The organism is Kosakonia sp. H7A (assembly GCF_003028445.1).
GTDB lineage: Bacteria > Pseudomonadota > Gammaproteobacteria > Enterobacterales > Enterobacteriaceae > Kosakonia > Kosakonia radicincitans.
In genome coordinates this window covers 171,304-228,540 of record NZ_PYTZ01000003.1, presented here as the reverse complement: position 1 = coordinate 228,540, position 57,237 = coordinate 171,304, and the positions used below count along the sequence as shown (strand labels likewise).

The 57,237-nt window shown below is 55.3% G+C and carries 51 protein-coding genes and 1 pseudogene (2 of these 52 cut by a window edge); 30 read left to right on the top strand and 22 right to left on the bottom strand.

What is annotated here, in order from left to right; genetic code table 11:
- Positions 1–730, bottom strand: the start of a protein-coding gene (locus tag CWM66_RS14000; RefSeq protein ID WP_072439480.1) for a molybdopterin guanine dinucleotide-containing S/N-oxide reductase. 1,601 nt of this gene lie to the left of the window's left edge; only the first 730 of its 2,331 coding nucleotides appear in the window; the start codon lies at positions 728–730; its stop codon lies beyond the left edge, outside the window.
- 205 nt (positions 731–935) lie between these two features.
- Here CWM66_RS14000 and CWM66_RS13995 point away from each other — a divergent pair, with 205 nt between their 5' ends.
- From CWM66_RS13995 to ghrB, 5 genes are all read left to right on the top strand, one after another.
- Positions 936–1,952: a LacI family DNA-binding transcriptional regulator gene (locus CWM66_RS13995; protein ID WP_107146799.1), complete on the top strand. Its 1,017-nt coding sequence runs from the start codon at positions 936–938 to the stop codon at positions 1,950–1,952.
- A 113-nt stretch (positions 1,953–2,065) separates the two neighbouring features.
- Positions 2,066–2,827, top strand: coding sequence for a sugar phosphate isomerase/epimerase (locus CWM66_RS13990; protein ID WP_107146798.1), 762 nt, complete (start codon positions 2,066–2,068; stop codon positions 2,825–2,827).
- A complete protein-coding gene (locus CWM66_RS13985) occupies positions 2,820–3,761 on the top strand; it encodes a sugar kinase (protein WP_035886756.1) in 942 nt (313 codons plus the stop codon). The genes CWM66_RS13990 and CWM66_RS13985 overlap by 8 nt, the downstream gene beginning before the upstream one ends.
- Positions 3,762–3,853: 92 nt before the next feature.
- Positions 3,854–5,146, top strand: coding sequence for an MFS transporter (locus CWM66_RS13980; RefSeq protein ID WP_007369557.1), 1,293 nt, complete (start codon positions 3,854–3,856; stop codon positions 5,144–5,146).
- Entirely contained in the window at positions 5,143–6,117 is a 975-nt protein-coding gene (gene ghrB, locus CWM66_RS13975) for a glyoxylate/hydroxypyruvate reductase GhrB (RefSeq protein ID WP_007369556.1), read from the top strand. The genes CWM66_RS13980 and ghrB overlap by 4 nt, the downstream gene beginning before the upstream one ends.
- Positions 6,118–6,183: 66 nt before the next feature.
- On the opposite strand, the gene CWM66_RS13970 is transcribed toward ghrB, so the two are convergent.
- Positions 6,184–6,897 (bottom strand): DUF3053 domain-containing protein, encoded by a 714-nt coding sequence (locus CWM66_RS13970; RefSeq protein ID WP_007369555.1) that lies wholly within the window; start codon positions 6,895–6,897, stop codon positions 6,184–6,186.
- A 391-nt stretch (positions 6,898–7,288) separates the two neighbouring features.
- Between CWM66_RS13970 and CWM66_RS13965 the strand changes: the two genes are divergently transcribed.
- From CWM66_RS13965 to CWM66_RS13950, 4 genes are all read left to right on the top strand, one after another.
- The gene (locus CWM66_RS13965) at positions 7,289–7,582 is read left to right on the top strand and encodes an HTH-type transcriptional regulator (protein ID WP_007369554.1); all 294 of its coding nucleotides are present in this window, start codon (positions 7,289–7,291) and stop codon (positions 7,580–7,582) included.
- 375 nt (positions 7,583–7,957) lie between these two features.
- On the top strand, positions 7,958–8,329 hold the full coding sequence (locus CWM66_RS13960) for a response regulator (protein ID WP_035886758.1): 372 nt from the start codon (positions 7,958–7,960) through the stop codon (positions 8,327–8,329).
- Entirely contained in the window at positions 8,326–8,964 is a 639-nt protein-coding gene (locus CWM66_RS13955) for a chemotaxis protein CheC (protein ID WP_007369551.1), read from the top strand. Before CWM66_RS13960 ends, CWM66_RS13955 begins: the two co-directional genes overlap by 4 nt.
- Before the next feature lie 2 nt (positions 8,965–8,966).
- Positions 8,967–9,923, top strand: coding sequence for a GGDEF domain-containing protein (locus CWM66_RS13950; protein WP_007369550.1), 957 nt, complete (start codon positions 8,967–8,969; stop codon positions 9,921–9,923).
- Positions 9,924–9,977: 54 nt separating this feature from the next.
- Here the strand turns inward: CWM66_RS13950 and glyS are convergent, their stop codons facing one another.
- The 3 genes from glyS to CWM66_RS13935 all read right to left on the bottom strand — a co-directional run bounded on the left by glyS (position 9,978) and on the right by CWM66_RS13935 (position 13,404).
- Positions 9,978–12,047 carry a glycine--tRNA ligase subunit beta gene (gene glyS, locus CWM66_RS13945; RefSeq protein ID WP_007369549.1) on the bottom strand — a complete coding sequence of 690 codons (2,070 nt, stop codon included), beginning with the start codon at positions 12,045–12,047 and terminating at the stop codon, positions 9,978–9,980.
- A gap of 9 nt (positions 12,048–12,056) precedes the next feature.
- Positions 12,057–12,968 (bottom strand): glycine--tRNA ligase subunit alpha, encoded by a 912-nt coding sequence (gene glyQ / locus CWM66_RS13940; protein ID WP_035886762.1) that lies wholly within the window; start codon positions 12,966–12,968, stop codon positions 12,057–12,059.
- Positions 12,969–13,104: 136 nt separating this feature from the next.
- The gene (locus CWM66_RS13935) at positions 13,105–13,404 is read right to left on the bottom strand and encodes a YsaB family lipoprotein (RefSeq protein ID WP_090397979.1); all 300 of its coding nucleotides are present in this window, start codon (positions 13,402–13,404) and stop codon (positions 13,105–13,107) included.
- Between the two features lie 169 nt (positions 13,405–13,573).
- Between CWM66_RS13935 and CWM66_RS13930 the strand changes: the two genes are divergently transcribed.
- Positions 13,574–14,569, top strand: a complete 996-nt coding sequence (locus CWM66_RS13930) for an acyltransferase (protein ID WP_071921907.1) — start codon at positions 13,574–13,576, stop codon at positions 14,567–14,569.
- Here the strand turns inward: CWM66_RS13930 and CWM66_RS13925 are convergent.
- The 4 genes from CWM66_RS13925 to xylA form a co-directional block, all read right to left on the bottom strand.
- Complete coding sequence (locus tag CWM66_RS13925; RefSeq protein WP_072439468.1) at positions 14,562–15,482, bottom strand: GlxA family transcriptional regulator; 921 nt, start codon at positions 15,480–15,482, stop codon at positions 14,562–14,564. The genes CWM66_RS13930 and CWM66_RS13925 overlap by 8 nt on opposite strands.
- Complete coding sequence (locus CWM66_RS13920) at positions 15,482–16,018, bottom strand: isochorismatase family protein (RefSeq protein WP_007369544.1); 537 nt, start codon at positions 16,016–16,018, stop codon at positions 15,482–15,484. The genes CWM66_RS13925 and CWM66_RS13920 overlap by 1 nt, the downstream gene beginning before the upstream one ends.
- 121 nt (positions 16,019–16,139) lie before the next feature.
- On the bottom strand, positions 16,140–17,594 hold the full coding sequence (gene xylB, locus CWM66_RS13915; protein ID WP_079517235.1) for a xylulokinase: 1,455 nt from the start codon (positions 17,592–17,594) through the stop codon (positions 16,140–16,142).
- A 50-nt stretch (positions 17,595–17,644) separates the two neighbouring features.
- A complete protein-coding gene (gene xylA / locus CWM66_RS13910) occupies positions 17,645–18,967 on the bottom strand; it encodes a xylose isomerase (RefSeq protein WP_007369542.1) in 1,323 nt (440 codons plus the stop codon).
- A 349-nt stretch (positions 18,968–19,316) separates the two neighbouring features.
- On the opposite strand from xylA, the gene xylF reads away from it, so the two are divergent.
- The 4 genes from xylF to xylR all read left to right on the top strand — a co-directional run bounded on the left by xylF (position 19,317) and on the right by xylR (position 24,377).
- Positions 19,317–20,309 carry a D-xylose ABC transporter substrate-binding protein gene (xylF, locus tag CWM66_RS13905; RefSeq protein ID WP_007369540.1) on the top strand — a complete coding sequence of 331 codons (993 nt, stop codon included), beginning with the start codon at positions 19,317–19,319 and terminating at the stop codon, positions 20,307–20,309.
- A gap of 86 nt (positions 20,310–20,395) precedes the next feature.
- Complete coding sequence (locus tag CWM66_RS13900) at positions 20,396–21,937, top strand: xylose ABC transporter ATP-binding protein (protein ID WP_007369539.1); 1,542 nt, start codon at positions 20,396–20,398, stop codon at positions 21,935–21,937.
- Positions 21,915–23,096: a xylose ABC transporter permease XylH gene (xylH, locus tag CWM66_RS13895; protein WP_035886766.1), complete on the top strand. Its 1,182-nt coding sequence runs from the start codon at positions 21,915–21,917 to the stop codon at positions 23,094–23,096. The genes CWM66_RS13900 and xylH overlap by 23 nt, the downstream gene beginning before the upstream one ends.
- Before the next feature lie 102 nt (positions 23,097–23,198).
- Positions 23,199–24,377: a D-xylose utilization transcriptional activator XylR gene (gene xylR, locus CWM66_RS13890; RefSeq protein WP_007369537.1), complete on the top strand. Its 1,179-nt coding sequence runs from the start codon at positions 23,199–23,201 to the stop codon at positions 24,375–24,377.
- A 52-nt stretch (positions 24,378–24,429) separates the two neighbouring features.
- On the opposite strand, the gene CWM66_RS13885 is transcribed toward xylR, so the two are convergent.
- Positions 24,430–25,257, bottom strand: a complete 828-nt coding sequence (locus CWM66_RS13885; RefSeq protein ID WP_035886767.1) for a protein bax — start codon at positions 25,255–25,257, stop codon at positions 24,430–24,432.
- A 315-nt stretch (positions 25,258–25,572) separates the two neighbouring features.
- Here CWM66_RS13885 and CWM66_RS13875 point away from each other — a divergent pair, with 315 nt between their 5' ends.
- Both CWM66_RS13875 and avtA read left to right on the top strand, forming a co-directional pair.
- Entirely contained in the window at positions 25,573–27,609 is a 2,037-nt protein-coding gene (locus tag CWM66_RS13875) for an alpha-amylase (protein ID WP_007369535.1), read from the top strand.
- A 149-nt stretch (positions 27,610–27,758) separates the two neighbouring features.
- Positions 27,759–29,015, top strand: coding sequence for a valine--pyruvate transaminase (avtA, locus tag CWM66_RS13870; RefSeq protein ID WP_007369534.1), 1,257 nt, complete (start codon positions 27,759–27,761; stop codon positions 29,013–29,015).
- Between the two features lie 786 nt (positions 29,016–29,801).
- Here the strand turns inward: avtA and CWM66_RS13865 are convergent.
- The 4 genes from CWM66_RS13865 to CWM66_RS13850 form a co-directional block, all read right to left on the bottom strand.
- A complete protein-coding gene (locus CWM66_RS13865) occupies positions 29,802–30,275 on the bottom strand; it encodes a 4Fe-4S dicluster domain-containing protein (RefSeq protein WP_035886768.1) in 474 nt (157 codons plus the stop codon).
- Between the two features lie 126 nt (positions 30,276–30,401).
- Positions 30,402–32,246 (bottom strand): selenocysteine-specific translation elongation factor, encoded by a 1,845-nt coding sequence (gene selB, locus CWM66_RS13860; protein WP_007369531.1) that lies wholly within the window; start codon positions 32,244–32,246, stop codon positions 30,402–30,404.
- Complete coding sequence (selA, locus tag CWM66_RS13855; protein ID WP_007369530.1) at positions 32,243–33,619, bottom strand: L-seryl-tRNA(Sec) selenium transferase; 1,377 nt, start codon at positions 33,617–33,619, stop codon at positions 32,243–32,245. Before selA ends, selB begins: the two co-directional genes overlap by 4 nt.
- 92 nt (positions 33,620–33,711) lie before the next feature.
- Complete coding sequence (locus CWM66_RS13850; protein ID WP_007369529.1) at positions 33,712–34,320, bottom strand: glutathione S-transferase; 609 nt, start codon at positions 34,318–34,320, stop codon at positions 33,712–33,714.
- Between the two features lie 515 nt (positions 34,321–34,835).
- Between CWM66_RS13850 and CWM66_RS13845 the strand changes: the two genes are divergently transcribed.
- The 8 genes from CWM66_RS13845 to trmL all read left to right on the top strand — a co-directional run bounded on the left by CWM66_RS13845 (position 34,836) and on the right by trmL (position 43,418).
- Complete coding sequence (locus tag CWM66_RS13845) at positions 34,836–36,746, top strand: PTS mannitol transporter subunit IICBA (RefSeq protein WP_107146797.1); 1,911 nt, start codon at positions 34,836–34,838, stop codon at positions 36,744–36,746.
- Positions 36,747–36,865: 119 nt separating this feature from the next.
- Positions 36,866–38,029 (top strand): mannitol-1-phosphate 5-dehydrogenase, encoded by a 1,164-nt coding sequence (gene mtlD, locus CWM66_RS13840; RefSeq protein ID WP_035886773.1) that lies wholly within the window; start codon positions 36,866–36,868, stop codon positions 38,027–38,029.
- Positions 38,029–38,616, top strand: a complete 588-nt coding sequence (mtlR, locus tag CWM66_RS13835; RefSeq protein WP_090397976.1) for a mannitol operon repressor MtlR — start codon at positions 38,029–38,031, stop codon at positions 38,614–38,616. The genes mtlD and mtlR overlap by 1 nt, the downstream gene beginning before the upstream one ends.
- Before the next feature lie 53 nt (positions 38,617–38,669).
- The gene (locus CWM66_RS13830) at positions 38,670–39,032 is read left to right on the top strand and encodes a YibL family ribosome-associated protein (protein WP_107146796.1); all 363 of its coding nucleotides are present in this window, start codon (positions 38,670–38,672) and stop codon (positions 39,030–39,032) included.
- A 263-nt stretch (positions 39,033–39,295) separates the two neighbouring features.
- Positions 39,296–40,951, top strand: coding sequence for an L-lactate permease (gene lldP, locus CWM66_RS13825; RefSeq protein WP_007369524.1), 1,656 nt, complete (start codon positions 39,296–39,298; stop codon positions 40,949–40,951).
- Complete coding sequence (gene lldR, locus CWM66_RS13820) at positions 40,948–41,724, top strand: transcriptional regulator LldR (RefSeq protein WP_035886775.1); 777 nt, start codon at positions 40,948–40,950, stop codon at positions 41,722–41,724. The genes lldP and lldR overlap by 4 nt, the downstream gene beginning before the upstream one ends.
- Entirely contained in the window at positions 41,721–42,908 is a 1,188-nt protein-coding gene (lldD, locus tag CWM66_RS13815; RefSeq protein WP_107146795.1) for an FMN-dependent L-lactate dehydrogenase LldD, read from the top strand. The genes lldR and lldD overlap by 4 nt, the downstream gene beginning before the upstream one ends.
- Before the next feature lie 36 nt (positions 42,909–42,944).
- On the top strand, positions 42,945–43,418 hold the full coding sequence (trmL, locus tag CWM66_RS13810) for a tRNA (uridine(34)/cytosine(34)/5-carboxymethylaminomethyluridine(34)-2'-O)-methyltransferase TrmL (protein WP_007369521.1): 474 nt from the start codon (positions 42,945–42,947) through the stop codon (positions 43,416–43,418).
- Between the two features lie 182 nt (positions 43,419–43,600).
- Here the strand turns inward: trmL and cysE are convergent, their stop codons facing one another.
- From cysE to CWM66_RS13785, 5 genes are all read right to left on the bottom strand, one after another.
- Positions 43,601–44,422, bottom strand: a complete 822-nt coding sequence (gene cysE, locus CWM66_RS13805) for a serine O-acetyltransferase (protein WP_007369520.1) — start codon at positions 44,420–44,422, stop codon at positions 43,601–43,603.
- Between the two features lie 142 nt (positions 44,423–44,564).
- Positions 44,565–45,584: an NAD(P)H-dependent glycerol-3-phosphate dehydrogenase gene (gene gpsA / locus CWM66_RS13800; RefSeq protein WP_107146794.1), complete on the bottom strand. Its 1,020-nt coding sequence runs from the start codon at positions 45,582–45,584 to the stop codon at positions 44,565–44,567.
- Positions 45,584–46,051 (bottom strand): protein-export chaperone SecB, encoded by a 468-nt coding sequence (secB, locus tag CWM66_RS13795; RefSeq protein WP_007369518.1) that lies wholly within the window; start codon positions 46,049–46,051, stop codon positions 45,584–45,586. The genes gpsA and secB overlap by 1 nt, the downstream gene beginning before the upstream one ends.
- A 39-nt stretch (positions 46,052–46,090) precedes the next feature.
- Entirely contained in the window at positions 46,091–46,342 is a 252-nt protein-coding gene (gene grxC / locus CWM66_RS13790) for a glutaredoxin 3 (RefSeq protein ID WP_007369517.1), read from the bottom strand.
- A 48-nt stretch (positions 46,343–46,390) separates the two neighbouring features.
- Entirely contained in the window at positions 46,391–46,822 is a 432-nt protein-coding gene (locus tag CWM66_RS13785; protein WP_007369516.1) for a rhodanese-like domain-containing protein, read from the bottom strand.
- A gap of 249 nt (positions 46,823–47,071) precedes the next feature.
- Here CWM66_RS13785 and gpmM point away from each other — a divergent pair, with 249 nt between their 5' ends.
- From gpmM to CWM66_RS13760, 5 genes are all read left to right on the top strand, one after another.
- Complete coding sequence (gpmM, locus tag CWM66_RS13780) at positions 47,072–48,616, top strand: 2,3-bisphosphoglycerate-independent phosphoglycerate mutase (RefSeq protein WP_007369515.1); 1,545 nt, start codon at positions 47,072–47,074, stop codon at positions 48,614–48,616.
- A 9-nt stretch (positions 48,617–48,625) separates the two neighbouring features.
- Positions 48,626–49,891, top strand: a complete 1,266-nt coding sequence (envC, locus tag CWM66_RS13775) for a murein hydrolase activator EnvC (RefSeq protein WP_007369514.1) — start codon at positions 48,626–48,628, stop codon at positions 49,889–49,891.
- Between the two features lie 3 nt (positions 49,892–49,894).
- Positions 49,895–50,833, top strand: coding sequence for a divergent polysaccharide deacetylase family protein (locus CWM66_RS13770; protein WP_107146793.1), 939 nt, complete (start codon positions 49,895–49,897; stop codon positions 50,831–50,833).
- An 80-nt stretch (positions 50,834–50,913) separates the two neighbouring features.
- On the top strand, positions 50,914–52,143 hold the full coding sequence (locus CWM66_RS13765; protein WP_107146792.1) for a glycosyltransferase: 1,230 nt from the start codon (positions 50,914–50,916) through the stop codon (positions 52,141–52,143).
- Complete coding sequence (locus CWM66_RS13760; protein ID WP_107146791.1) at positions 52,136–53,050, top strand: hypothetical protein; 915 nt, start codon at positions 52,136–52,138, stop codon at positions 53,048–53,050. Before CWM66_RS13765 ends, CWM66_RS13760 begins: the two co-directional genes overlap by 8 nt.
- Positions 53,051–53,114: 64 nt before the next feature.
- Here the strand turns inward: CWM66_RS13760 and CWM66_RS13755 are convergent.
- The 3 genes and pseudogenes from CWM66_RS13755 to kbl form a co-directional block, all read right to left on the bottom strand.
- Positions 53,115–53,913, bottom strand: a pseudogene (locus CWM66_RS13755) (glycosyltransferase family 2 protein).
- A gap of 150 nt (positions 53,914–54,063) precedes the next feature.
- Positions 54,064–55,089, bottom strand: coding sequence for an L-threonine 3-dehydrogenase (gene tdh / locus CWM66_RS13750; protein ID WP_007369509.1), 1,026 nt, complete (start codon positions 55,087–55,089; stop codon positions 54,064–54,066).
- 9 nt (positions 55,090–55,098) lie between these two features.
- Positions 55,099–56,295, bottom strand: a complete 1,197-nt coding sequence (gene kbl, locus CWM66_RS13745; protein ID WP_035886783.1) for a glycine C-acetyltransferase — start codon at positions 56,293–56,295, stop codon at positions 55,099–55,101.
- A 216-nt stretch (positions 56,296–56,511) separates the two neighbouring features.
- On the opposite strand from kbl, the gene rfaD reads away from it, so the two are divergent.
- Positions 56,512–57,237, top strand: the 5' portion of a protein-coding gene (gene rfaD, locus CWM66_RS13740; protein WP_007369507.1) for an ADP-glyceromanno-heptose 6-epimerase. The gene runs 207 nt beyond the window's last position; 726 of the gene's 933 nt are visible here — the first part of the coding sequence; its start codon is at positions 56,512–56,514; its stop codon lies off the right edge, out of view.

The window sequence follows — 57,237 nt, the reverse complement described above, 5'->3', positions numbered from 1 at the left end:
TTCCCATATGCGGAGCAATCCACTCCATGCTCTCGCCAAAGAAATCAACGGTCTCCGATCGCATCGGATCGATACAGATCACCCGCTTGCCGCTTTTACGCAGCGCATCAAAGTAAGGAATGCCCTGTTCGTCGGTCGCATTCCAGGCAATTTTCAGAGTGTTGAGCGGGTTTGCGCTCCACAGCACCACCACTTCGCTGTGCTCCAGAATCAACGGCCAACTGGTTTGCTGCTGATAGACTTCGTTGCTGCCGACGACGTGCGGCATGATGGCTTGCGCCGCGCCAGTGGAATAATCACCCAGATGGCCCGTGTAACCGCCCGCCAGGCTCATATAGCGTTGCAACAGCGTCGCCGCTTTATGCAGCACGCCGTTGGAGCGCCAGCCGTAGGAGCCGGCAAAAATAGACGACGGGCCGTAGCTGTCGCGAATCCGTTTGTGCTGGGCGTGGATCAGCGCCAGCGCATCCTCCCAGCTCACACGCACAAATTCGTCCTGCCCGCGCACACCCTGCGGATTGGACGGCGAAGCGAGAAAGCCTTTGCGCACCATCGGATAGCGCACGCGCGTCGGGCTGTGCACCTGCTCCTGCACCACGGTTTGCAGTGAGTTCGGATGGCGAGTCGGTAGCGCACCGCGCGAAGCGAGCACGTTTTCACCGTCGGTATCGACCAGCATCGGCCCCCAGTGGGCCGCCGTAAGAACTGTTTTGATAGCAGGGTTTGCCAAAGCGCGCTCCTGAATAGCTTGCAGGTGATGGCGGCACGATGCCGCTCTGATGTTCTGTTCGCTCTATCATCCACAGCCGCGGTGTAATCGCAAAGAATTAAACGTCATTACGCGCACACTCCGGGTGATATGCCTGTGTTAGTGCTTGATTGCCCGCGATTTCGCGCTAAGGTGTGGACAATCATTTACGGCGAGGGAAGCAGCAATGGCGAAAATGGCGCGCCCAACCATCAGCGATGTGGCAAAAGCAGCGAAAACCGGGAAAACCAGCATTTCACGTTACCTTAACGGTGAAAGGCATCTGCTGTCGGCTGACTTGTTGGCGCGTATTGAGCAGGCCATTGCCGATTTGGATTATCGCCCCAGCCTGATGGCGCGTGGCCTTAAGCGCGGCCGAACCCGCCTTATCGGCCTGATTATCGCCGATATCACCAACCCCTATTCAGTGCATGTGCTAAGCGGTATCGAAGCTGCCTGCCGGGAAAAAGGGTTTACGCCGCTGGTCTGTAATACCAACAACGAGCTGGATCAGGAACTGCATTACCTCGACCTGCTGCGCAGTTATCAGGTAGAAGGCATTGTGGTGAATGCGGTCGGCATGCGCGAAGAGGGGTTAAACCGGCTGCAACAATCCGCCCTGCCGATGGTATTGATTGACCGTAAAATCCCTGATTTCGCCTGCGATGTGGTTGGGCTGGATAACACCCAGGCCGCCACCACGGCCACAGAGCACCTGATTGAACAGGGTTTTGAGGCGTTACTCTTCCTCAGCGAACCGCTGGGAACGGTAAACACCCGCCGCGAGCGGCTCAGCGCCTTTCGCGCTACCCTTGCCCGCTATCCGGGCGTGGTGGCGGAAAACGCCGAAGTGCCGCTGCATGAAGCTGCACTACTGGACAATGCCCTGCGCCAGTTCCATGCCCGCCACCGCGGGATGCGCAAAGCGGTGATCTCCGCCAACGGCGCGCTGACCTTACAGGTAGCGCGTTCACTCAAACGCATCGGCCTGAACTGGGGCAGCGACATCGGCCTGCTCGGTTTTGACGAGCTGGAGTGGGCTGAGCTGGCGGGCGTGGGCATTACCACGCTTAAACAGCCAACCTGGCAAATCGGTTACGCCGCTGTAGAGCAGGTGGTACGGCGCATTGAAGGCCAGAACGACACGGTGCGCGAGCAGGTATTTTCCGGCGAACTGATCGTCCGCGGCTCCACGTCTCGTTAACGACACTGCGTGATAGCGATCATAAATTCAACATACCGCGCTTTTCTTTGGAACCGGTTCCATCTAGCGTTAAAGACAGAACCTATTTGCTGTCTTTGCCGGGGAGCCGGAGTATGCCGAGAAAAATTATCGTTGTTACCGCCGCATACGGTCATGACACGATCCACGCAATGGGCGGGCAAATGGCCCTACTGCCCGTTATCGCCGCCGCCGGAGCTGACGGCGTAGAAATCCGCCGCGAGCTGCTGAGCAGCGAAGAGATCGGCCATTTGTCCTCGCTGGCGTTCGCCATTGAAATGCACAATCTGCAAGCTTGTTACTCCGCACCGGAGCCACTGTGCCTGGCGGATGGCGCGCTCAATCCTCGTTTACCCGCTTTGCTGCACGAAGCCCATACGCTTAAAGCCCTCTGGTTGAAAGTCTCGCTGGGCCATTTTACCGATCAGGCGGTACTGGCAACGCTGCGCGACTGGCTACTGACCGGCCCGGTGCCGCTGGTGGTGGAAAACGACCAGACGGACTGCGGCAAACTTGCGCCGATGCTGCGCTTTAAAGCTGCCTGCCATACCCTCTCGCTGCCGGTGACGCTGACATTCGATACTGGCAACTGGTTGTGGGTCGGTGATTCACCCGAAGAAGCTGCCCGCCATCTGGCGCCAGCGGTCAGCTATATCCACGTCAAAGCGGCTGTCGTTCATGGGCACACTTTTCGCGCCGTACCGCCGGATGAAGCCGATGCCCGCTGGCTGGCGCTGCTGGATAACCTGCCCGCCGACGCGCCGCGCGGTATTGAATTCCCCCTGCAGGGCGACGACCTGATCGCCGTTACCCGTCATTACGTTGAACTGTTACGTAAGGAGCCACGCCATGCATAACGCGCTGGATGTCATCACTATTGGCGAAGCAATGGCCATGTTTGTCGCCACCGAAACCGGCGACCTCGCCGGGGCCGGACACTTTATTAAACGCGCGGCAGGCGCAGAACTGAATGTGGCGACGGGTCTGTCGCGGCTGGGTTTGAAAGTCAGTTGGGTCAGCCGCGTCGGCGATGACAGCTTCGGGCGTTTCATCCTCAATACGCTGCGCCAGGAGGGAATTGATACCCGTTGCGTGACGCTGGATGGGCGCTTCGCTACCGGGTTTCAGCTTAAATCTAAAGCCGAAAATGGAACCGATCCCATCGTGGAGTATTTCCGTAAGGGCTCTGCGGCCAGCCATCTGTCGCCGGAGGATTTTAACGCCGACATCTTTAGCCAGGCGCGCCATTTGCACATCAGCGGCGTGGCGGCTGCGCTGTCGGCAACCTCATATGCGCTGCTGGAACATGCCGTCGCGCGGATGAAAGCACAAAACAAAACCATTTCGTTCGATCCGAATCTGCGCCCGGTGTTGTGGAACAGCGAAGCCGAAATGGTGGAGAAACTGAACCGCCTCGCCTTTCAGTCCGACTGGGTTCTGCCGGGGCTGAAAGAGGGTGTCATTCTGACCGGCCAGCGCACACCTGAAGGGATCGCCGATTTCTATCTGCAGCGCGGCGTTCAGGCGGTGGTGATCAAAACGGGCGCCGATGGTGCATGGTTTAAAACCGCCAGCGGTGAGCAGGGCGCGGTGCCGCCGGTCAAAGTGGAAAATGTTGTCGATACGGTCGGTGCCGGAGATGGTTTCGCCGTGGGCGTACTGAGCGCGCTGCTGGAAGGTAAAACCCTGCCTGAAGCGGTACGCCGGGGTAACGCCATCGGCGCGATGGCCATTCAGGTGCCGGGCGACAGCGAAGGATTGCCGACACGCGCACAGTTAGGCGCGTTGTAGTTGTAAAGCCTGAAAGTTATTCAACCAAAAACATCCGCCGCACTGTGCCCTACACACAGGCGGTAAGTAACCTCAACCATAGAGGCAATCTTATGAGTAACGCGACAAATTCGTCCAAACGCTGGCTGTACATCATGCCGATTGTATTTATCACTTACAGTCTGGCGTATCTCGACCGTGCAAACTTCAGTTTCGCCTCCGCCGCCGGTATCAATGACGACCTGGGCATCACCAAAGGCATCTCTTCGCTGCTCGGCGCACTCTTCTTTCTCGGCTACTTCTTTTTCCAGATCCCCGGCGCGATTTATGCAGAGCGCCGCAGCGTCCGCAAACTGATTTTTATCTGCCTGATTTTGTGGGGCGGCTGTGCGTCATTAACCGGTATCGTCAGCAATATCCCAATGCTGGCCGCCATCCGCTTTATTCTCGGCGTGGTGGAAGCGGCGGTCATGCCCGCGATGCTTATCTACATCAGCAACTGGTTTACCAAATCGGAACGCTCACGCGCCAATACCTTCTTAATCCTCGGCAACCCGGTAACGGTACTGTGGATGTCGGTGGTGTCCGGCTATCTGATCCAGGCTTTCGGCTGGCGCGAAATGTTCATTATTGAAGGCATTCCGGCAGTGATCTGGGCGTTTTGCTGGTGGGTGCTGGTGAAAGACAAACCGGCGCAGGTAGCGTGGCTCTCCAGCGATGAGAAAGCGGCGTTGCAGGCCCAGCTTGAAAAAGAGCAGCAGGGCATCAAAGCCGTACGTAATTACAGTGAAGCCTTCCGCTCGCGTAATGTCGTTCTGCTGTGCCTGCAATATTTTGCCTGGAGCATTGGCGTATACGGTTTTGTACTGTGGCTGCCGTCAATTATTCGCAGCGGCGGCGAAAACCTCGGCATGGTCGAAGTAGGTTGGCTCTCTGCCGTTCCGTACCTTGCCGCAACGCTGGCAATGATCCTGGCCTCCTGGGCTTCCGATAAGCTGCAAAACCGTAAACTGTTTGTCTGGCCGCTGCTGCTGATTGGCGCATTCGCCTTTATCGGTTCATGGGCAGTGGGCGCCAACCATTTCTGGATCTCTTATACCCTGCTGGTGATTGCCGGTGCCGCAATGTATGCCCCATACGGGCCGTTCTTCGCCATCATCCCGGAAATGCTGCCGCGCAACGTCGCTGGTGGCGCAATGGCGCTGATTAACAGCATGGGCGCGCTCGGCTCATTCTGCGGCTCATGGGTGGTAGGTTACCTGAATGGCGCAACCGGCAGCCCGTCGGCCTCGTACATTTTCATGGGGGTAGCACTTTTCGCCTCTGTGTGGCTTACTTTAATTGTTAAGCCTGCTAACAATAAGCAGATTCCGGCAGGCGCACCATCACAAGGGAGAACCGCATGAAGCCGTCTATCATCCTGTACAAAGCCTTACCCGATGACCTGCAACAACGTCTGGCCGAGCACTTCACCGTAACCCAGGTTGCCAACCTGAAACCGGAAACGGTGCAACAGCACGCTGAGGCTTTCGCCACTGCGCAAGGGCTGCTGGGTTCCAGCGAGAAAGTCGATGCCGCGCTGCTGGAGAAAATGCCGCAGTTGCGCGCGACGTCAACGGTCTCGGTAGGCTATGACAACTTTGATGTGGACGCGCTGAACGCACGTAAGATTTTATTGATGCATACCCCGACCGTGCTGACGGAAACGGTCGCCGATACCATTATGGCGCTGGTACTGAGCAGCGCCCGCCGCGTGGTAGAGGTCGCCGGGCGGGTAAAAGCGGGGGAATGGACATCCGGTATTGGCGCAGACTGGTTCGGCATCGATGTGCATCACAAAACAATGGGCATCATCGGGATGGGTCGTATCGGGCTGGCGCTGGCGCAACGCGCGCACTTTGGTTTCGGCATGCCGATTCTCTATAACGCGCGTCGCCATCACGCCGAAGCGGAAGCGCGCTTCCAGGCGCGCTATTGCGATCTCGATACCCTGTTGCAGGAGTCCGACTTTGTGTGTCTGGTGCTGCCTCTGACCGAAGAGACGCATCATCTGATCGGTAAAGCGCAGTTTGAAATGATGAAAAAATCGGCGATCTTCATTAACGCCGGACGCGGCCCGGTAGTGGATGAAAATGCGCTGGTGGAAGCCCTGCAAAACGGCGAAATCCATGCGGCCGGGCTGGACGTCTTCGAGAAAGAGCCGCTGCCCGTTGATTCACCGCTGCTGTCACTGCCCAACGTCGTGGCGCTACCGCACATCGGCTCCGCAACGCACGAGACACGCTACAACATGGCGGCCTGCGCGGTGGATAACCTGATTGACGCGCTCAATGGCAAGGTGGAGAAAAACTGCGTCAACCCGCAGGTCGCAGGCTGACGATTCACCCTGCTGCGGACATAAAAAAAGAGGCGATTAATCGCCTCTTTTTTTGTCTGCGCCCGCTTACTGCTGCGTGGCGTTAACGGTCGCGGTCCAGGCCTGGTTGAACGCCTGATGCTGCGCCGCCAGCGGAGCAATCAGCGCGTTATACTGGCTGGCCTGCTGGGACGTCGGGAACTGGATGCCGTTAGCAACAAAGCTCACCTGCGTATCCTGCTGGGCAATAAAGTCGCCCACCTGCACCAGTTGCTGAGTGAAGACCTGCGCCGCCGGGATCAGCGGTTGCAGTGCGTTGGCCGGATTGGTAACCACTTTGGTATACACCTGGTCAAACACCGGCTTGAGATCGTCCGCCTGTTTTAACGCCGCGTGGGAAGCATCCGCCTGCATTTTTGCATTCTGCAGTTGCTGGCTAAGTACGCCGAGCGAGCCATTGGCCTGACGAAGCGGTTCACGCTGGGTCATATAATCCTGCGGTACCCGGATGGCGTTAACGCTGTCCACTACCGGACGCAGACCGGAGTCCATCGCCTGGTTCACCTGCTGGGAATAGCCATAAATCACAGCATAATCAGAGACAAACGGACCGAACTGTTTTTTCTGATCTGCCGTCAGAGCGGGCAGACGTTCACTGCTACGCATCGCCGTATTTTGCAGGAAGTCGATAAACGCCTTGCGCTGATCGCCTTCTTTATCGAAACACCCACTCAGGCTAACTACCATTAATAACGCCGCAAGAGGCGCAAACCAGCGAGAGCAGGACTTTCCTGTCGCCATTTTATTACTCCTTTCACCCATAAAAGCGCACACCGGCACACGCGTGCCTGACGGCTTACAAGGATAGTCCAGGTCCGCCTCGCAAGATACCCTTTCCTTACATTCTTAATACGATGAATTCGACCTGGCATGAAAATTTCCCGGAAGGCGTGCAGATAATTCTTAATCCAAATTAAACGAAAGGTTTTACACAAAAATACTGAGCGCCGACAGATGCATATGAATCAAACAATTAAGCGGCAGAAAACTCACTTAAGATGCATCTGAAGCGTATGAAAAGTCATTTACCGTCTAATTAATCACAGCCAAAACCACACACCAGGAATTTTCACGACTATTCTTAATAAGCTGTATCACGATCCCGCTGTGTGATTTTTACGAGGAGTTCTCAATGGAGTATAAAGATCCTATGTTTGAACTGCTGAGCAGTCTGGAACAGATTGTTTTGAAAAATGAAGTAACGCAGCCGGTAACTCTGAGCAAAAATCCGAATTCCTTTAGTGACTTTGAACAATTGCGACGCGGAACCGGGCTTCAAATTGATGACTTCGCTCGTGTAATGGGAGTCTCAGTATCAATGGTGCATGAGTGGGAATCACAACGAATAAAACCCACCGCGACTGAAATGAAACTGATGCGTCTGATTAATGCTAACCCGACGCTCAGCAAACAGCTTATTGATTGAACGTATTTACCACCAGAACCCCCGCTGAGCCGGGGGTTTGTTATTTCTGCTTTAAAGTCCCCCAGACAACCCATACCCACGATTGAAGCCCCCACAACGACAGGCCTGACTCTCTGCGCTTCAGGATTAAATTTCACGTGATGCTGTTATTCAGCGCTAATTTTTTGCGCGCGATTGCCGATGAATATGATGACTTAACTAAAAGCAGCAGACAGGGCGTGTAATCCAGGTACGCAATTTCACAAAGGAAACGACTAAACAAGGCATTAGCGCAAAGCGCAACGCTGCGGCAAGTGCAAGCAATAATCAGGGAAGGCAGTTCCATAGAGAAGCATTGTTCTGGTGTTACGGCAACGAACCACTAAAAGAGAATGAATGATGTCCAGATATATTCTGATTGTTGACGACAGCCGCCTGTCGCGCATGATTTCACGGCAGTTTGTCACTAATTTGCATAACGACTGGAAAATTGACGAGGCCGGCACGGGCGAAGAGGCGATCGCTCTGGCCGCGACGACGGCACCGTATCTGATCTTGCTGGACGTTAATATGCCGGGCATTGGCGGGCTGGAGACGGCTTCGCGCATTCGTAAAAGCCACCCGCAGACCCACATTATTCTGCTCACTGCCAATGTGCAGCATTCCGTGCAAGCCGCCGCCGAAGAACTTGGCCTTGGTTTTCTGCCGAAACCGCTGAAAGAGCCGCAGCTCCATGCATTGCTGAATAGCCTGGAGACGAATTCATGAACGCGCTGACGGATATCAGCGATATCGAAGCTGACAGCCTGATGGAGATCTTCAACATTGGCGTCGGCCATGCGGCTGCAGCGATGAGCAATATCGTCAATGAAGAAGTACGAATGTCGGTACCAACCATCCGCTTTACCACCCGCTCCGACGCAGCCGATGAGCTGGGCGCAGGTGTCTCACTGTTTGGTATCAGTCAGCATTATGAGGGCGCGTATGCTACGGAAGCGATTTTGATGTTTCCGGAAGCCGCCAGTTTTGAAATCGTACGCATGATGGTTGGCGATCTGATCCCCGCCCACGAACTGGGGGAGATGGAACGTGAAGCGATGAGCGAAATCGGTAATATCGTGCTCAACGCCTGTGTCGGTACGCTGGCGAATATGTTCCAGAAAGAGCTACAGGGCTCACTGCCCGAAGTGCGCGTCGGCACCAGCAAGGAGATCCTCAATCCGGACAAAGATGAAAACGATCCGATAGTGATGATGCTGCGCATCGATTTTGCGCTGGAGCGCCAGCAAATTCAGGGGTATCTCGCGTTTATCCTGGATATGTCTGCGCTGCAAGACTTACGTGAGCAAATCCGGCTCTATATCAGCCGCCTTGAATCCGGTTGTGTTCCCGACGGAATGTAATCATGAAAGATAAGTTGCTACTGGATGCATTCTCTGCGCTCAGCCTCGGCGTGATCATCGTTGATGCGCAATACCGCATTACGTTGTGGAACGCCTGGCTGGAAGCCCATACCGGCCTTGCCGCCAGCGAAACGCTGGGGGAGGATTTTTTTACTGTCTTTCCTGACTTGCAGTATCACCGCGTGGGCGATGCTATCCGCCAGGCGATTGGCCACAATTTATCAGCCCTGCTGTCGCAGTCGCTGCACCGTTCTCCGTTTCCGCTTTATGCCGAACCGGCACGGCCTGCTGCCCGGCTGAGCCAGGCCGTGACTATTGTTCCGCTGGGTGATGCTGAACGGTTTTGCCTGATCCAGATTGTGGACGTTACGGCCGCAGTCCGCCGCGAATCCCTGCTGCGCGACCAGGCGCACGAACTGTTATCACAATCGCTGTCGGACGGCCTTACCGGCGTGGGCAACCGGCGTTACTTCGATCTCTGCATTGACCGCGAATGGCGCGCCAGCAAACGCAACAACAAATCGCTGTCGCTACTGCTTATCGATGTCGATCACTTCAAACGCTATAACGATTGCTACGGCCACCAGCGCGGAGATGAGTGCCTGCAACAGATCGCGACCGCTATGCGTAATGCACTGGATCGCCCAAACGACATTCTGTTTCGCTATGGCGGCGAAGAGTTCTGCGCCCTGCTGCCGGAAACGCGCTCCGCCGATGCGGTGGAAATTGCCGAACGGTTGCGCACCAGCGTTCAACTGCTGGATTTACCCCATGCTAACTCGCCCGACCGCATCGTCAGCGTGAGCATTGGTGTCGCCAGTCTCAACCAGCAACAACACGCAGAATACGGCCAGCTTATTCAGAGTGCGGATGACGCGCTGTACGTAGCCAAACGCGCGGGCCGCAATACGGTGCGCGTAAAATCCGCCACCAGACAATCGCAACCGGTTAAGAGCTGATGAAGTGGGGCTATAAAAAAACCCGCCGGAGCGGGTTTTTTCGTTGCAGATGACCTATTGCAGCAGGGAGATATCCGCTACCTGCAGGAACAGTTCACGCAGTTTCGCCAGCAGCGTCAGGCGGTTAATACGCACGTCTTTGTCGTCGGCGTTTACCATTACCTTTTCGAAGAACTCATCAACCGGCTCACGCAGTTGCGCCAGTTCGATCAGTGCTTCCTGATAGCGACCTTCTGCAAAGAACGGCTCCAGCTTATCGCGCAGCACCACCAGATTACCGGCCAGCTTGATTTCGGCCGCTTCTTTCAGCACCGAAGCATGAACGATATCGTTCAGCGTTTCATCAGACTTCGCCAGAATGTTGGAGACACGCTTGTTGGCTGCCGCCAGCGCCGCCGCTTCTTCCAGGGTACGGAAGTGCGAAACCGCCTTCATGCGCGCATCGAAGTCCGCCGGTTTGGTCGGACGGCGCGCCAGTACGGCCTGAATGGTGTCAACGCTGAAACCTTCGTCCTGATACCAGGCGCGGAAGCGACCCAGCATAAAGTCGATCACATCATCCACCACGTTAGCATTGGTCAGCTTGTCGCCGTACAGACGCACCGCTTCTTCGGTCAGCGTTTGCAGATCCAGCGCCAGGTTCTTCTCAACGATAATACGCAGCACGCCCAGAGCGGCGCGGCGCAGTGCGAACGGGTCTTTATCGCCTTTTGGATGCTGGCCGATACCAAAGATACCCGCCAGCGTGTCCATTTTATCGGCAATCGCCAGCGCGCAGGCAATTGGGTTCGACGGCAGTTCATCACCGGCGAAACGCGGCTGATACTGCTCGTTCAGCGCAACAGCAACATCTTCTGCTTCGCCGTCGTGACGCGCGTAGTGCATGCCCATCACGCCCTGGGTGTCGGTAAATTCAAACACCATGTTGGTCATCAGGTCGCACTTGGAGAGCAGACCCGCGCGGGTGGCATGATTGACGTCAGCGCCAATCTGCCCGGCGATCCAGCCTGCCAGCGCCTGAATGCGGTCGGTTTTGTCGCGCAGCGTACCCAGTTGCTGCTGGAACAGCACGGTTTGCAGGCGCGGCAGATGATCCTCAAGACGTTTTTTGCGGTCGGTATTGAAGAAGAACTCGGCATCCGCCAGACGCGGGCGCACTACTTTCTCGTTACCGGAGATAATCTGCTGCGGATCTTTCGATTCGATGTTGGCGACGAAGATAAAGTTCGGCAGCAGTTTGCCGTCGTTACCGTAAACCGGGAAGTACTTCTGGTCACCTTTCATGGTGTAGACCAGCGCTTCCGCCGGAACCGCGAGGAATTTCTCTTCGAACTTCGCCGTCAGCACCACCGGCCATTCCACCAGCGAAGTGACCTCTTCCAGCAGGCTGTTGCTCAGATCGGCATTACCGCCGATTTTGCGCGCCGCTTCTTCAGCATCCGCTTTGATTTTGGCTTTACGCGCGTCGTAATCGGCGATCACTTTGCCGCGCTCGAGCAGAATTTGCGGATACTGATCGGCATTATCGATAGTGAATTCCGGCTCGCCCATAAAGCGATGGCCGCGGATCACACGATCGGAATTGATGCCCAGAATCGTCGCCGGAACAACGGTGTCGCCCAGCAGCAGCGTAACGGTGTGCACCGGACGCACAAACGTCACTTCCGACGCGCCCCAGCGCATCAGTTTCGGGATCGGCAGCTTAGCAAGCGAGGTGGCAACCATGTTCGGCAGCAGCGTTTCGACGCTTTCGCCTTTTACATGGGCGCGATAGAGCAGCCACTCGCCTTTGTCGGTGGTCAGGCGCTCGGCCTGATCGACAGTAATACCGCAACCACGCGCCCAGCCTTCAGCAGCTTTGCTTGGTTTGCCTTCGGCATCAAACGCCTGCGCAATCGCCGGGCCGCGTTTTTCAACTTCACGATCCGGCTGCGATGCGGCAAGTTTTGCCACTTTCAGCGCCAGACGGCGCGGCGCGGCAAACCACTGTACGTCGCCGTGAGCCAGGCCCGCGGCATCCAGTTCAGCGGTAAAATTGGCAGCGAAGGACTCGGCCAGGCTGCGCAGTGCTTTTGGTGGCAGCTCTTCGGTGCCGATTTCCACCAGGAATGTTTTCTCAGACATGGCCGCCTCTTATTTATTTCTGTTGCACATCGGGAAGCCAAGGGCTTCACGGGAAGCGTAATACGCTTCAGCGACTGCTTTGGTCAGCGTACGGATACGCAGGATATAGCGCTGACGTTCCGTTACGGAGATGGCTTTACGCGCATCCAGCAGGTTGAAGCTATGGGCGGCCTTCAGAATGCGTTCGTACGCAGGCAGCGGCAGCGGGTTTTCCAGCGCCAGCAGCTTCTGCGCTTCTTTTTCATATTGCTCGAAGCAGCTAAAGAGGAAATCGACGTCTGCGTATTCAAAGTTGTAAGTGGACTGCTCCACTTCGTTCTGATGGAAAACGTCGCCGTAAGTGGTTTTACCCAGCGGACCATCGCTCCAGACCAGATCGTAAACGCTGTCTACGCCCTGAATGTACATGGCCAGACGTTCCAGACCGTACGTGATCTCACCGGTAACCGGTTTGCACTCCAGACCGCCTACCTGCTGGAAGTAAGTGAACTGCGTCACTTCCATGCCGTTCAGCCACACTTCCCAGCCGAGACCCCAGGCACCCAGCGTCGGGTTTTCCCAGTTATCTTCCACGAAACGAATATCGTGAATCGTCGGATCCATGCCCAGCTCTTTCAGTGACCCGAGGTACAGCTCCTGAATATTATCCGGGGAGGGTTTAATCACCACCTGGAACTGGTAATAGTGCTGTAAGCGGTTCGGGTTTTCGCCATAACGGCCATCGGTCGGGCGGCGGGATGGCTGGACATAAGCAGTCGCCATCGGTTCTGGCCCCAGCGCGCGCAGACTGGTCATTGGGTGGGAGGTGCCAGCGCCAACTTCCATGTCCAGAGGTTGAACGATGGTGCAGCCCTGACGGGCCCAATAATCCTGTAAGGTCAGGATCAGACCCTGAAAGGTCCTGGTATCAAACTTTTGCATATTCTTTCGTGCTGGATACGTGTGGATTTAAAGGAAGCGACCAGTATACCCGCTGACTGCAAGATATACAGTATGAAACGGAGGTGTTTACGGAAAATTGGGAAAATCACACGGCCGCAGGCCGCATTCTGGACGCTTAGCGCATCGAAAGATGTAGAAACTGACCTTCTGCGTCAAAAGTGCAGACAAACGCCTCGCTACGGGGTGTCATACCACGCATTTCGTAGCTGCCGCGAAATTGTTCAAAACCGGTAACGGCAATTTTTTGCGTTGCGGTATTGTAGCGATGCGCAGCGTTTTGCCGGCATAACTGCTCCATATCGAGGGAGTGAACGGGGTCCGGTCTGGCGTTTTGCGCGCGCTGCACGGGCGTGCCCGGCGCGGCGCTGCATCCTGCCACTAACAGCAGCAACATCAGTACAAGAGATTTCATCATTTTTATCACTGCCCTGTTCGCTGGCTGTTATTTTTAAAGGGGAAGAACACTAGTTTTGCAAATCTGTGGAAAACTGCACAAGCGGATGCGGGAAAACTCAGAATTATCCAGAGCGTCAGGTGGATAAATGGCAGGTCAGAGGATATTTAACATTGAAAAAGAGGAACTGATGCAGTCGAAAATTTACTGGATAGATAATCTGCGAGGGATAGCCTGTTTGATGGTGGTGATGATCCATACCACCACCTGGTACATCACCAACCCGGCCAGCATTACCACTTTCGACTGGAATGTCGCGAATCTGCTGAATTCCGCCTCCCGCGTCAGCGTACCGCTGTTTTTTATGATTTCAGGTTATCTCTTTTTTGGCGAACGCAGCGCGCAGCCGCGCCATTTCCTGCGCATCGCACTATGTCTGATGTTTTATAGCCTTATCGCCCTGCTCTATATCGTGCTATTTACCTCGATTAACAGCGAGTTATCTCTGCGTAACCTGCTGCAAAAACCGGTGTTCTACCATCTGTGGTTTTTCTTCGCGATTATCGTTATCTACCTGGTTTCGCCGTTGATTCAGGTGAAAGCACTCAGCGGCAAAATGCTGCTGGCGCTGGTTATAGTGATTGGCATCGTGGCTAACCCGAATACGGTGTCGCAGAAGATCGGCCATTTTGAATGGCTGCCCATCAATCTCTACATCAGTGGCGACACGTTTTACTACATCCTTTACGGCATGCTGGGACGAGCGATCGGCATGATGGAGACGCAAAGACGGCAGTTGACGCTTTTCAGCGCGGCGATCTTTTTGCTGGCGGTCTGGGGAATTTCACGCGGGACGCTGCACGAGCTGAAGTGGCGCGGCAACTTTGCCGACACCTGGTATCTTTACTGCGGCCCACTGGTGTTCCTCTGCGCCATCGCGCTGTTCACGCTGGTTAAAAATACGCTCAACGATCGCACGCTACCGGGCCTGGCGCTGATTTCACGCCACTCGCTGGGAATTTACGGTTTCCACGCACTTATTATCCATGCGCTGCGCACGCGCGGCATGGAGCTGCGCAACTGGCCGCTACTCGATATCGTGTGGATTTTTGTCGCCACGCTGCTGGCAAGCCTGGCGCTGTCGATGCTGGTTCAGCGCCTCGACCGGCGACGTTTCGTTAGCTAGCCATTCGCGACCGCGCCCGGTGCAACTGGCGCGGCGAAGAGAACCCGGCGGCCAACGCCGCCTGCTCCGCGCCGTGCCCCTGCAATAAGCACTGCTCAGCAATCACCAGGCGTAACTGTTCAAGGTAGTCACGCACGCTGATACCCAGATGTTGCTGGAACAGGCGCGTCAAATGGCGCGGGCTGACGTGCGCGCATTCGGCGATATCCGCCAGTTGCCACGCTTTTTGCGGCTCGGCGGTAAGCGCATCCTGCGCACGATGCACTGCCGGGTGAAGATGATTGCGGTAACGCAGCCACGGCGAAATCTGCGGATCGTCGCCGGAACGGCGGAACCAGACCACCATCTCACGTGCTACCGCCAGCGCCGTTTCCGGCCCCCGCAGGCGGTTTATCAGATGTAGGGCCAGATCGATGCCGGAGGTGATACCCGCGCTGGTCCAGATACCGCGATCTTCAATAAAAATACGGTTCTCTTTCACCTGCGCCGTCGGCGCTGCCGCTTTTAAACGCGCAATCACGTCATGATGCGTGGTGCACTGCACGCCGCTCAACAACCCTGCTTTCGCTGCCAGCACTGCGCCCGAACAGACGCACATCAGGGTAATGCTCTGGTTGTGGATCTGCGGTTGCAGGCGCATCAGCCAGTGCAGCACAAGACTGGCCTGCGGCGTGTTGAAAAAATTCGCCGAATCGCTGACGCCAGGCAACACCAGCAAACTGCCTGCCGGCAGGGTTTCCGGCAGCGGCGAGATGTTGCCCATATTCAGGCCAATCGACGTGGGCACTTCGGCGTCTGGCCCGATGTAATGCAGGCGGAAAGCATCCTGCGCCAGCACGAATGTTTCCGCCGGGCCGGTCATATCCAGCGCCAGCACTCCCGGCAACATCACAAACCAGACATCTGTCGTCATTAGCGTTCCAGAATTTCGTGGACAGTTTGAATCGTGGCGAAGCGGCCTTCCAGCACCGTTTCAGTACGATGACGCAACGCATCGCAATCCAGCGTAATCCCTTTATGCGTCATCGGAAAGGTCAGCGTCGCTTCGCTGGCAAACGTCACACGATAGCCCAAATCCGACGCCACGCGCGCCGTGGTTTCGCAGCACTGTTCAGTGCGAATACCGCAAATAATCAGATGATTTATATCACGCGCGCGCAGCCAGTGATCCAGGCCAGTATCGGTAAAGGCATTGTGCACATGCTTGTAAAAGGTAACGGCTGGTTGATGCGTCAGAAAAGGCATCGGCACAACAAAACCGCTTTCCAGCGAGAAGGGGCCGCTGTCTGCAACGTGAAAGATATCGACAACCGGAATGCCGCGCGCTTCACAGCCGGAAATCAGAGCAGAAATGGCCTGCTGGAAAGCAGGAAAATCCTTCTCCTGCCAGTATTCACGATGAAAGAAAGATTGTTGTGTATCGATATTGATAAGGGCGGTACGTGACATTTCAGGACTCCTTGCTCAGTGGGGATAATGCTATTCTGGCAAGGAGTGTTACGTCTGCTAAGACCAAAAAAGGACAACCTCAGGGTGATTCCGGCCCACTGAAGAAAGTGAGCCGGAACGGTCAGGACATTAGCGGCAACAGCTGCTGATAGATGCGCCGGAACGTCTCGCGACGCGAAGCGTATCCACCATGACGTTCAGCGTTCGGCAGGTGTTGTTGTTCAATGGGAAGCTGTGGTAGCAACGTTGCCAGCGGAACATCCGGGTTCACCGCGACCTGCGCCAGCCGCGCCGCACCCAGCGCCGGGCCAACATCGCCACCAGTACGGTAATCGAGTTGCAGGCCGCTGATATCCGCCAGCATTTGCCGCCACCAGGCGCTGCGTGCGCCGCCGCCGATAAGCGTAATACTCTTAGGCGTCACGCCGCAGGCATGCACCACATCCATACCATCCGCCAGCGCATAACCGACACCTTCCAGCACTGCGCGCGCCAGTTCGCCCTGCCCGTGCTGATGCGTCAGGCCGAAGAAAACGCCCTTCGCCTGCGGGTTGTTGTGCGGTGTGCGTTCGCCAGAAAGATAGGGCAAAAACCAGAGATCGCCCGCCTTGTCGTCCGCCTGCTCCGCCGCGTGAATCAGCGCGGGCACCGATTCCAGCCCCGTAAGCCTTGCGGCCCAGTCCAGACAGGAAGCAGCGCTAAGCATCACCGACATCAGATGCCAGCGCCCCGGCAGCGCGTGGCAAAAGCTGTGTACCGCGCTCTCCGGTTTGCTCAGAAACCCTTCGCTGACCGCGAAATAAACACCGGACGTCCCCAGCGAGAGCATCGCCTGCCCCGCATCGGCCATACCCACGCCCACGGCGCCCGCCGCATTATCACCGCCACCCGCCACCACGGGAACAACGGGCATCGACCAGCGTCGGGCAATCTCCGGCAGCAGTTCGCCGGTTATTTCGCTGCCTTCAAACAGCGCCGGCATATGTGCGCGGGTGAGCGAGCAGGCCGCCAGCATCTCATCGCTCCAGTCGCGCTTCGCGACATCCAGCCACATAGTGCCCGCCGCATCCGACATATCGCTGGCAAAAACACCGGACATTTTCAGACGCAGATAATCTTTGGGCAGCAATACTTTCGCGACTCTGGCGAAGACGTCCGGCTCGTGGCGCTGAACCCACAGCAGCTTCGGCGCGGTGAAACCAGGCATCATCAGGTTGCCGGTAATGGCGCGGGAATTTTTCACCTGCGCTTCCAGTAGCTTGCACTCTTCGCCGCAGCGGCCGTCATTCCACAAAATAGCCGGGCGCAGCACGCGGTTTTCGTTATCCAGCAGCGTGGCGCCGTGCATCTGCCCGGCAAGCCCGATGGCTTTCACCTGCTGTAACGAATGCGCGGCGGCCAGCGCCTGAATTGCACGATCCGTTGCCTGCCACCACTGTTCAGGATCCTGCTCGGACCATAATGGCTGCGGGCGCGATACGCTGAGTTTTTCCGTATGAGAGGCCAGCACATCCCCCTGCTCACCGAGCAGAATAGCTTTCACGCCTGAGGTGCCGAGATCGATCCCGATATACATAGTGACCACTCCTGTTGATGTGCGCCGCGTTATCCGCGGCGCGACACCGGTTACTTGTCGAAGAGGTAATGATTGACCAGATTTTCCAGTTGTTCCTGATGACCGCTCTGATGGCGCGGCGCCAGGTTCTGCTGCTCAGCGTACTTCGCCAGCTCCGCCAGGCTAAGCTGTCCCTGCAAAATTTGCTGGCCCAGCTCACCATTCCAGCCGGCATAGCGCTTCGCAACACGTTTATCCAGCTCGCCATCTTCCACCATGCGAGCGGCCACTTTCAGCGCCAGCGCCATGGTATCCATTGCGCCGATATGTCCGTAGAAAAGGTCATATTTATCGGTGCTCTGGCGACGCACTTTGGCGTCAAAGTTCAGCCCACCAGTAGTGAAACCACCAGCTTTGAGAATTTCATACATCACCAACGCATTCTCTTCCACGCTGTTCGGGAACTGATCGGTATCCCAGCCGAGCTGCGGGTCACCGCGGTTCGCATCCACCGAGCCGAACAGCCCCAGCGCAATGGCGGTGGCGATTTCGTGATGGAAAGAGTGGCCCGCCAGCGTGGCGTGGTTGGCTTCGATATTGAGCTTGATCTCTTTCTCCAGACCAAACTGTTTCAGGAAGCCATACACGGTAGCTGCGTCATAATCGTATTGATGCTTGGTCGGCTCCTGCGGTTTCGGTTCGATAAGCAGCGTGCCGTGAAAACCAATTTTGTGTTTGTGCTCAACCACCATATGCATAAAGCGGCCGATTTGTTCGCGCTCCTGGCGCAAATCGGTGTTCAGCAGGGTTTCATACCCTTCACGCCCGCCCCACAGCACATAGTTTTCGCCGCCGAGCTTATGGGTGGCATTCATCGCCGTCACCACCTGCGCGGCGGCCCAACTAAAGACTTCCGGATCGGGATTGGTCGCCGCGCCTGCGCCATAGCGCGGATTGGTAAAGCAGTTCGCCGTGCCCCACAGCAGCTTCACGCCGCTCTGCTGCTGTTTCTCAGCCAGCACATCCACCATCTGCGCAAAGTTGTTGAGGTACTCTTTCAGCGATGCGCCTTCAGGAGAGACATCGACGTCATGGAAGCAGTAATAGGGGACGTTCAGCTTATGGAAAAACTCAAAGGCGACATCAGCTTTGCGTTTCGCCTGTTCCATGGCCTCGCCGGGGTGTTGCCACGGGCGATCGAAAGAGCCCACACCGAACATATCCGCGCCATTCCAGCAGAAAGTGTGCCAGTAGCAGGCGGCAAAACGCAGGTGATCTTCCATGCGCTTACCGAGCACTAGCTCATCCGGATTGTAATGACGAAACGCTAAAGGATTCGTGGTTTTTGGGCCTTCATAACGAACCCGATCCAGCTGATCGAAATAAGCTTGCATAATGAGCTCCATTGGCGAGTGAACAATTCTGAAGTAATACTGGATTCTCTCTCTGGCTTGCTCAATTACGTTATTTCACACCGCTATTAAGAGAATGCACAAACGTGCGCTGGCTCGCAAAATAACGCCGACAATTGTTGCGTGTCGCCTTCCTCTTTTTTATGCAAAATCGGTTTTGCTTTTTTTAAAATAAGATCGCGGTCATAAATCAGCAAATAAACCAAAAAACGTAATGCGTGGATAAAAATCAGTAATTGCCAACTTAACGTTCCGTGTTAAAAATTTGCTCGTCCAAAGCATTGCATGTTTCTTTTATCTCGCTCATCACCCTACGAAAGGTATTACTATTATGAAGATAAAGAACCTTTGCCTTACACTCTGCGCCTCCCTGCTCCTTGCCAGCGCCGTTGGTCACGCCAAAGAAGTGAAGATTGGCATGGCGATTGACGATCTGCGCCTTGAACGTTGGCAAAAAGATCGCGATATTTTTGTTAAAAAAGCCGAATCGCTCGGCGCTGATGTGTTTGTTCAATCCGCCAACGGCAATGAAGAAACACAAATGTCGCAAATTGAAAATATGATAAACCGTGGCGTTGATGTGCTGGTTATTATTCCCTACAACGGTCAGGTATTAAGTAACGTAATAAAAGAAGCCAAACAGGAAGGAATTAAAGTTCTGGCTTACGATCGCATGATTAATAATGCCGACATCGACTTCTATATTTCCTTCGACAATGAAAAAGTCGGGGAATTACAGGCGCAAAGCCTGGTCAAGAAAGTGCCGCAAGGGAATTACTTTTTAATGGGCGGCTCACCGGTGGATAATAACGCTAAGCTGTTCCGCGCCGGGCAGATGAAAGTTTTAAAACCGTATATCGATAGCGGAAAAATCAAAATTGTCGGCGATCAGTGGGTCGATGGCTGGCTGCCGGAAAATGCGCTGAAAATAATGGAAAACGCGCTCACCGCTAACAACAACAAGATTGATGCTGTCGTCGCCTCAAATGATGCCACCGCTGGCGGCGCGATCCAGGCGCTTAGCGCCCAGGGGCTGGCAGGGAAAGTCGCCATCTCCGGCCAGGATGCGGATCTCGCCGGGGTAAAACGGCTGATTAACGGCAGCCAGACCATGACCGTCTACAAGCCGATTACACAGCTTGCCAACACCGCGGCGGAAATTGCCGTTGAACTGGGCAACGGCCAGCAGCCGAAAGCAGATACCACGCTCAACAACGGTCTGAAGGATGTTCCGTCCCGCTTGCTGACGCCTATTGAGGTGACGAAAGACAATATCGACGCCACCGTCATCAAAGATGGTTTCCATCAGAAAAACCAGCTCTAGCACGTTCGGCGCGCCTCTCCATTGCGGGCGCGCCCTCCGCCTCCTCTTTCAGGCGTTGTCAGACCAGCAAATGACGTGGAGCAGCTATGCCTTATTTACTCGAAATGAAAAACATCACCAAAGCCTTTGGTGCTGTGAAAGCCATTGATAATGTCAGCCTGCGACTGAATGCCGGCGAAGTGTTATCACTGTGCGGCGAGAATGGTTCCGGTAAATCAACACTGATGAAAGTTCTGTGCGGGATCTACCCGGCGGGCAGCTACGACGGGGAGATCGTGTTTGCCGGCGAAACCTTGCAGGCCAGCCATATCCGCGACACCGAACGTAAAGGTATCGCCATCATTCACCAGGAACTGGCGCTGGTGAAGCACCTGACGGTGCTGGAAAATATCTTCCTCGGCGCGGAAATCACCCGTAATGGCGTGATGGATTACGACCTGATGACACTGCGCTGCGAAAAACTCCTTAACCAGGTGAGCCTGGCCATTTCACCGGACACCCGGGTGGGCGATTTAGGGCTGGGGCAACAGCAACTGGTGGAAATTGCCAAGGCGCTGAATAAGCAGGTGCGGCTGCTTATTCTGGATGAACCGACGGCCTCGCTTACCGAACAGGAAACCGCGGTGCTGCTGGATATCATCCGCGACCTGCGTAACCATGATATCGCCTGTATCTACATTTCCCACAAACTCAATGAAGTCAAAGCGATATCTGACATGATTTGCGTCATTCGCGATGGCAAACATATCGGCACCCGCGATGCGACGGGCATGAGTGAAGATGACATCATCACCATGATGGTCGGCCGCGAGCTTACGGCGCTTTATCCCAGTGAGCCACATACTACCGGCACGGAGATCCTGCGCGTTGAACATCTGACCGCCTGGCACCCGGTTAATCGCCATATTAAACGCGTCAACGACGTCTCCTTCAGCCTGAAACGCGGCGAAATCCTCGGTATTGCCGGGTTAGTCGGCGCAGGCAGAACCGAAGCCGTGCAGTGCCTGTTCGGTGTGTGGCCTGGCCGCTGGGAGGGGGCGATTTACCTTGATGGCAAGCAGGTGGAGATCCACAACTGCCAGCAGGCCATCGCGCACGGCATTGCAATGGTGCCGGAAGATCGCAAAAAAGACGGCATCGTGCCGGTTATGGCGGTGGGAAAAAATATTACCCTTGCGGCGCTGGATCAGTTTACCGGCGTGCTCAGCAGCCTGGACGATGCCGCAGAACAAGCCTGCATTTTACAGTCTCTGCAGCGGCTGAAAGTGAAAACCTCATCGCCAGCGCTTGCCATCGGTCGCCTCAGTGGCGGCAATCAGCAAAAGGCGATTTTAGCCCGCTGCCTGCTGCTTAACCCGCGCATTTTAATCCTCGACGAACCGACGCGCGGTATTGATATCGGCGCGAAATACGAAATCTACAAACTCATTAACCAACTGGTGCAGCAAGGGATTGCCGTCATCGTTATCTCATCCGAGCTACCCGAAGTACTGGGCTTAAGTGACCGGGTGCTGGTGATGCATGAAGGCAAGCTGAAAGCCGATCTTATCAATCGTAATCTGACCCAGGAGCAGGTCATGGAAGCGGCACTGAGGAGCGAACATCATGTCGAAAAGCAACCCGTCTGAAATGAAGCTATCCACGGTCTCACCGGGCGTATTTTCCGGTCTGAAATCCCTCAACTTACAGGTCTTTGTCATGATCGCGGCCATCGTGGTGATCATGCTGTTTTTCACCGGTATGACCGATGGTGCTTACCTGAGCGCACGCAATATTTCTAACCTGCTACGCCAGACCGCCATCACCGGCATTCTGGCGGTCGGCATGGTGTTCGTCATTATTTCCGCTGAGATTGACCTCTCCGTTGGCTCAATGATGGGCCTGCTCGGCGGCGCAGCGGCGATTTTTGATGTCTGGCTTGGCTGGCCGCTGCCGCTCACAGTGGCAGTAACGCTGGTGCTAGGCCTGCTGCTGGGCGCATGGAACGGCTGGTGGGTGGCCTACCGCAAGGTGCCGTCATTCATCGTCACTCTCGCCGGTATGCTGGCGTTTCGCGGCGTGTTAATCGGCATCACCAACGGCACCACGGTTTCTCCTACCAGCGCGGCGATGTCGCAAATCGGCCAGAGCTATCTGCCAGACGGCGTCGGTTTCGGCGTCGGCGTTCTGGGCATGGTGGTGTTTGTGCTCTGGCAATGGCGCGGGCGGTTGCGCCGCCAGTCGCTCGGCCTCGCAACACCCGCCTCCACCAGCGCGATTGGCCGTCAGGCGCTTATCGCAGTGATTGTGCTGGGTGCTATCTGGCTGCTCAATGATTATCGCGGTGTTCCTACACCCGTGCTGCTGCTGGCATTTCTGCTGCTGGCTGGGATGTTTATGGCTACGCGAACCGCGTTTGGCCGCCGGATTTACGCCATCGGCGGCAATCTGGAAGCTGCCCGGCTTTCCGGTATCAACGTTGAGCGAACCAAGCTGGCGGTATTCGCCATCAATGGTTTGATGGTGGCTATCGCCGGGTTAATCCTCAGTTCACGCCTCGGCGCGGGTTCGCCTTCGGCCGGGAATATCGCCGAGCTGGACGCCATTGCCGCCTGTGTCATTGGCGGCACCAGCCTCGCAGGCGGGATCGGTAGCGTTGCGGGTGCCGTAATGGGGGCGTTTATTATGGCTTCGCTGGATAACGGCATGAGCATGATGGATGTGCCCACCTTCTGGCAATACATCGTCAAAGGTGCGATTTTACTGCTGGCGGTGTGGATGGATTCCGCGACCAAACGCCGGGCCTGAAAGGAGTGAATACAGGCGCGATCACACTGCCGGATCTTTTTTATCCGGCAGTGTCCTGAATATGATAATCAGAACAGGTCGAAAGCCAGGAATCATAGAGACATGTTTGAAAAACGCCATCGCATCACGCTGTTATTTAATGCGAATAAAGCCTATGACCGCCAGGTTGTCGAGGGCGTCGGCGAGTATTTGCAGGCGTCGCAATCCGAGTGGGACATCTTTATCGAGGAAGATTTCCGCGCGCGCATTGAAAACATTAAAGAGTGGGTTGGCGACGGTGTTATTGCCGATTACGACGACCCAGAAATAGAACAGGTACTGGCCGATGTTGACGTTCCGATCGTCGGCGTTGGCGGCTCCTATCACACGCCGGAAAGCTACCCTGCGGTCCATTACATCGCCACCGACAATCACGCGCTGGTTGAGAGCGCATTCCTGCATTTGAAAGAGAAAGGTGTACACCGTTTTGCTTTTTACGGCCTGCCCGTTTCCAGCGGTAAACGCTGGGCTGCTGAACGTGAATATGCTTTTTGCCGGCTTGTCGCGCAGGAGAAATACCGCGGTGTGGTCTATCAGGGGCTGACCACCGCGCCAGAAAACTGGCAGCACGCACAGAACCGGCTCGCCGACTGGCTACAAACGCTCCCGCCGCAAACCGGCATCATTGCCGTTACCGACGCCCGCGCCCGCCACGTGCTGCAAGTGTGCGACCATCTGCATATTCCGGTGCCGGAAAAGTTGTGCGTCATTGGCATCGATAATGAAGAGCTGACCCGTTATCTCTCACGCGTCGCGCTCTCGTCGGTGGCGCAGGGTACGCGGCAGATGGGCTATCAGGCGGCAAAATTACTGCATCGTCTGCTGGATAGCGAAACCCTGCCGCTTCAGCGACTACTGGTGCCGCCGGTGCGGGTGGTGGAACGACGTTCGACTGATTACCGGTCGCTGAACGATCCGGCGGTCATCCAGGCGATGCACTACATCCGTAATCATGCCTGCAAGGGGATCAAGGTCGATCAGGTGCTGGATGCTGTTGGTATTTCACGTTCCAATCTGGAGAAGCGCTTTAAAGAGGAAGTGGGGGAAACTATCCACGCGGTGATCCACGCGGAGAAACTGGAAAAAGCGCGCAGCCTGCTGATTTCAACGTCACTCTCGATCAACGAGATTTCACAAATGTGCGGCTACCCGTCGTTGCAATATTTCTATTCCGTCTTCCGCAAAGAGTACGACAGCACGCCGAAAGACTACCGCGACCGCTACAGCGAAGTGCTGATATAACGCGCAAAGAAAAACGCCTTCCACAGGGAAGGCGTTTTAGCAGCGAAAACAGTTACATGTGCGCGGCGATTAACTGCTGATTGTCCTGATACATGGCAAACAGATAGTTGTTGTAACTCGCACCGCGGGTCGAGTAACCCTTCAGCTTATGAATCATGTTTGAAGCCGTCACTTCCTGATCGGCCTTGCGTAACTGTGCGCGGGATTTACGGAACGACGCATAAGCAGCATGCGTGTTCAGATTGGTGACGTAGGCATCCACCGACTCCTGCAAGGATTCAAAGTGGGAATAGCCTTTCACCTTACCCGGGCCATTTTTACAGGCACCTTTGGCACACTTCATACCAAACAGATTGTTGTTGGTACGCGCCAGTTTGGAGGTGCCCCAACCGCTTTCCGCCGCCGCCATGGTGGCGACCATGCTGTCAGGAATAATGTCAACGCGCTCCAGCAGCGTGTTCCAGGGGATACGGCGCGTATTCCCGGACCAGCTCACTTTGTAGCGTTTGGCAATATCCTTCAGGCGCGTGCGTTCAGCAGGCGACCATTGGCTGTCGTACTGTTTCTTTTGCAGCCAGTTACGCTCGGCGGTAATCGCTGAGTTTTTACTGGTGATATAAGGCATTACTGTCCGGAGAAACGCTTTTTTCCTTGGGGTTCCGGAAGGGTATTTTCGCAAATCAGGAAGTGAACTGCTATTTACACTATTGCGAGAATACTCTTGTTTACTGCTTGCCTGCTTCTTTACGTTTGCCTTAGTGACGTGGGCTTTGTGACTCGCTGTTTCTGTGTGCGTCTTTGCCAGCACCCCACCCGAAAATATAAGGGTGAAAAACATGAGTATCGTAGCCCCAGGTCGTCGCATGGGTATCGATATCATTAGGTCTCCTGGTCGGATATGAACATTCCAACACCTTCTTTTTTGCATAAATTTGAGAGCTGAATCTCAAATCATACCAAAAATAGCTTACAAGAGCACGTACAGAAATAATCCAATTCCGAAACCATGTCACCAGGAAATTGTGTAGAAAATGGACAGAGAGTGATAAATGTGGTGGTTATCGCAAATCCGTGACGTTCTGTGTGGCTTATCACTCACCCGTTGCTCTCCTCCCTGGCCATAACGCGCCCAGGATGAGTCGGCCCTGTTTTCGGCGTGGCAAACTGAAAGAAACCGCCGTTAACGGGACATCAGATGAAACACGCCGCGCTTTCACTGCTTTTTATACCCTGCTTCGCCTTCGCCGACTGGTCCGCCAGCCGTTTTCCCGCCTTAACCAACGATGGCACCGGTCTGTGGCGCAGCCAGGCGACGCTGAAAAAAGGGGCTTATCCACTCACATTGCAGGAGGGGCAGCAATGCTGGCAGCCTGCTGAAGGGGTGAAGCTCAACCAGATGTTATCCCTGGTTCCCTGCACAGGCAGCCCACCGCAGTGGCGCATTTTCCGCGACGGCGATTACCAGTTGCAGCTCGATACCCGTTCCGGCACGCCCACTCTGTTACTGAGCGTGAAAAGCGAGAATACCGACGCCCGCGCAAACGTGGCGCGCCAGTGCCCGGTGCGCAGCGATAAGCCACTGACGATAGACGTCGGCACAACGTTCCCGGAAGGCAGCCAGGTGCGCGATTTCTACAGCCAGCAAATCACCACCGTCCGCAACGGCAAAATTACCCTTCAGCCTGCGCCAGAGAGTGACGGGTTGCTGCTGTTAGAACGTGCGGAAACCAATGGTCCCGCGCCTTTCCAGTGGCATAACGCCACCGTTTATTTTGTTTTAACTGACCGTTATGTGAATGGCGACCCGTCAAACGACAACAGCTACGGGCGACACAAAGATGGCATGCAGGAGATCGGCACCTTCCACGGCGGCGATCTGAAAGGGCTAACCAGCAAACTTGATTATTTGCAGCAACTGGGCGTGAACGCGTTATGGATAAGCTCACCGCTGGAGCAGATCCACGGCTGGGTAGGCGGCGGCACGAAAGGCGATTTTCCCCATTACGCTTACCACGGCTACTACACGCAAGACTGGACGCGCCTGGATGCCAATATGGGCCGCGAAGAGGATTTGCGCACGCTGGTAGATGAAGCGCACCGACGCGGCATCCGCGTGTTGTTTGACGTGGTGATGAACCACACCGGTTACGCCACACTTGCGGATATGCAGACGTATCAGTTTGGCGCGCTTTATCTGAAAGAGGATGAACGGCGCAAAATCCTCGGCGAGCACTGGACAGACTGGAAGCCCGCCGCTGGCCAGACCTGGCACAGTTTCAATGACTACATCAACTTCAGCGATAAAACGGCGTGGCAAAACTGGTGGGGCAAAAACTGGATCCGCACAGATATTGGCGATTATGACAACCCCGGCTTTGACGATCTGACCATGTCGCTGGCGTTCTTGCCTGACCTGAAAACAGAATCGACCACGCCATCCGGCTTGCCCGTCTTCTACCAACATAAACCGGACACCCACGCGCGGGAGATTGCCGGTTACACGCCGCGCGATTATCTGACTCACTGGCTCAGCCAGTGGGTGCGTGATTATGGTATCGACGGTTTTCGCGTTGATACTGCCAAACACGTTGAGCTGGCGGCCTGGCAGCAGCTGAAAACCCAGGCGACAGAGGCGCTGGCCGAGTGGAAAAAAGCCAACCCGCAGAAGAAAATTGATGATGCGCCATTCTGGATGACCGGCGAATCCTGGGGCCACGGCGTCATGCGCAGCGCTTACTACGACCACGGTTTCGACGCGATGATCAATTTTGATTATCAGGAGCAGGCCGCCAGCGCCGTGCCGTGCCTGGCGAATATGGATACTGTCTGGCAGCAAATGGCGGACAAACTGCAAAGCTTTAACGCCCTGAGTTATCTCTCCTCGCATGATACCCGCCTGTTCCGCGAAGGCGGCCAGCAATCGGCAGAGCTGTTATTGCTTGCGCCAGGCGCGGTGCAGATCTTCTACGGTGATGAATCCGCCCGTCCGTTTGGCCCCACGGGATCCGATCCGCTGCAAGGCACGCGATCGGACATGAACTGGCAGGATCTTGACGGCAAAGCCGCGCAAAGCGTGCGCCACTGGCAAACGCTTGGCCAGTTCCGCGCGCGCCATCCGGCACTGGGCGCAGGAAAACAAACCACGCTGACATTGCCGCAAGGATATGGGTTCGTACGCGAGCAAGGAGAAGACAAAGTCATGGTTGTCTGGGCGGGTGCGGCCACGCGCTGAGCCATAAGGCAAATATCAGCATATTATGCTGACAAAAAATACAGAGTTAGTATAAACAGCGAAAATCGTCACGGCGCGGCAATTTGCACACTGCTCTGCGGAGCGTTATGGTTAGCCACTTTGAACAGTAGCCCGACAGAGCAGTAGCGATGACATTTTCACTTTTCGGCGACAAATTTACCCGCCATGCAGGCATTACGCGCCTGATGGAGGATCTCAACGACGGTTTACGCACCCCTGGCGCTATCATGCTCGGCGGCGGTAACCCGGCACAAATCCCGGCCATGACCGATTACTTCCATAACCTGCTTGCCGGGATGGTAGAAAACGGCAAAGCGATTGATGCGCTGTGCAATTATGACGGTCCGCAAGGCAAAACCGAGCTGCTGACGGCGCTGGCCGCGATGCTGCGCGAAGAGCTGGGTTGGGATATTGAACCGCAGAATATTGCACTGACAAATGGCAGCCAGAGCGCGTTTTTCTACTTGTTCAATCTGTTTGCAGGCCGTCGTGCCGATGGAAGTACCAGAAAAGTATTATTTCCGCTGGCGCCGGAGTACATCGGCTATGCGGATTCCGGGCTGGAAGAGGAGATGTTTGTTTCGGCGCGACCCAATATTGAACTGCTGCCTGATGGCCAGTTTAAATACCATGTCGATTTCGAACATCTGCATATCGGCGAAGAGACCGGGATGATTTGCGTCTCGCGGCCAACCAACCCTACCGGCAACGTGATCACCGACGAAGAGTTAATGAAACTCGATGTGCTGGCGAATCAGCACAACATTCCGCTGGTGATCGATAACGCTTACGGCGTACCTTTCCCGGGCATCATCTTTAGCGAAGCGCGTCCGCTGTGGAACCCGAATATTATCCTGTGCATGAGCCTGTCGAAGCTGGGCCTGCCAGGCAGCCGCTGCGGAATTATCATTGCCAACGACAAAATTATCTCCGCCATTCGCAACATGAACGGCATCATCAGCCTTGCGCCTGGCGGCATCGGCCCGGCAATGATGTGCGAGATGATTAAGCGCAAAGATCTGCTGCGCCTCTCTGAAAACGTGATCAAACCGTTCTATTACCAGCGAGTTCAGGAAACCATCGCCGTTCTGCGCCGCTACCTGCCCGAAGAGCGCTGCCTGATCCATAAACCGGAAGGGGCGATTTTCCTCTGGCTGTGGTTCAAGGATCTGCCTATCAGTACCGAATTACTTTATCAGCGCCTGAAAAAACGCGGCGTGCTGATGGTGCCGGGCGATTACTTCTTCCCGGGGCTGGATAAACCCTGGCCGCACACGCACCAGTGCATGCGCATGAACTATGTGCCGGAACTGGCGCTTATCGAAGCCGGGGTAAAAATTCTCGCCGAAGAGGTTGAAAAAGCCTGGCAAGAAAACGAGGCCTGAAAAGAATTAAAAAAAGCCATCATCAGGATGGCTTTTTTATGCCTGCCAGATAACCACATAAAGGTTAATTTTAATTAAACAGAGATTTTTTTTACATGGATATATTCCATAAATAAAAACTAAACTTGCTTTCTGTTAATCAAAATAATTGTCAAGGATATATCTCTTTTTAATAAAATCTAAAAACGCAAATCTTTGTTAAGTATAAATTAAAGACACAAACCTAAGCAATTGATTTTAAATGACATACAAAATGAAAATACTGGCACTTTAGGAATAATCATATTTTTCATTTTTTTGCAAAATATTAATGCGCCAACGTTGCTGGTCTATAAATGCGATTTACACTTAATTCATGCGTCGTCCGGCGTGTTAATTGAGCGGAGTATCAGCATGGCAACTAATAACATTCGCCACCTCAGCGCAATTGCGGCGACGACGGTGTTTCTGCCAAGGCCTCCGGGCTGCTGGCGAACGTCAATCCCCCCCGAATACGGTCATACAGGCTCAACTATCAGCAATTCCACCAGCACCAGGGGAGAAGCACCACCTCGAAGCCTCTCAGCGATATGAGCGGTATCGTCGGCGGCAGATAAAAACTAACCCAGCAGTAAAAATTTTTGTGCCCCCGCAAGGGGGCACGTCTTCACAGCAATACTTGTCATCGCCGTTCGGCGCACTGATTGAAAAGGGATTGCGTGATGAAACGCTTATTGTGCCGCAGCCCGCTCCGTACTACTCCACTGGCGAACGCGCGCCAACACGCTGACGTAGAACTTTAACGGCTTACGCTAACTGGCTTCGCAGACGATACTCGCGCAGTTGCGACGGGTTCACACAGCTGAGAGCGCTGGTCGGGCAGGCTTCCACACAGGCGGGTCCGGTTTCGCGGTGCTGGCACAGATCGCACTTCAGCGCCTGCGCCCGCGCGTCAACTCGCGTCACCTGCACCGCGCCAAACGGGCAGGCAATCATGCAGCTTTTACAGCCGATACAGCGGGATTGTTCCACCCGTACCGCACCGTCGGCGCGATGAATCGCACCAACCGGGCAGACATTTGCACAGGGCGCATCTTCGCAGTGATGGCAGGTTACTGCCGTGGAAAATGTACCGGTTTTAACCACCCGAATGCGGGCAGAAAAGGCGGAGGCCGAGAGGGTTGAGCAGTCCTGATTATCCTGGTGCGACACCACGCAGGCCACTTCGCAGGTGCGGCAGCCAATGCATTTTGCCGAATCGGCGATAATAAAACGGTTCATTTTCCACTCCAGCAGGCATTAAAAAAGCCAAGAGTGCCGAAAGCGTCGCTGCTGCGCTTTGATCGCAGAGGGGAAAGGCGCCAGATTTGTCATTTGCATGAACATTTCTGGCGCTCTGCCTGGGGTTTATTCCTTCAGGAAAAGGGCTTTGTCACGCAGGATATGGTCATTGCCGCGTCGGCGGGTAAAACCAATGCGGTCAAAATATTCCAGGATCTGAATCGCCAGTTTGCGTCCCACGTTCAGCGTATCGCGGAAATCGGCGGCGCTGGTGGAACCGCGCGCCTGATCCAGATCGCGGATCATGCTGGCAAAAGTGACAATCCGATCGTTACGGTAATAACGATCTTTCACGATCGCCGTAATGAGCCCCTGCTGAGCCGCCTGTCGCAGCACGCCGCGCATCACCTGTTCGTCGCTTGCGGTTTCGCGTGCCAGATCGCGCACCCACCATGGTTCGTCACCAAACAGCGGAGCCACCTTTTGCCACAGATGCTCCTGTTCATCGCTGAAGCCAGTTTTATGATCCGGCAGATGCAGCCAGCCATGATGGCTGTGAATGTCGCCCGCCTCGCGCATCCGTTCGATAAGGGTGAGCACCAGCGCTTCATCTTCCATCGGCAACGCCATGCGCCGCAAACGCTCGCGCCCAGGGCCTGGCTCTTCGCGGTGCTGCTCATGGTAGATTGCCAACGTATCCAGCAGCTTCCGCTGCCAGCGCGCCGCTACCGGCGCATTCAACAGGTTATTACCAGCGCGAATAAAACCGGGGTTATCCAGCAGCGCTTCCAGCCCGCGCGCGCTGAGCTGCCGCGCCCAGCCAAACGCCGTCAGATCAACAGCGCCGCGCGATAAATGCGCCAGCAGCGCCTGCGCATCATCACCCGCCTGCGCCAGCTCCGCGATCCATTGCAGATACTCGGTTTTACGTTTGCCGCGACGCGGTGAGTTGAGTGTTACCACGCGCGCTCCGGCCAGCGTACTGCGCGCAGAGATATCACGCAGCACCAGCCGATCGTTATCGGCCAGCCACAGCGGCATATCCAGTACCAGCTCGGCGAGACCGTTTTCCAGCAGCGAAACGCGGCCGGTAACATGGCTGGCGGCATGGTGGATATGCACCGGCTGCCACTGGGTCAGCGGCGTGTGCGTTTGCAGCGCGACAATCACCCGCTCCGTTGGCTCCGGCGGTTGCTGTGACAGCAACCAGTCACCGCGGCTGAGCGCCTCTTTTTCCGCGTCCCCGGCAATATTGAGCGCAATACGCTGCCCGGCATGAGCATGATCAACTGGCTGATTCTGCGCATGCAGGCCGCGCACGCGCATCAGTTTATTCACTCCGGTCAGCCACAACGTATCGCCCACGCGCACATCGCCAGAGAGCGCTGTACCGGTCACCACCAGCCCGGCACCTTTGACGGTAAACGCGCGATCCAGCGCAAGACGAAAACGTTGATTTTCCGGGTGCGCGCGCTCCGGCAACTGCAACAGATGCGCACGTAATTCAGCGATGCCACGCATCTCTGTTGCGGCAGTGACAAACAGGGTTGCCTGCGGATAACCAAAGGCTTTCAGCGTTTCTTGTACTTCTGCGCGCACCTGCTCAATTCGTGCGCCATCCACGCGATCGGCCTTCGTTAGCGCCACGGTCAGCGCCGGGTTACCGGTGAGCTGCAAAATGGCCAGATGCTCGCGAGTCTGCGCCATCACACCATCATCGCAGGCAACCACCAGCAGCGCATGATCGATGCCGCCGACGCCCGCCAGCATGTTCGAGAGGAATTTTTCGTGCCCCGGCACATCAATAAACCCCGGTACGCGCCCGTCCGGCTGCGGCCAGTAGGCGTAGCCCAGATCGATAGTCATGCCGCGTTTTTTCTCTTCCGGCAAACGATCGGCATTCACGCCGGTCAGCGCCTCGATCAGAGTTGTTTTGCCGTGGTCAACATGCCCGGCAGTGGCAATAATCATTTCAGCAACATCTCCAGCAAGCGGGATTCATCATCAAGACAGCGGCAGTCCAGCCACAAGCGACCATCGTAAATGCGGCCAATCACCGGCTGCGGCAACGCCCGCCACTGCGCCGCCAGCGCTTCCAGCCGACGCCCGCTGCCGTTACGCGGCGTAAAGGTCACGGCTGCGCCAGGCAGGCGATCGACCGGCAAAGAGCCGCTGCCAATCTGTGACAAACAGGCTTCGACACGCAGGTCGAACTCGCTATATCGCGCATTCAGCGCCGCGCACAGCCGCAACGCCTGCTCGCGGATCTCCGGCTCCGGGCGCGTCAGATAACGTAGCGTCGGCAGGCTCTGCGGTAACTTTTCCGGGTGCAGATAGAGACGCAGCGTAGCTTCCAGCGCCGCCAGCGTCATTTTGTCCGCCCGCAGCGCCCGTTTCAGCGGGTGCTGCTGCAACTGCGCAATCAGCGCTTTTTTACCGACGATAATCCCCGCCTGCGGGCCGCCGAGCAGCTTATCACCGGAGAAGCTCACCAGGCTGACGCCTGCGGCGATCAGCGCCTGCGGCATCGGCTCTTTTGGCAGGCCGTAACAGGTTAAATCCACCAGCGAGCCGCTACCCAGATCGACAATCACCGGCAGACCAGCCGCTTCGGCAAGGGTCACCAGCTCCGCTTCGTCCACCGCGGCAGTAAAACCGTCAATATGATAATTGCTGGTATGCACCTTCATCAGCAGCGCCGTGTTGTCGTTGATCGCCTGGCGGTAATCTTTAGCATGCGTGCGGTTAGTGGTTCCCACTTCATGCAGCACGCAGCCCGCCTGGCGCATCACGTCCGGAATGCGGAACGCGCCGCCAATCTCCACCAGCTCGCCGCGCGACACCACCACTTCACGCCCCGCCGCCGTGGCTGCCAGCATCAGCAACACGGCAGCAGCGTTGTTATTGACGATGCAGGCGTCTTCCGCGCCGGTTAGCTGGCAGAGTAAATCCGCCAGCGCGCGATCGCGATGCCCCCGCCCGGCGCCGTCGAGATCATATTCCAGCGTCACCGCAGAACCCATGACCGCCGCAACAGCATCGACCGCTGCCTGCGGCTGCACCGCGCGGCCTAAGTTGGTATGCAGTACGGTGCCGCTCAGGTTAAACACCGGGCGTAGCGCGCTGGCGTTGCTCTGTTCCAGCCGCTTTTGCGTTTCACTGGCCCAGGCATCGCACCAGTCGGGTAATGCCTGCTGCTGACGGATTTGCTCACGCGCTTCATCCTGTAGCTGGTGCAGCATCTGCGTTACGCGGCTATGGCCGAAAAGCGTTAATAAAGTGGCGAACGCCTCGTCACGTAACAGGCGATCGGTCGATGGGATCTGGCTGTAAAGAGTTGTCATGAAAAGGCCTGGCTATGAGTTGCCCCCTCCCGTCAGGGGGATTGACGTGAGGGGATTGTACAGCGACTTTGCTCAGGCCGACACCATGCTTATCAGGCCCTTGGCGGCTCCGTACGGGCGAAACTCTCACGCTGGAAGAGGTTCTCGACCAGCTTCACCAGCAGCGGGCGATTCACGCACCAGCCCGGCGAGACATGGCGGAAGTTGAGATAACCAATCGCGCAGGCGATGGCAATGGTCGCCAGGTTCAGCGTATCCACGCTGAGCGTTCCCTCTTGCAGGTAGCGTTCCAGCGTATCCAGGCCCTGCGAAACTTTCTCCCGCTGGCGCAGCAGCTCGCTTTGCGATTGCTGCTCAACCGGGCGCGCCAGTTCACGCACCGAGACCAGCGCAGCATCCATAATGCCGTCGGCCAGCGCTTCCAGCTGGCGAATTTTTAGCGCAGCCACAGGCTCCGTCGGCAATAACGCCGGTGCGATAGCCAGTAACTCAATGTATTGCGCGATGATCGGCGAGTCGAACCAGACTTCACCCTCATCCGTAATCAGCGCGGGGACCTTACCGAGCGGGTTGTATTGCGCCACGCCGTTGATCGCGTTGTAGGGCTGCTCGTTGATAAATTCAAAGGTGATCCCCTTTTCCAGCAGCATCACGGAGATTTTGCGGACAAAAGGGCTGGTGTAGCTGCCGATAAGTTTCATTTTTGGGTCCTTTTTTGCCAACAAAAACCTAATTATGTACTAGTCGTCGTAAATTGTTTCATCAATGTGAAAACTTCCGATACTAGATTAAGCCTCGCCAGACGACGTGAAAGGAAGTTACAGGTTGTCCTGAGTGTAAAAAATACAGTTTGCTGGCGATCACACTCGGAAAACTCCTGACAAAAATATCTTGTGATTTAGGTCACAAATAAATAACAAAGTCGCGCCCATCAATTGTGAACAGGATCACATTTACCCCCCTTAATCGTTCAGTTTTTATCCTTTGTTCTTTTTTTACACTGATTTTTTGTGATGAACATCACGCTAAGTGGCAGGGTATCCCCCTCATTAGTGTGATCAACATCACGTTAAAGGCCATCGTCTGGACAGTTACGCAATTCGGTGCGAGATTTCGCCTCACAGATAACCCAGGTCCGGCTACCTCTGCCGCCACGTTAACAACAAAACCTCGGGCTTCCGGCCTGTGCGATAGTAAACATAAGAAGGGGTGTTTTATGTCATCCGATATCAAGATCAAGGTGCAAAGCTTTGGTCGCTTTCTCAGCAATATGGTGATGCCCAACATCGGCGCGTTTATCGCGTGGGGTATCATTACAGCATTGTTTATTCCTACAGGGTGGTTACCAAACGAGACGCTGGCGAAACTCGTCGGCCCCATGATTACGTATTTGCTGCCGCTGCTCATCGGTTTCACCGGTGGTCGTCTGGTTGGCGGCGATCGCGGCGGCGTGGTGGGTGCTATCACCACAATGGGGGTTATCGTCGGTGCGGATATGCCGATGTTCCTCGGCGCGATGATTGCCGGCCCGCTGGGCGGCTACTGCATCAAGAAATTTGACGCCGCTGTAGACGGCAAGATCAAATCCGGTTTCGAAATGCTGGTGAATAACTTCTCCGCTGGCATCATCGGTATGATCCTCGCCATTCTGGCGTTCCTGGGCATCGGCCCGGCCGTTGAAGTGCTGTCCAAAGCGTTGGCTGCGGGCGTTAACTTCATGGTTGTGCATGACATGCTGCCGCTGGCGTCCATCTTTGTTGAACCGGCGAAAATCCTGTTCCTCAACAACGCCATCAACCACGGTATCTTCTCGCCGCTGGGTATTCAGCAGTCTCACGAACTCGGCAAGTCCATCTTCTTCCTGATTGAAGCAAACCCGGGTCCGGGTATGGGCGTGCTGATGGCATATATGTTCTTCGGTCGCGGCAGCGCGAAACAGTCTGCGGGCGGCGCGGCAATCATCCACTTCCTGGGTGGTATCCACGAAATTTACTTCCCGTATGTGCTGATGAACCCGCGTCTGCTGCTGGCGGTGATCCTCGGCGGTATGACTGGCGTGTTTACGCTGAGCGTGCTGAACGGCGGTCTGGTTTCTCCGGCTTCTCCGGGTTCCATCCTGGCAGTGCTGGCGATGACGCCGAAAGGTGCCTACTTCGCTAACATCACGGCAATTCTGGCTGCGCTGGTCGTCTCCTTCGTTATCTCTTCTATCCTGCTGAAAACCAGCAAAGTGAAAGAAGAAGATGAAGATATCGAAGCCGCTACCCGTCGCGTACAGGACATGAAAGCCGAGTCCAAAGGTGCAAATCCGCTGTCGGCTGGCGATGTCACCAACGACCTGAGCCACGTACGTAAAATCATCGTGGCCTGTGATGCCGGTATGGGTTCCAGCGCCATGGGCGCAGGCGTACTGCGTAAGAAAGTGCAGGATGCTGGCCTGACCAACATCTCAGTGACCAACAGCGCGATTAACAGCCTGCCGCCGGATGTCGACCTGGTGATCACGCACCGCGATCTGACCGAGCGTGCAATGCGTCAGGTACCGCAGGCGCAGCATATTTCGCTGACCAACTTCCTGGACAGCGGCCTGTACACCAGCCTGACTGAACGTCTGGTTGCCGCGCAGCGCCACACGGACAATGAAGCAAAGGTGACGACCAGCCTGAAAGACAGCTTTGATGAGACCAACAGCAATCTGTTCAGGCTGGGCGCAGAGAATATCTTCCTTGGTCTCAGCGCGAGCACCAAAGAAGAAGCGATTCGTTTTGCCGGTGAGCAACTGGTGAAAGGCGGTTATGTTGAGCCGGAATACGTGCAAGCAATGCTGGATCGTGAAAAACTGACCCCGACCTATCTGGGTGAGTCGATCGCCGTTCCGCACGGTACGGTGGAAGCCAAAGACCGCGTACTGAAAACCGGCGTGGTGTTCTGCCAGTATCCGCAAGGTGTACGTTTCGGCGAAGAAGAAGATGATATCGCCCGTCTGGTCATCGGTATCGCCGCACGTAACAACGAGCATATCCAGGTGATCACCAGCCTGACGAACGCACTGGACGATGAGACGGTCATTGAACGTCTGGCTCAGACTTCCAGCGTTGAAGAAGTGCTGGCGTTGCTGAACAAGTAATCCCCAAAGCCCGGTAGCAAAATGCTTACCGGGCTTTTGTCCTCTCCCTTCGGGGAGAGGGTCAGGGTGAGGAGAACGGTATATGTTCCTTCACCCAGGCCCTCTCGGGTAAAACATTTATGAAGGTTAATTCTATGAAAGCATTACATTTTGGCGCAGGTAATATCGGACGTGGCTTCATCGGCAAACTGCTTGCCGACGCGGGGATTGAACTGACATTCGCCGATGTGAATCAGGTGGTGCTCGACGCCCTGAATGCCCGTCATAGCTATCAGGTTCACGTTGTGGGAGAAAAACAGCAGATTGATACCGTTTCCGGCGTCAACGCTGTCAGCAGCATCGGTGATGAAGTGATTGACCTGATAGCGCACGTCGACCTGGTTACCACTGCCGTGGGACCGGTTGTTCTGGAGCGTATCGCCCCGGCGATTGCCAAAGGTCTGGCGAAGCGCAAAGCGCAGGGCATCAACACGCCGCTGAATATCATTGCCTGTGAAAACATGGTACGCGGCACCACCCAACTGAAAGGCCATGTGATCGCCGCACTGGCCGATGCCGATAAAGCGTGGGTGGAAGAGCATGTCGGCTTTGTCGACTCGGCCGTTGACCGCATCGTTCCGCCAGCGGAATCCGCCACCAACGATCCGCTGGAAGTGACAGTGGAAACCTTCAGCGAGTGGATTGTTGATAAAACCCAGTTCAAAGGCGCGCTGCCAGCCATTCCAGGCATGGAGTTAACCGATAACCTGATGGCATTTGTTGAGCGCAAGCTCTTCACGCTGAATACCGGGCATGCTATAACCGCGTACCTTGGAAAACAGACCGGCCATCAGACCATTCGCGATGCCATCCTCGACGACGCTATCCGCGCCGTAGTGAAAGGCGCAATGGAAGAGAGCGGCGCGGTACTGATCAAGCGTTATGGCTTCGATCCCGAAAAGCACGCTGCGTACATTCAGAAAATCCTCGGTCGTTTTGAAAACCCGTGGCTGAAAGACGATGTGGAACGCGTTGGCCGTCAGCCACTGCGTAAACTGAGCGCCGGCGACCGTCTGATTAAACCGCTGCTCGGTACGCTGGAGTACAACCTGCCGCACGCAAACCTGGTGAAAGGTATCGCCGCTGCAATGCACTACCGCAGCGAGCAGGATCCGCAGGCGCAAGAGCTGGCCCAGCTTATCGAAGAGAAAGGCCCGCAGGCTGCGCTGGCGCAAATTTCTGGCCTGGATGCTAACAGCCCGGTCGTTACCGAAGCCATCGACGCATATAACGCAAAGGCATGATGCCGGTTTTGGCGCGGGAATCCCCGCGCCAGTTAACGAAATTGTCAGATATGCAGGCAATAATGGAACAAACGCAGGCTTTCGAAAACCGTGTACTCGAGCGTCTGAATGCGGGCAAAACCGTACGAAGCTTTTTGATTGCTGCCGTTGAACTGCTCAATGAAGCCATCAATATTCTGGTGTTGCAGGTATTTCGCAAAGATGACTACGCGGTGAAATATGCTGTAGAGCCGCTGCTTGACGGAGATGGACCGCTGGGCAATTTATCCGTGCGGCTGAAGCTGATTTACGGCCTGGGCGTGATTTCCCGTGCGGAGTATGAAGACGCGGAGCTCCTGATGGCGCTGCGTGAAGAGCTGAATCACGACGGTACGGAATACGCCTTTACCGACGATGAAATTCTCGGTCCGTTCGGCGAACTGCATTGCGTGGCCGCCCTGCCGCCAACCCCGCAATTTGATACCAGCGATGCCGATCTGTTCGCCATGCAGAAGCAGCGCTACCAGCAAGTGGTGCGCTCCACCATGGTGCTTTCATTGACTGAGCTCATCTCCCGCATCAGCCTAAAAAAGGCATTCCATAAGTAAGCGCCGCCGCAAATGTTGTATCCTTGCATTTTCCCCCAACAAAACTGAGCACCATGAAAGACGTTGAAAAGAACGAAATCAAGCGCCTGAGCGACCGCCTCGATGCAACTCACCACCAGCAGGCTGACCTCTCTTTAGTCGATGCGGCAGAAAAATACGCCGAACTGGAAAAAGAGAAATCCACGCTGGAGACGGAAATTGCCCGCCTGCGCGAGCAGCACAATCAGAAGCTGAGCAAAGAAGCGCAAAAGCTACTGAAAATGCCGTTCAGCCGCGCCATCAGCAAAAAAGAGCAGGCCGATCTCGGTAAGCTGAAAAAAAGCGTTCGTGGGCTGGTGGTTGTGCACCCGATGACGGCGCTGGGCCGCGAAATGGGTCTCGACGTGATGACTGGCTTTGCCAAAAGCGAATTCTAATTGGTATCGCCCTTGTCGCGTGCTGAGCGCGGGGGGCGATCTGAATTGGCCCTACCAATTTCACTTTGATTCTCTCCCTGCTTCACAGTTCCATCAAATCCCGTCACATAGCCATTGCCCAAATGCAACATTTGGATAACCATTCGTTATCACCAACCCTACACCATCGCATTGGCAGGACCACTTTTACAAAACTTGTGACGCAGCGTTAAGCACAGACTTACCGCGTACCGGCTTTGTTGTGGTTCTCGGGAGACACCTGCATGAGCCTCTGGCAACAGAATTACGACCCGGCCGGGAACCTCTGGCTATCAAGTCTGATCGCATCGCTACCGATCCTGTTTTTCTTTTTTGCTCTGATAAAACTCAAGCTCAAAGGCTATGTGGCCGCGAGCTGGACGGTCGCCATCGCCCTTGCGGTGGCGCTGCTGTTTTACCATATGCCCGTGGATCACGCCCTTGCCTCGGTGGTTTACGGCTTCTTCTATGGCCTGTGGCCGATTGCGTGGATCATCGTGGCGGCGGTATTTGTCTACAAGATCTCGGTGAAAACCGGGCAGTTCGACATTATCCGCTCATCAATCCTCTCGATTACGCCCGACCAGCGCCTGCAAATGTTAATTGTCGGTTTCTCGTTTGGCGCGTTTCTCGAAGGGGCGGCCGGGTTCGGCGCGCCGGTGGCAATCACCGCCGCATTGCTGGTCGGGCTGGGCTTTAATCCACTGTATGCCGCCGGTTTATGCCTGATTGTGAATACTGCGCCCGTGGCGTTTGGCGCGATGGGTATTCCGATTCTGGTCGCAGGCCAGGTCACCGGGCTGGAGAGCTTTGAGATTGGCCAGATGGTAGGCCGCCAGTTGCCGTTCCTGACCATTATCGTGCTGTTCTGGATCATGGCGATTATGGATGGCTGGCGCGGCGTGAAAGAGACCTGGCCTGCGGTGCTGGTGGCGGGCGGCTCGTTTGCTGTTGCCCAATATCTGAGCTCCAACTTTATCGGCCCGGAACTGCCGGATATCATTTCGTCGCTGGTTTCGCTGGTGTGCCTGACGCTGTTCCTGAAACGCTGGCGGCCGGTGCGCATCTTCCGCTTTGGCGACATGGGTGCGGCGCAGGTTGATCTCGATTTAAAACGCACGCACTACAGTGCCGGGCAGGTTCTGCGCGCCTGGTCGCCGTTCCTGTTCCTGACAGCAACCGTCACGCTGTGGAGCGTGCCGCCGTTCAAAGCGCTGTTTGCACCAGGCGGCGCGCTGTATGACTGGGTATTCAATATTTCCGTGCCGCATCTCGACAAGCTGGTTGCCCGCATGCCGCCGGTTGTCAGTGCCGCCACGCCGTATGCCGCGGTGTATAAATTCGACTGGTTCTCTGCCACCGGCACCGCCATTCTGTTCGCGGCGATCCTGTCAATTGTCTGGCTGCGCATGAAGCCAAAAGAGGCGGTCAGCACCTTTGTCAGTACGCTGAAAGATCTGGCGCTGCCGATTTACTCGATCGGTATGGTACTGGCCTTCGCCTTTATCTCGAACTATTCCGGGCTGTCGTCGACGCTGGCACTCGCGCTGGCACATACCGGCAGCGCCTTCACCTTCTTCTCGCCATTCCTCGGCTGGCTGGGGGTATTTCTCACCGGTTCCGACACGTCATCGAATGCGCTGTTTGCCGCGCTGCAAGCGACCGCCGCTCAGCAGATCGGCGTCTCAGATGTGCTGATGGTCGCAGCCAACACCACCGGCGGCGTCACCGGCAAAATGATCTCGCCACAGTCGATCGCCATTGCTTGTGCGGCGGTCGGACTGGTTGGCAAAGAGTCAGACCTGTTCCGCTTTACCGTTAAACACAGTCTGATTTTCACCTGCATGGTGGGTGTGATCACCACACTTCAGGCTTATGTACTGACCTGGATGATCCCATGACGGTTTTACCCCGACGCCTGGCTGACGAGGTTGCAGACCGCGTTCGGGCGCTGATTGCTGAACAACAACTGGAAGCGGGCATGAAACTGCCCGCCGAACGCCAGCTGGCCGTACAGCTTGGGGTTTCGCGCAATTCGTTGCGTGAAGCCCTTGCGAAACTGGTCAGCGAAGGCGTGCTGCTGAGCCGTCGCGGCGGCGGTACTTTTGTACGTTGGCAGCACGAAACCTGGTCAGAACAGAATATTGTTCAGCCGCTGAAAACGCTGCTCAGCGATGACCCCGATTACAGCTTTGATATCCTCGAAGCCCGTCACGCCATTGAAGCCAGCACCGCATGGCATGCCGCCATGCGCGCCACCGAAGCGGATAAAGAGAAGATTGCCCTGTGCTTTGACGCCTCGCAGTCGGATGACCCCGATCTCGCGTCGCAGGCAGATGTGCGTTTCCATCTCGCCATTGCAGAAGCCTCGCATAATGTGGTGCTGCTGCAAACGATGCGCGGCTTCTTCGACCTGCTGCAATCCTCGGTAAAACAGAGCCGCCAGCGCATGTATCTCGTGCCGCCCGTTTTTGCCCGTCTGACCGAACAGCACCGCGCGGTGATGGACGCCATTTTCGCGGGCGATGCTGATGGCGCGCGTCAGGCGATGATGGCGCACCTCGGTTTTGTGCATACCACTATTCGACAATTTGATGAAGATCAGGCCCGCCAGGCGCGCATCACCCGCCTGCCCGACGAGCAGAATTCGCATTCAAGGGAGAAAAAAGCATGATTATTTCCGCAGCCAGCGACTATCGCGCAGCGGCAAAACGCATTTTGCCGCCGTTCCTGTTTCACTATATCGACGGTGGCGCGTATGCCGAATATACCCTGCGCCGCAACGTGGAAGATTTGTCACAGGTGGCGCTGCGCCAGCGGGTGTTGAAGGATATGTCCACGCTCAGCCTCGACACCACGCTATTCAATGAGAAGCTCAGTATGCCGGTGGCGCTGGGGCCGGTCGGGCTGTGCGGTATGTATGCCCGTCGTGGCGAAGTGCAGGCCGCAGGCGCTGCCGATGCGAAAGGCATTCCATTCACACTCTCCACCGTTTCGGTGTGCCCGATTGAAGAAGTGGCACCAACCATCAAACGCCCGATGTGGTTCCAGCTCTATGTGCTGCGCGATCGCGGTTTTATGCGTAACGCGCTGGAACGGGCAAAAGCCGCAGGCTGCTCGACGCTGGTCTTCACCGTGGATATGCCGACGCCGGGCGCGCGCTACCGCGATGCCCATTCCGGAATGAGCGGCCCCAATGCCGCCCTGCGCCGTTATGTGCAATCGGTATTGCATCCACAATGGGCGTGGGATGTGGGGGTAAATGGCCGTCCGCATGATTTGGGTAATATTTCCGCCTATCTCGGCAAACCGACCGAGCTGGAAGACTATATTGGCTGGCTGGCGAAGAATTTCGATCCCTCCATTTCCTGGAAAGACCTGGAGTGGATCCGCGAATTCTGGGACGGCCCGATGGTGATCAAAGGGATCCTCGATCCGGAAGATGCCCGCGATGCGGTGCGTTTCGGCGCTGATGGCATTGTGGTTTCCAACCACGGTGGCCGCCAGCTGGATGGCGTGCTCTCTTCCGCCCGTGCATTACCAGCGATTGCCGATGCGGTAAAAGGCGATATCACCATTCTGGCTGACAGCGGTATTCGCAACGGTCTTGATGTGGTGCGTATGATTGCGCTCGGTGCCGATTCCGTGCTGCTGGGCCGCGCGTATCTGTATGCGCTGGCAACGCATGGTCGCAAGGGCGTGGCGAACTTGCTGGATCTGATCGAGAAAGAAATGAAAGTGGCAATGACGCTGACCGGCGCGAAATCGATTCGCGAAATCAGCAAAGAATCGCTGGTACAAACGCTCCACCAGCTACCCGCCGCGCTGGCACCGCTGACGCATGGCGATGCGGCTTAGAGAGTGCTATCCTGCCCCCGCTATTAAGGGGGCAGTATGTTAAACATCGTATTATTTGAACCAGAAATCCCACCCAATACCGGGAACATTATTCGCCTGTGCGCCAATACCGGTTTCAGCCTGCACATTATCGAACCGATGGGTTTTACCTGGGACGATAAACGTCTGCGCCGCGCGGGGCTGGATTATCATGAGTTCGCTGCAGTGAAGCGCCACGCGGATTACGCTGCGTTTGTCGAAGCTCAGCAGCCGCAGCGCCTGTTTGCGCTCACCACTAAAGGTACCCCTGCACACAGCGCGGTCAGTTTTCAGGACGGGGATTATCTGATGTTTGGCCCGGAAACGCGCGGCCTGCCCGCCACGATCCTTGATGCGCTGCCGCCACAGCAAAAAATCCGTATTCCGATGATGCCGGACAGCCGCAGCATGAACCTGTCAAATGCCGTATCCGTGGTGGTGTATGAAGCCTGGCGCCAGCTGGGCTATCCCGGCGCGGTGCTGCGGAGTTAACGGATTGTCGGATAGCGGCAATGCCTTATCCGACCTGGAAGTTGGTGTTAACGCGTCAATTTTTCTGGCGTTATTGGCGAGGGCAGACAGAACACGGACAGCGCGGAAAAATCGGAGCGTACACAATGTACGTGAGGATTTTGAGCACTGCCCTGGTTCAGGCGAGTAAAATAGCCGGAAAATTAGATGCCGTCGCCGTACTCGAACCCGTGGTTGATCCCATTAAAATGCTGATCCATATCCATCGACGGTTTATCGCTTTCGGGTTTGCCCACGATGCGCGCCGGAACCCCGGCCGCAGTGGTGTGCGGCGGCACGGGTTGTAGCACCACCGAACCGGCACCGATTTTCGCGCCGCGTCCGACTTCAATATTACCGAGAATTTTCGCTCCGGCACCAATCATCACCCCTTCACGGATCTTCGGATGGCGATCGCCGCTGGTTTTCCCGGTACCGCCGAGAGTAACCGACTGGAGAATCGAGACGTCGTCTTCAATGACGGCGGTTTCACCAACCACAATACCGGTGGCGTGATCGAGCATAATGCCACGACCGATTTTCGCCGCCGGGTGAATATCCACCTGGAAGCTCACCGACACCTGATTTTGCAGGAAAATTGCCAGCGCCTGACGGCCCTGTGACCACAGCCAATGACCAATGCGATAGGCCTGTAAGGCGTGAAAACCTTTCAGATAGAGCAGCGGCGTGGAGTATTTATCCACCGCCGGGTCGCGCGTGCGCACGGCCTGAATATCGCAGGCGGCGGAGGCGATCATTTCCGGGTCGGCAGCGTAGGCTTCTTCCACCACTTCACGGATGGCAATCGCCGGCATAATCGGCGAAGCCAGTTTGTTCGCCAGCATATAACTCAGGGCGCTGCCCAGATTCTCGTGCTTGAGTAGCGTTGCATGATAAAAACTGGCAAGCATCGGCTCACACTCCGCCAGCGCCCGGGCTTCGGCTTTGATATTATTCCAGACCAGATCCAGTTCTTCACACGGCATTGCTTACTCCAGGAATATCTGCGTTTCAATAAACAAAAGTATTCAGGATGCGTCAAAGCAGTAAGCCCGTGCGCCCTGGTACTTATACAAGCCACCGGGGACACAGGCTTAGCCAACAAAGAGGCAACAAGAAGAAGTGTATTTAGTGATTGCTGCGTTCGTCTTTGCGAGCACGACCCAATAGTGTCAATGCTGCCTCGCGTGCATTCTTTCCGCAATACAATACCTGATAAATTTCCTCGGTTATTGGCATTTCAACGCCAAACCGGTGCGCCAGAGCGCGAACTTCTTTGGTATTGCGATAACCTTCCACCACCTGGCCAATTTTGTCCTGTGCGCTTTGCACATCCATTCCCTGGCCAAGCATCATGCCGAAGCGACGGTTGCGCGACTGGTTGTCGGTACAGGTCAGCACCAGATCGCCTAAACCCGCCATGCCCATAAAGGTGGACGGATCGGCCCCCAGCGCCGCGCCAAGACGCGACATTTCCGTCAGACCGCGAGTAATCAGGGCCGTACGGGCATTCGCGCCAAAACCAATGCCATCAGACATTCCCGCGCCGATCGCAATCACGTTTTTCACCGCGCCGCCAAGCTGCACGCCGATGAAATCCGGGTTGCTGTAAACACGGAAGCTTTTGCCGCAGTGGAGAAGTTGCTGAAGATATTCAGAAAATTGCGGATCGGTAGAAGCCAGCGATATAGCCGTCGGCAAACCTGCCGCCAGTTCTTTGGCAAATGTCGGACCGGAGATTACCGCCAGCGGGATCGCCGAACCTAAAACTTCACGCGCCACGTCCTGTAGCAGTCGTCCGGTTTCCGCTTCCAGACCTTTCGTTGCCCACACAATGCGTGCATCATCGCGCATCAGCGGCTTTATCTGTGACAGCACATCGCCAAACACATGGCTGGGTACGACCACCAGAATATTGCGGCTGGCGGCCAGCGCACGCGCAAGGTCGCTTTCTAATTGCAGCGAATCAGGAAAAGGCACATCGGGAAGAAATGCGGCATTGCAACGATCGTGTTGCAGGGTCGCGATATGTTTCGGGTCATGACCCCACAGCACAACCTGGTGGCCATTTCTTGCCAGCGTGATGGCAAGAGCGGTGCCGTAAGAGCCGGCACCGATCACAGTCATTGCAGCATTAAGTGCGTTCATCAGGCATCCTGATGTTGTTCAGCACCTTCGCCAGTCTGCTGTTGCAGGTAGTTCATGAACAGCGCATCAAAGTTAACCGGCGCAAGGTTCAGTTGCGGGAATGTACCGCGGGATACCAGGCTGGTGATGCATTCACGGGCATACGGGAACAGAATGTTCGGGCAGTATGCACCCAGGCAATGCGCCATCTGCGTTCCTTCGATACCGTCGATAGAGAAGATACCGCCCTGCTGCACTTCGCACAGGAAGCCGGTTTCTTCACCAAGAGAAGCCGTGACAGTAACGCGCAATACGACTTCATAAACGCCTTCAGCCAGCTGCGTGGAGGCTGTGTCGAGATCCAGTTTCACTTCCGGCTGCCACTCTTTCTGGAAGACGTGCGGTGCATTCGGCGCTTCGAAAGAGATATCTTTCGTATAAATACGCTGAATCTGGAAAGTCATTTCGGTGTTGTTTTGTTCAGACATGAGTGAATAACCCTTAAGTGTTGTAGTGCTTTAAAAGCATTAACGTAAAAGCGGATCCAGCCCGCCACGCGCATCCAGCGCATATAAATCGTCACAGCCGCCAATGTGCTGTGCATCAATAAAAATCTGCGGAACCGTTGTACGGCCACTACGTTGAATCATCTCTTCACGTTTTACCATGTCGCCATCGATAGGCAGCTCAGCAAAAGCGACGCCTTTGCTGCTCAGCAGCGCTTTTGCGCGATGGCAGAACGGGCAGGTTGCTTTCGTGTAGATCTCAATATTGGCCATGACTTTAGTCTCCTGATGTCCCCTGCGAGCCGCAGCTCGCCGGAGCAATTATTTACCGCGAACCAGTGGCAGATTCTCACCGATCCAGCCAGAGATGCCATCTTTCAGCACAAAGACTTTCTCGAAGCCCGCTTTCACCAGCTCATTTGCCGGCGCCTGCGCCTGCATGCCACTACCGTCAACAACGATAATTGGCGCGCTTTTGTGTTTCTCAAGCTCACCTACATTATTGGCTTTGATCTCGTTTGGCAGCAAATTAACTGAGCCTGCAATGTGCCCTTTTCGGAAATCATCACGCTGACGCAAATCCACAACGACAGCCTCTTCTTTGTTGATCAGGCGTGTGGCTTCGCCGCGAGAAATCACTTTTACTTTCGACGCCAGGCCTTTGAAAGTAGTGAATAATACAGCCCCGAATAACGCAATCCAGGCGATACACAGTATGGGGTTGCGGCTAATAAATTGCATAATTTCTTGCATCTGGGGTAACAGCTCCCGACTTAGTGATTAAAAAACCAGGAAAGGAGTATACCTGCGCAGTGTGGCAAATACAGCCAGCGAGCGCGATGGAATGCATTTTCTGCGGAGTGTTACGAAAAAAAGAAAGAAACACCCGTAAATCAGCCCCACAGGCAGCCGCTTTCTTTGATCTTCTGCGGCTATTTTATCGATTCAGCTGTAGTAAAATTACGCAAAATTTTTTTGTCTTCTGAGCAAGAGGGTGTCGCAATGTCGGTTTCTAAAAAACCTATGGTACTGGTGATTCTGGATGGCTACGGCTACCGCGAAGACCAGCAGGATAACGCTATTTTCAACGCAAAGACCCCGGTAATGGACCAGCTGTGGGCAAAACGTCCGCACACCCTGATTGATGCGTCAGGCCTTGAAGTCGGTCTGCCGGATCGCCAGATGGGGAACTCCGAAGTCGGCCACGTCAACCTCGGCGCGGGTCGCATTGTTTATCAGGATCTGACCCGTCTGGACGTTGAAATTAAAGAACGTACCTTCTTCAGCAACCCGGTGCTGAGCGGCGCGGTGGATAAAGCCGTAGCAGCCGGTAAAGCCGTGCACATTATGGGCCTGCTTTCCGCAGGCGGCGTGCACAGCCACGAAGACCATATTATGGCGATGGTAGAACTGGCCGCAGAGCGCGGCGCTGACAAAATCTACCTGCATGCGTTCCTCGACGGTCGCGATACGCCGCCGCGCAGCGCGGAATCTTCACTGAAAAAATTCGAAGACAAGTTTGCCGCGCTGGGCAAAGGCCGCGTCGCTTCAATCATCGGCCGTTACTACGCCATGGATCGCGACAACCGCTGGGATCGCGTAGAGCAGGCATATGATCTGATGACGCAAGCGAAAGGCGAGTTTACTGTCGACAGCGCGGTGGCTGGCCTGCAAGCGGCTTACGCCCGCGATGAAAACGATGAATTCGTCAAAGCGACCGTGATCCGTGCTGCGGGTCAGGCTGATGCCGCGATGCAGGATGGCGATGCGCTGATTTTCATGAACTTCCGTGCTGACCGCGCGCGTGAGATTACCCGCGCTTTCGTCAACGCGGATTTCGACGGCTTCGCACGTAAGAAAGTGGTTAATGTGGATTTCGTGATGCTGACGGAATATGCCGCAGACATCAAAACTGCCGTGGCTTACCCACCAGCCTCTCTCGCTAACACGCTTGGCGAGTGGATGGCGAAGCACAACAAAACGCAGTTGCGCATCTCTGAAACAGAAAAATATGCGCATGTGACCTTCTTCTTTAACGGCGGTGTTGAAGAGCCGTTCCCGGGCGAAGACCGTATTCTGATCAACTCGCCAAAAGTGGCGACTTACGATTTGCAGCCGGAGATGAGCTCCGCCGAGCTGACCGAAAAACTGGTTGCGGCGATCGCCAGCGGCAAATACGACACCATCATCTGTAACTACCCGAACGGTGATATGGTTGGTCATACCGGCGTATTCGATGCAGCAGTTGCCGCGGTTGAAGCGCTGGATCACTGTGTGGCGGAAGTGACCAAAGCGGTCGAAGCTGTGGGCGGTCAATTGCTGATCACCGCCGATCACGGTAACGCAGAACAGATGCGCGACCCGGCAACCGGCCAGGCGCATACCGCGCACACCAACCTGCCGGTGCCGCTGATCTACGTTGGCGATAAGCCAGTGAAGGCTGTTGCAGGCGGAAAACTTTCCGATATCGCACCGACCATGCTGACGCTGATGGGCATGGAAATCCCGCAAGAGATGACTGGTAAGCCGCTGTTCATCGTGGAATAATCGCTCCCCATGAGGGGAAAGGCGATTTTTTCAATTACATGGGGCAGGTTCCGGCCCCTTCTCTGCGCCAGCGCACTCAGCGCTGGCGCATTGCTGTGCGCCGTTTCCGCCCATGCGGATGACCGCGACCAGCTCAAATCCATTCAGGCCGATATCGCCGAGAAAGAGCGCGCGGTACGCCAGCAACAACAGCAACGCTCCGGCCTTCTTGCCCAGCTTAAAGCGCAGGAACAGGCTATTTCCGCCGCCGCCCGCCAGCTGCGGGAAACCCAGAACACACTTGCGCAACTCAACCGCCAAATCGATGAGATGAATGCCTCGATCGCCAAACTGGAACGCCAGCGCGCGGCGCAGGAACGCAATCTGGCAGCGCAACTTGATGCCGCGTTCCGCCAGGGGCCGCACACGGGCATTCAGTTGCTTTTAAGCGGTGAAGAGAGCCAGCGCGGCCAGCGTTTACAGGCTTACTTCGGCTATCTCAACAAGGCACGCCAGGAAACGATCGCCCAGTTGAAGCAAACGCGTGAAGAAGTGGCGACGCAGAAAACCGAGCTGGAAGAGAAACAGAGCCAGCAACAAACCCTGCTTTACGAGCAAAAAGCGCAGCAGGCCAAGCTTGAACAAGCCCGTAATGAGCGGCAGAAAACCCTTTCCGGGCTGGAATCCTCTATCCAGGAAGGACAACAGCAGCTCAGCGAGATGCGCGCCAACGAATCCCGCTTGCGTGACCGCTTAGCCCGTGCGGAAGCGGCAGCCAAAGCGCGCGCCGATCGTGAAGCGCGTGAAGCGCAGGCCGTGCGCGATCGCCAGAAAGAAGCCAGCAGCAAAGGCACCACCTACAAACCCACCGAAAGCGAACGCTCGCTGATGTCCCGTACCGGCGGGTTAGGCTCGCCATCGGGCCAGGCAATCTGGCCGGTTCGCGGTCCGTTGTTGCATCGTTATGGCGAACAGTTGCAGGGTGAGCTACGGTGGAAAGGGATTGTTATCGGTGCGTCTGAAGGCAGCGAAGTTAAAGCGATCGCCGATGGACGTGTGATCCTGGCCGACTGGCTACAGGGTTACGGCCTGGTGGTCGTGGTTGAGCACGGTAAAGGCGACATGAGCCTCTACGGTTATAACCAGAGCGCGCTGGTCAGCGTCGGCACGCAGGTGCGCGCAGGCCAACCGATAGCCCTCGTAGGCAGCAGTGGCGGTCAGGGCCGGCCTTCACTCTATTTCGAAATTCGCCGTCAGGGTCAGGCGGTCAATCCACAGCCGTGGTTGGGAAGATAAGTTTTGCTTCAGTTTCGTCATCTTGCGCTTTCTCTCGCCGTTGCGCTGGTTTTTTCTGCGCCGGTTCTCGCTGGAAAACTGGCTATCGTTATCGATGACTTTGGTTATCGTCCTCTGACTGAAAATCAGGTGCTGGCGATGCCACAGGCGATTTCCGTTGCGGTATTGCCCAACGCCACACATGCGCGGGAAATGGCGACCAAAGCCCACAACAGCGGCCATGAAGTGCTGATTCACCTGCCGATGGCGCCGCTCAGCAAACAACCGCTGGAAAAAGACACGCTGCGTCCGGAAATGAGCAGCGCGGAGATTGAACGTATTATCAGCGATGCCGTCAGCAAAGTGCCCTACGCCGTGGGGCTGAATAACCACATGGGCAGCGCCATGACGTCGAGCCTGTTCGGCATGCAGAAAGTGATGCAGGCGCTGGAGCGCTATAACCTCTACTTTCTCGACAGCATGACCATCGGCAACAGCCAGGCGATGCGCGCAGCGACGGGAACCGGCGTGAAAGTGTTGAAACGCAAAGTGTTTCTCGACGATACGCAAAACGAAGGCGATATTCGTCGTCAGTTTAACCGCGCCGTTGAGCTGGCTCGCCGCAACGGTTCCGCCATTGCTATCGGTCATCCGCATCCGGCGACCGTCCGCGTCCTGCAACAGGCGCTGTCCAGCCTGCCTGCGGATATCACGCTGGTGCGCCCGAGCAGCCTGCTGAATGAGCCGCAGATCGATACCTCAACACCAAATACCACAGCGCCCGGCGGCATCACTCCGCCACCACGTAACCCGTTCCGCGGTGTTAAACAGTGTAAAACGAAGCAAAAACCGCAGCCGGTTTATGCCAGCCGCTTCTTTAGCGTGGTAGGTGAAAGCATTCTCGACAGTTCGCTGGTTCACTATATGCAAAACCAGTGGCGCGGCTGGGGTCAAAAACAATAATTTCGCGCCGGTTAACTGAGATTCAGCACACGGTGCCTGTGTTTTAAGCATCACTATTGTGCAAGCCAAAAGGTTAAGAAATGCCGCAACGACATAAGATTCTCCTGCTTGATACGGGTAAAGAGTGGGGTGGTGGTACAAACAGCATGCTCGAACTTCTGAAGCGTATCGATCGCCAGAAGTTCAATATTACGTGCTGTTTTTACAATAATTACAGCCGCGCCCAGGGACAAACTATCGAGCAGGTTTTACACAGCATCGGCATTCCGCTTATTGTCATCCCGCAACGCAGGCAGCCCTGGTGGGCAAAACTCGCCAAAGAAACGGGCCGCGGGTTACTCTTTTTTTCCAGAACTGCACGTAAATCTTATACCCGTTATATCGACCGGCAGTGGCGCATTCAGCCGAATGTACACAGTATTGAGAGCTTATTGAAACAAGGCGGCTACGATACGCTGTACATGAACAACCAGCCAGGCTCCAACGAAGAAGGCTACCTTGCAGCGGCGAGGCTGCCAGTGCGCCTGATTCAACACTGCCGTATCGAGCCAGTGCTGAATGAACCTTTGGTGGCACTGGTGAACCGCTATGCCACGCAGATCATTGCCGTATCCCACGGCGTTGAACGCGTTTTGCTTCAGCATGGCGTTAAGCCGGAGCTCTGTACGACGGTAAATAACGCGATTGATATCCATCAGAAAATGCCGGACCGCCGCGCAATGCGCCAACAGTTGGGGCTGGATGATGAAACGTTTATTTTTGGCAGTATCGGCTCGCTGATCCCGCGCAAAGCGAACCATCATACTCTCAGCGCATTAAGCGCATTTAGCCAGCGCAACCCGCAGGCTAAATGGAAGATGATCATTGTTGGCGAAGGCGTGGAACGCGGTGCGTTGCTTAATCAGGCAAAATCACTGGGGATTGCGGAACGGATCGTGTTTACCGGTTTTCAGAACCAGCCTTTTGACTACCTTTCCACTTTCGATGCCTTTATTCTGGCATCGCAAAGCGAGGGTCTACCGCGCGTTGTTCTGGAAGCCATGCTGTTAAAAATTCCCGTTATTGGATCCGCCGTGACTGGTACGGCCGAGCTTATCGAAGATCAGGTAACAGGATTATTGTTTCCGTGGAGTGATATCGCCCTGCTTTCATCACATCTGGAGCAGGTATGGGCAAGCGAAACGCTGCGCTCACAGCTGGTCACCAGAGCCTACGAAAACGTATGCCATCATTACGCCATTGAGCATTACGTGGCTGGTGTTGAAGCCGTGCTAGAAACCCCTTCTTCAGAACGAGAGCGTCATGTTTAAATTTCTCAACTCCCGATACCGCCATATTACCGGCCGCCACAATATTCCTTATGCGACGCTTTCTCCGAATGAGAAACGTGTTGCGGTGGATTCCGTCGTCATTCCCTGCACAGGCGCGGATTACATTGAGGAAGCGCTGTTATCGGCAACCTTTGCCGAACGTTATGCGCAAGAGATAACGGAAATTGTCATTGTCAGCGATCAGCTGGCATCCGCATTTGGTCAGTTGCCCGCTAAAACGCGCGTCGTGACGCTCGATCTGCCGAAACGTGAAGAGCAATATCGCTACAAACAAATTTACCTGAGCCGCCTGATTAAGCTGAATGCGCCTTTGCAGGCCAAAGGAGAAGGTATTTTGATGATCGATTCCGATCTGAATTTACTCAAAATGCCTGAAATCCGTATGACGGATATGCATATATATTCCAGCTTCCGGCAGGGAAAAATGATTGCCAAGCTGGACGGCGCGCCCACAGAAAAGGTTCCTGCCTACTATAAAGAGACCGTGCGCCCGTATTTAGTGGATCACGTTAACGGCGCTTTTCTTGCGGCAACAAAAAAAACCTGGCGGCGTATTTGTCCGCTTTGGCTGACGTTGTTCCAGGATACCTGGGAACTGATGGACGATAGCCAGCCGCCAACCGATCAGCTGCCGCTCGCAGCGTTACTGGATTTGCTGGACCTAAAGACGATTAATTTGGGTGACTGGATGAACTGGCCGGTTTCCAAGAAAATCGGCGGTCAGGAAGCGGTTATTCCCAAAGAGGTTATTGGCGCCCATGGTGGTTTTCCGCTCTCCGAATGGCAAAAATATCTCGACTCGACAGATAATAAATTGCTTTTCAAAGGTCAGGACTATACGCGTAAAGTGCGCTACCTGACCGATCAAGAGAAGTTACAGAAATGACAAAGGGGCCGCGGCCCCTTTTATTGTTGAAATGTGCTTCACGGCTCTGGGCGGAGTGGCTGCCTTAAGTTGTTCTTTTCTCATGATCTTCCGTCGTTGCAGAGAATTTCTCTTCCTTGTGGGCATACCAGGCTTTGAAATATTTCATAAAGCTGTAGAGCGTGGCATACAGCCCGGTGGCAGCGGCCCACTTTCCCTTCACGCCATGCGCCGCTAAACAGATACCATTTAAAAGAAGCCCCGATAGCGCTAATAATTCCCCGCAAAACAGAAGGCCGAATATCACGATATTTAACCAACCGCGAGGTGTAGCTATTTAGCTTATTAAACATCTCGTGCAGTGTATGAAACGTATCATGACGTACCCGGCCTGGTATTTTTTCGCAGGTCATCTCTCCGATGACCTGATCGTCAACCGGACGCTCGTTAAAGCGTGCACGCTGGCGGTTAAATAAACGTACCGGAAAATCCGGTGAAGAAATGGGATAGAGCGTACGCACTTCTTTTCCCAACACATACCAGTAACGGGGCAGTTGCCACGCCCGCTCAGGCGTGGGTTCCTCACCCGCTTTTAATTTAAGGATATAGTTAACGACCTGCTCATCGAGTATTTCATCGCTGTCCATGCACAGAACCCAGTCGTGAGCGGCAATACTAATGGCATAGTTCATTTGCTGTCCGTGTATATCGAAGGGACGGTGATGAACATCTATTCCGTATTCCCGGCATATTTCCAGCGTTGCATCCGTACTACCGGAATCCACAACAACGAAATCATCTGCAATGATAATGAGCGGCGGCAAGACTTCCCGTAACAGGCGCGCCGAATTAAATGTCAGCAAACAGACCGATATTTTGAACATATCGCTCACCCGCAATGAAAGTTAAACCAATCATCAACAGCGTAGCCGAGTTAGCATTATCGACCAGGTGAAATGTTGCGGTTACACAGAATTGCGCGTCAGGAGGTGAACTTTGTTGTAAAAAAAGACGCCCGCAGGCGTCTTTTTTATTTATTCCCAGCTCAGAATCACCTTGCCGGATTGACCCGAGCGCATGGCATCGAAGCCCTGTTGGAAGTCGTCAACGCCGAAACGGTGAGTGATAATCGGTGAAAGATCCAGACCAGACTGAATCAACGCCGCCATCTTGTACCAGGTCTCAAACATTTCACGGCCGTAAATCCCTTTGATAAACAGTCCTTTGAAGATGACTTTGTTCCAGTCGATCGACATATCCGAAGGCGGAATACCGAGCATTGCGATGCGCCCGCCGTGGTTCATGGTATCGAGCATCGTACGGAATGCCGGTGGCGCGCCGGACATCTCGAGGCCCACATCGAACCCTTCGGTCATGCCCAGCTCTGCCATCACATCGGCCAGGCTCTCTTTGGCTACGTTCACGGCGCGGGTAACGCCCATTTTGCGAGCCAGTTCCAGGCGATACTCATTCACATCGGTGATCACCACATGGCGGGCGCCGACATGCTTCGCCACGGCCGCCGCCATGATGCCAATCGGACCAGCGCCGGAGACCAGCACATCTTCCCCCACCAGATCGAAAGAGAGCGCGGTATGCACGGCGTTGCCAAACGGATCAAAAATAGAGGCCAGATCGTCAGAGATATTGTCCGGAATTTTAAACGCGTTAAACGCCGGGATCACCAGATACTCAGCAAAACAACCCGGACGATTTACGCCGACGCCAATAGTGTTGCGGCACAGGTGCGTACGCCCGGCGCGGCAGTTACGGCAGTGGCCGCAGGTAATATGACCTTCACCGGAGACGCGATCGCCAATCTTGAAGCCTTTCACTTCCTGACCGATCCCCACCACTTCGCCGACATATTCGTGGCCAACCACCATCGGCACGGGAATGGTTTTTTTCGACCAGTCATCCCAGTTGTAAATATGCACGTCGGTGCCGCAAATCGCGGTTTTACGAATTTTAATCAGCAGATCGTTATGGCCGACTTCCGGTTCCGGGACGTCGGTCATCCAGAGGCCTTCTTCCGCTTTCAGTTTGGATAACGCTTTCATGTCAGGCCCTCAGGCAATCACACCCAGTTGTTTACCAATGCGGATAAACGCCGCCACCGCACGTTCAATTTGCTCAGTGCTGTGCGCCGCAGACATCTGCGTGCGGATACGCGCCTGGCCTTTTGGCACCACCGGGTAGAAGAAACCGGTGACGTAAATGCCCTCTTTTTGCAGCTCGCGGGCAAAGTTTTGCGCCACGACGGCATCGCCCAACATCACCGGGATAATGGCGTGATCGGCGCCCGCCAGCGTAAAGCCTGCAGCGGTCATTTTTTCGCGGAACAGGCGAGCGTTGGCCCACAAACGGTCACGCAACTCCGCGCCGGATGCCAGCATCTCCAGCACTTTAATGGAGGCAGCAACAATCGCCGGCGCCAGCGAGTTGGAGAACAGATAAGGGCGGGAACGCTGACGCAGCCACTCCACCACCTCTTTGCGCGCGGCAGTGTAACCGCCGGATGCGCCGCCCAGCGCTTTGCCGAGCGTACCGGTGATGATGTCCACGCGCCCCATGACATCACAGTACTCGTGCGTACCGCGACCGTTCGCGCCAACAAAACCAACTGCGTGAGAGTCATCCACCATCACCAGCGCGTCATATTTATCTGCCAGATCGCAAACGCCTTTCAGATTCGCGATCACGCCGTCCATTGAGAACACGCCATCGGTGGCAATCAGCACGTGGCGAGCGCCCGCTTCACGCGCCTCTTTCAGACGAGCTTCCAGCTCCTGCATATCGTTATTGGCATAGCGATAGCGCTTCGCTTTACACAAACGCACACCGTCGATGATCGATGCGTGGTTCAGCGCATCGGAAATAATGGCATCTTCCGCGCCGAGCAGCGTTTCAAACAGCCCGCCGTTGGCGTCGAAGCAGGAAGAGTAGAGAATGGAATCTTCCATGCCGAGAAACTCGGCCAGCTTCTGCTCCAGCACTTTGTGGCTGTCCTGAGTACCGCAAATAAAGCGTACCGACGCCATGCCGAAACCATGGCTGTCCATTCCCGCTTTCGCGGCGGCAATCAGTTCGGGATGGTTGGCCAGACCGAGGTAGTTATTGGCGCAGAAGTTAATGACGTGGCTACCATTCGCCACGGTGATATCAGCCTGTTGAGCCGACGTGATAATGCGTTCTTCTTTAAACAACCCTTCCGCCCGGGCGGTTTCCAGGTCATTCGTTAACTGTTGATAAAAATCCCCACGCATCGCAATTCTCCAGACTGGGCAAATTTCGGCACATCTTACCGAAAGCTATGCAGTGATACGAGATGACGCATCACCCATTATGTAATTTGTAGCATAAATCACGCATCGCTAAGCCCTTCTCTGGGGGAATGGCTGAAGGGGCGACAATGTGATGGTATGATAAGAATTATTAGTGTCTGAGATTGTCTCAACGCTCCACTTTTCAAAGGTACAGTTATGATCATCGTTACCGGCGGCGCGGGTTTTATCGGCAGTAACATTGTTAAGGCCCTGAATGATAAAGGCATCACTGATATTCTGGTGGTGGACAACCTGAAAGACGGCACCAAGTTTGTCAATCTGGTTGACCTGCACATCGCCGACTACATGGATAAAGAAGATTTCCTGATCCAGATTATGGCCGGGGAAGAGTTCGGCGACATTGACGCGGTATTCCACGAAGGTGCGTGCTCCTCCACGACAGAGTGGGACGGCAAGTACATGATGGATAACAACTATCAGTACTCTAAAGAGCTGCTGCATTACTGCCTGGAACGTGAAATTCCCTTCCTGTATGCCTCTTCCGCAGCCACGTACGGCGGTCGTACCTCCGACTTCATTGAATCCCGCGAGTATGAAAAACCGCTGAACGTTTACGGCTACTCAAAAATGCTGTTTGACGAATATGTGCGCAGCATTCTGCCGGAAGCGAATTCACCGGTTGTCGGTTTCCGCTATTTCAACGTTTATGGTCCGCGTGAAGGCCACAAAGGCAGCATGGCAAGCGTGGCTTTCCATCTCAATACCCAACTGAACAACGGTGAAAGCCCGAAACTGTTCGAAGGTAGCGATAACTTTAAGCGCGACTTCGTCTACGTTGGCGATGTGGCCGCCGTGAATCTGTGGTTCTGGGAAAACGGCGTTTCCGGTATTTATAACCTCGGCACTGGCCGCGCAGAATCT

What these genes read in the sequence shown, in the direction of transcription:
- CWM66_RS13995 (WP_107146799.1), top strand. Translation starts at nt 936, where the DNA reads ATGGCGAAAATGGCGCGCCCAACCATCAGCGATGTGGCAAAAGCAGCG.
- CWM66_RS13990 (WP_107146798.1), top strand. Translation starts at nt 2,066, where the DNA reads ATGCCGAGAAAAATTATCGTTGTTACCGCCGCATACGGTCATGACACG.
- CWM66_RS13985 (WP_035886756.1), top strand. Translation starts at nt 2,820, where the DNA reads ATGCATAACGCGCTGGATGTCATCACTATTGGCGAAGCAATGGCCATG.
- CWM66_RS13980 (WP_007369557.1), top strand. Translation starts at nt 3,854, where the DNA reads ATGAGTAACGCGACAAATTCGTCCAAACGCTGGCTGTACATCATGCCG.
- ghrB (WP_007369556.1), top strand. Translation starts at nt 5,143, where the DNA reads ATGAAGCCGTCTATCATCCTGTACAAAGCCTTACCCGATGACCTGCAA.
- CWM66_RS13970 (WP_007369555.1), bottom strand. Translation starts at nt 6,897, where the DNA reads ATGGCGACAGGAAAGTCCTGCTCTCGCTGGTTTGCGCCTCTTGCGGCG.
- CWM66_RS13965 (WP_007369554.1), top strand. Translation starts at nt 7,289, where the DNA reads ATGGAGTATAAAGATCCTATGTTTGAACTGCTGAGCAGTCTGGAACAG.
- CWM66_RS13960 (WP_035886758.1), top strand. Translation starts at nt 7,958, where the DNA reads ATGATGTCCAGATATATTCTGATTGTTGACGACAGCCGCCTGTCGCGC.
- CWM66_RS13955 (WP_007369551.1), top strand. Translation starts at nt 8,326, where the DNA reads ATGAACGCGCTGACGGATATCAGCGATATCGAAGCTGACAGCCTGATG.
- CWM66_RS13950 (WP_007369550.1), top strand. Translation starts at nt 8,967, where the DNA reads ATGAAAGATAAGTTGCTACTGGATGCATTCTCTGCGCTCAGCCTCGGC.
- glyS (WP_007369549.1), bottom strand. Translation starts at nt 12,047, where the DNA reads ATGTCTGAGAAAACATTCCTGGTGGAAATCGGCACCGAAGAGCTGCCA.
- glyQ (WP_035886762.1), bottom strand. Translation starts at nt 12,968, where the DNA reads ATGCAAAAGTTTGATACCAGGACCTTTCAGGGTCTGATCCTGACCTTA.
- CWM66_RS13935 (WP_090397979.1), bottom strand. Translation starts at nt 13,404, where the DNA reads ATGATGAAATCTCTTGTACTGATGTTGCTGCTGTTAGTGGCAGGATGC.
- CWM66_RS13930 (WP_071921907.1), top strand. Translation starts at nt 13,574, where the DNA reads ATGCAGTCGAAAATTTACTGGATAGATAATCTGCGAGGGATAGCCTGT.
- CWM66_RS13925 (WP_072439468.1), bottom strand. Translation starts at nt 15,482, where the DNA reads ATGACGACAGATGTCTGGTTTGTGATGTTGCCGGGAGTGCTGGCGCTG.
- CWM66_RS13920 (WP_007369544.1), bottom strand. Translation starts at nt 16,018, where the DNA reads ATGTCACGTACCGCCCTTATCAATATCGATACACAACAATCTTTCTTT.
- xylB (WP_079517235.1), bottom strand. Translation starts at nt 17,594, where the DNA reads ATGTATATCGGGATCGATCTCGGCACCTCAGGCGTGAAAGCTATTCTG.
- xylA (WP_007369542.1), bottom strand. Translation starts at nt 18,967, where the DNA reads ATGCAAGCTTATTTCGATCAGCTGGATCGGGTTCGTTATGAAGGCCCA.
- xylF (WP_007369540.1), top strand. Translation starts at nt 19,317, where the DNA reads ATGAAGATAAAGAACCTTTGCCTTACACTCTGCGCCTCCCTGCTCCTT.
- CWM66_RS13900 (WP_007369539.1), top strand. Translation starts at nt 20,396, where the DNA reads ATGCCTTATTTACTCGAAATGAAAAACATCACCAAAGCCTTTGGTGCT.
- xylH (WP_035886766.1), top strand. Translation starts at nt 21,915, where the DNA reads ATGTCGAAAAGCAACCCGTCTGAAATGAAGCTATCCACGGTCTCACCG.
- xylR (WP_007369537.1), top strand. Translation starts at nt 23,199, where the DNA reads ATGTTTGAAAAACGCCATCGCATCACGCTGTTATTTAATGCGAATAAA.
- CWM66_RS13885 (WP_035886767.1), bottom strand. Translation starts at nt 25,257, where the DNA reads ATGATATCGATACCCATGCGACGACCTGGGGCTACGATACTCATGTTT.
- CWM66_RS13875 (WP_007369535.1), top strand. Translation starts at nt 25,573, where the DNA reads ATGAAACACGCCGCGCTTTCACTGCTTTTTATACCCTGCTTCGCCTTC.
- avtA (WP_007369534.1), top strand. Translation starts at nt 27,759, where the DNA reads ATGACATTTTCACTTTTCGGCGACAAATTTACCCGCCATGCAGGCATT.
- CWM66_RS13865 (WP_035886768.1), bottom strand. Translation starts at nt 30,275, where the DNA reads ATGAACCGTTTTATTATCGCCGATTCGGCAAAATGCATTGGCTGCCGC.
- selB (WP_007369531.1), bottom strand. Translation starts at nt 32,246, where the DNA reads ATGATTATTGCCACTGCCGGGCATGTTGACCACGGCAAAACAACTCTG.
- selA (WP_007369530.1), bottom strand. Translation starts at nt 33,619, where the DNA reads ATGACAACTCTTTACAGCCAGATCCCATCGACCGATCGCCTGTTACGT.
- CWM66_RS13850 (WP_007369529.1), bottom strand. Translation starts at nt 34,320, where the DNA reads ATGAAACTTATCGGCAGCTACACCAGCCCTTTTGTCCGCAAAATCTCC.
- CWM66_RS13845 (WP_107146797.1), top strand. Translation starts at nt 34,836, where the DNA reads ATGTCATCCGATATCAAGATCAAGGTGCAAAGCTTTGGTCGCTTTCTC.
- mtlD (WP_035886773.1), top strand. Translation starts at nt 36,866, where the DNA reads ATGAAGGTTAATTCTATGAAAGCATTACATTTTGGCGCAGGTAATATC.
- mtlR (WP_090397976.1), top strand. Translation starts at nt 38,029, where the DNA reads ATGCCGGTTTTGGCGCGGGAATCCCCGCGCCAGTTAACGAAATTGTCA.
- CWM66_RS13830 (WP_107146796.1), top strand. Translation starts at nt 38,670, where the DNA reads ATGAAAGACGTTGAAAAGAACGAAATCAAGCGCCTGAGCGACCGCCTC.
- lldP (WP_007369524.1), top strand. Translation starts at nt 39,296, where the DNA reads ATGAGCCTCTGGCAACAGAATTACGACCCGGCCGGGAACCTCTGGCTA.
- lldR (WP_035886775.1), top strand. Translation starts at nt 40,948, where the DNA reads ATGACGGTTTTACCCCGACGCCTGGCTGACGAGGTTGCAGACCGCGTT.
- lldD (WP_107146795.1), top strand. Translation starts at nt 41,721, where the DNA reads ATGATTATTTCCGCAGCCAGCGACTATCGCGCAGCGGCAAAACGCATT.
- trmL (WP_007369521.1), top strand. Translation starts at nt 42,945, where the DNA reads ATGTTAAACATCGTATTATTTGAACCAGAAATCCCACCCAATACCGGG.
- cysE (WP_007369520.1), bottom strand. Translation starts at nt 44,422, where the DNA reads ATGCCGTGTGAAGAACTGGATCTGGTCTGGAATAATATCAAAGCCGAA.
- gpsA (WP_107146794.1), bottom strand. Translation starts at nt 45,584, where the DNA reads ATGAACGCACTTAATGCTGCAATGACTGTGATCGGTGCCGGCTCTTAC.
- secB (WP_007369518.1), bottom strand. Translation starts at nt 46,051, where the DNA reads ATGTCTGAACAAAACAACACCGAAATGACTTTCCAGATTCAGCGTATT.
- grxC (WP_007369517.1), bottom strand. Translation starts at nt 46,342, where the DNA reads ATGGCCAATATTGAGATCTACACGAAAGCAACCTGCCCGTTCTGCCAT.
- CWM66_RS13785 (WP_007369516.1), bottom strand. Translation starts at nt 46,822, where the DNA reads ATGCAAGAAATTATGCAATTTATTAGCCGCAACCCCATACTGTGTATC.
- gpmM (WP_007369515.1), top strand. Translation starts at nt 47,072, where the DNA reads ATGTCGGTTTCTAAAAAACCTATGGTACTGGTGATTCTGGATGGCTAC.
- envC (WP_007369514.1), top strand. Translation starts at nt 48,626, where the DNA reads ATGAGGGGAAAGGCGATTTTTTCAATTACATGGGGCAGGTTCCGGCCC.
- CWM66_RS13765 (WP_107146792.1), top strand. Translation starts at nt 50,914, where the DNA reads ATGCCGCAACGACATAAGATTCTCCTGCTTGATACGGGTAAAGAGTGG.
- CWM66_RS13760 (WP_107146791.1), top strand. Translation starts at nt 52,136, where the DNA reads ATGTTTAAATTTCTCAACTCCCGATACCGCCATATTACCGGCCGCCAC.
- tdh (WP_007369509.1), bottom strand. Translation starts at nt 55,089, where the DNA reads ATGAAAGCGTTATCCAAACTGAAAGCGGAAGAAGGCCTCTGGATGACC.
- kbl (WP_035886783.1), bottom strand. Translation starts at nt 56,295, where the DNA reads ATGCGTGGGGATTTTTATCAACAGTTAACGAATGACCTGGAAACCGCC.